This window comes from Pseudomonas grandcourensis, from assembly GCF_039909015.1.
Taxonomy (GTDB): Bacteria; Pseudomonadota; Gammaproteobacteria; order Pseudomonadales; family Pseudomonadaceae; genus Aquipseudomonas; species Aquipseudomonas grandcourensis.
On record NZ_CP150919.1, the window covers coordinates 2,280,302 to 2,337,972 of the forward strand.

Sequence of the window (57,671 nt, forward strand, 5' to 3'; positions counted from 1 at the left end):
AGTTGGTCATCGTGCGGGAGATCCTGACCGGCACTGACAGCTTCGACACGGCGGTGTTCTCCGGTATTGCGTCGGAGTACACAGTTACTGTCGATGGTAACGCGGTCATCGTGACCGACCTGGTTGCAGGGCGTGATGGCGTCGATCGCCTGACGGGCATCGAGCGCCTGCAGTTCTCTGACCAGGCCCAGGCCTCCGGTGTTGGCACCGCCACGAACAGCGCTCCTGTGGGGCGTCTGGCGATCCTCGATGCTACCACCGGTGCGCGTGTCGATGCGCCTGTCGCCGGCCAACTGTTGCGCGTCAGCAGCCAGTCGATACGCGACGCCAACAACCAGAGTGCGGCCAATGTGACCGGCGCGGTTACAGGCCCCGTGGCTTACTACTGGCAGGTTGAAAACGTCCCTGGCTCGGGCGTCTATGAAGACATCACCTTTGTCGCCGCCGGCGAAGTCTCGCGGGCGATCGGCGCCTCCTTCCTGGTGACGGACGATGTCGCCGGTCTGAACATCCGCGTTCGGGCGGTGTATCAGGATGCCAGTGGTACGCTGGAGATCGTCGACTCGTCGGCGAACAACGCACCGATCGCAGGGCCGGGCATTCTCGGGTTTGCGTTTCTGAACGAAGTGTTGACCGCCAACCTGTCGACCCTCGTCGACGTCGATGGCCTCAGCAATCCGCAGTTCACCTTCCAGTGGCAGGAGACCAACGGGGTCAGCTTCGTCAACATCCCCGGGGCTACCGGTAGCACGTTCACGCTTGGCCAGGCTCAGATCGGCGATCAGGTGCGCGTGGTGGTCAGTTTCGTGGATGACTTCGGTACAGCCGAAAGCGTTGCGTCCGACGCCACGGCCCCGGTGCTCATCGGTACTGTGTTTGCCGGTACTGCCGGTGTCGACACATGGATCGGCACGGCAGGCAATGATGTGGCCAGCGGAGGTGATGGCAACGACATCATGAACGGCCAGGGTGGCAACGACATCATCAATGGTGACGCGGGCAATGACATTCTCATCGGTGGTAACGGTGACGATACGATGGCCGGTGGTGCCGGCAACGACGTCTACGAAGTCACCTCCGTTGGGGACGTGGTGACCGAGCTCGCCGGTGGCGGTACCGATACTGTCTGGACCTCGCTCGCGACCTACACCCTGGGTGCCAACGTCGAGAATCTGTATTTCGGCGGTAGTGGCAATTTCAGGGCCACCGGTAACGCGCTCGCCAACACGCTTGTGGGTGGTGCGGGTAACGACATTCTTATCGGCGGTAACGGTAACGATACGATGGCCGGCGGTGCCGGCAACGACGTCTACGAAGTCACCAACCTAGGGGACGTGGTGACCGAGCTCGTCGGTGGCGGCATCGATACGGTCTGGACCTCGCTCTCGAGCTACACCCTGGGTGCCAACGTCGAGAATCTGTATTTCGGCGGTAGCGGCAACTTCGCGGGCACCGGTAATGCGCTGGCCAACACGGTCGTGGGCGGTGCGGGTAACGACGTCATCCGAGGTGGCGGAGCTGCCGACACGATGGCCGGTGGTGCTGGCAACGATGTCTACGAGGTCACCGACCTTGGGGACGTGGTGACCGAACTCGCCGGTGGCGGTACCGATACGGTCTGGACCTCGCTCGCGACCTACTCCCTGAGTGCAAACGTCGACAATCTGTATTTCGGCGGTAGCGGCAACTTCCGGGGCACTGGTAACGGGCTGGCCAACACGCTTGTGGGCGGTGCGGGTAACGATGTCATCATCGGTAGCTCAGGTGCCGACACGATGGTCGGCGGTGCTGGCAACGATGTCTACGAAGTCACCGACCTCGGGGACGTAGTGACCGAGCTCGCCGGTGCCGGTAACGATACGGTCTGGACCTCGCTCTCGAGCTACACCCTGGGGGCCAACGTCGACAGTCTGTTCTTCGGCGGCAGCGGCAACTTCACGGGCACGGGTAACGCGCTCAACAACACGATCGTGGGTGGTGCGGGTAACGACGTGCTCACCGGTGGTGCTGGTAACGACCTGTTGAGTAGCGGTATCGCCGGCAACGATACCTTCGTGTTTGCTGCCGCGGGTTTCGGCACCGATGCGATCTTTAACTTCGGAGCCAATCTGGTCGTAGGGCACGACTTGCTCAATATCGCGGGGCTGGGGATCACCAGTGCGACATTCGCGGCCAACGTGCACATAACGACTGACGGGGCGGACACGATGGTGGGGATCGGGGCGGACTCCATCCGCCTTGTGGGTGTCGCCAGCGCGGCCGTTGATCAGACGGACTTCATTCTGGCCACTTGAGGTCCTGGTCAGTACTGTCGCAGGAAGCGTGGACAGAGCAGGGGAGGGCAATGGATGCCCTCCCTTTCTCCTTCCATTCAATTGCCCATCAGCTATCGGGGTGCCAGCAGCGTACTGGAACTCATCAATGCAGGTTGGAACCGAACTGCGAAATCAAAGAAACAATGTAAAAAGGAAACCCGGCCTTGAACATTTCAGCCATCTGCCTCTTGAGCAGCCTATTGGTTTCGGTCACGGCTACTGCCAGCGGGGTCACTCCGCTCTTCGACCTGGACTTCACCCGATCAGCCACGCAAACGCTGAAAGAAATGGGCATCAACGACGCCTGTATTATCGCCGTCTCAAGTCCTGCTGCGTTTACCTACTGCCGGGAAGGATCATCAACGCTCTGGAAGTATCAGGCGCTGGATCTGGAGCAACAGGCGGTAATCCAGATTGGTCAAAAGCGGGCTTCGGCGGACTATCAGCGAATAACCGTTGTGGAAGTCGATAGCGTTGCTTGCGAACAGAATCACCTTGCGCCATTGGATAAACCGGCTTTCAGGCATGGACTTGTCCTTGGCCTGATTACCCTGTTTCTGCTGGCCGGTCTGCGATATACCTACCGGGCAATCATGCATTACTGTTATGACCAGGCCGGCTTTTCGAAGTTCGGCTTGCAGCGATTGGACGAATCCCGGCCAACGCAACATTCAACGGTAATGGCGTTGGCCGCATGGGGAATCGTGGCAGCTACGGCATTTATCTACTTCGGGTTTTGAACATGATCACAATTAAAGGGTGTGTCGTTTCAATGTGCTCGCCTTTCGATGTGGTTTGACCGCGCTCAGTTTCATTCGCTGGCGATTAACTGACTTGATTATCATCCTGTTTGTTTCAATTAGTTCTGCGTTGCTGTCTGCCTGAACGGTTGGCTGGATCACCGTGAAATCCGCAGTTGGTGTTTACTCTGGATGAGAGTCGCTCGCTATTGCGCGAGTTGTGAGATGTATAACAACTAGCGGATCCAATTTGCAGTTGTCGAAGTGCATCTAGTCAAGCAGGCCAGTTGTCGTGGGCAATAGCGCGAAAGTTGACTCATTGCTGTCGCGTCAGGCGAACTTGCACCACACACCGTTTGTCGGTGGTTTGTGCGAAAAATGAACATTGTAGCGTCTGTGGCCTCTGATCCTTGAGCAAGTCAGCCATGACCTGCCTCCGCGATTGTAAAAAAAGAAGTGGAAATGGAATCTCAAATGCAGTGAGTGCAAATGGGGGTTTTTATCTGAAACTCAGGGAGACAGTAAACCAACCGGTCATTGATTCGCCAAGTGAGTTAATGAGGTTGACAGTGCCGAGTCCATGATTTGGCTTATCTTTTAGAAGTAAGGTCGTACAGGGTTTTTAATAATTAAAGATTCTGTCAGGTGGTCGATCCGTACTCTCGAATAAGGTGGAGAAAATACCGTGGCTATAAATACCATTATGAGTCTGCTGGAAAATAAGGAGTTCATGGAGTTTTTGCGTCTGGGCGTTATTTACGTTCATTTGGTGGCGTGTTGTGTGGCCATCGGTTTAGTGCTGACCAGTGATGTTGCGATGGTCAGGGACCTTTTAAAACGGAAAGTATTTACTGAGCATGATAATGCTCACATGGAAAGTCTTCAGAAGTCGGTCATCGTTGCACTAATAGCGCTGTGGGTAACGGGGGTTGCTGTCGTCGGTATCGATTACCTGGGTAAAGGTGTCGAATACTTCATGAATCCAAAGCTTCAAGCCAAAGTCATTATTGTCGCGTTGTTGAGTTACAACGGCGTCCTGTTGCATCGCCTGGTACTGCCGGCACTGCAAAAGGCAGGTTCCTTGCTCAATCTCGGATTCAGTGCACGGATGCTGGCGTTGGCCTGCGGGTCGTTGTCGGCAGTGTCCTGGATGTATGCCGCCATGCTGGGTGTCGGACGTCCTTTGGCCTGGAAGTATTCCCTTTCCGAACTGTTGATGGCTTATCCGGTACTGATTGCGCTCGGGTTCCTGACGATGCTGGTGTTGACCCAGCGAGCGAAACAACAGGACGACTACGTTGCGCCTGCGCGGGCAGTAGCAAGCGCATGCTAAGCCGGTTCTGCGCGTAAATCTTGCGGGCTTGTCCAGAGCCCGCAGGGTCGTTTTTGTTTTGAGTCATCCCCGGTTTCCCAAAGTTGCTGCTCATTTCGATCAATAATTTGTCAGTTACGGTCATTGAGGGATGGCGGCGCGACTCTTAGTCTGTCGAACATGAATGATGGGGGCCGTAGAGCTCCTGCACTTTCCGTGATCGCTCGATGTGGAGTTACCGATGACCGCCGCTCAATACCCGCACCTGTTGGCTCCGCTGGACCTGGGTTTCACCACGCTGCGCAATCGCACCCTGATGGGGTCGATGCACACTGGCCTTGAAGAAAAACCGGGTGGCTTCGAGCGCATGGCGGCGTACTTTGCCGAGCGTGCCCGTGGCGGTGTCGGCCTGATGGTCACCGGCGGTATCGGCCCGAACGACGAGGGTGGTGTGTATTCCGGCGCGGCCAAGTTGACAACCGAAGATGAGGCGCTCAAGCACCGTATCGTCACCCGTGCCGTGCATGACGCGGGCGGCAAGATCTGCATGCAGATCCTCCATGCCGGTCGTTATGCCTACAGCCCGAAACAGGTCGCGCCCAGCGCGATCCAGGCACCGATCAACCCGTTCAAGCCAAAAGAGCTGGACGAAGAAGGCATCGAGAAGCAGATCAGCGATTTCGTCACCTGCTCGGCACTGGCGCAAACCGCCGAGTACGACGGCGTGGAAATCATGGGCTCCGAAGGTTATTTCATTAACCAGTTCCTCGCCGCCCACACCAACCATCGTACCGACCGCTGGGGTGGCAGCTATGAAAACCGCATGCGCCTGCCGGTGGAGATCGTCCGTCGCGTGCGTGAAGCGGTAGGCCCGAACTTCATCATCATTTTCCGCCTGTCGATGCTCGACCTGGTCGAAGGCGGCAGCACCTGGGAAGAGATCGTTCAGTTGGCCAAGGCCATCGAGCAGGCCGGTGCGACCATCATCAACACCGGTATCGGCTGGCACGAAGCGCGGATTCCGACCATCGCCACCAAAGTGCCGCGCGCGGCCTTCAGCAAGGTCACGGCCAAGCTGCGTGGTTCGGTCAATATTCCGCTGATCACCACCAACCGTATCAACACCCCGGAAGTGGCCGAGCAGATCCTGGCCGAGGGCGATGCCGACATGGTGTCCATGGCGCGGCCGTTCCTCGCCGACCCGGACTTCGTCAACAAGGCCGCTGAAGGTCGCGCCGATGAAATCAACACCTGCATCGGTTGCAACCAGGCCTGCCTCGATCACACCTTCGGCGGCAAGCTGACCAGTTGCCTGGTCAACCCGCGTGCATGCCACGAAACCGAGCTCAACTATCTGCCGGTGCAGCAGTTGAAGAAAATCGCCGTGGTCGGTGCCGGCCCTGCCGGTTTGTCTGCCGCGACCGTGGCCGCCGAGCGTGGCCATCAGGTGACGCTGTTCGATTCGGCCAGCGAAATCGGCGGTCAGTTCAACATCGCCAAGCGCGTTCCGGGCAAGGAAGAGTTCTACGAAACCATTCGCTACTTCAACCGCAAGTTGCAGACCACCAACGTCGAGGTGTGCCTGAACACCCGCGTCGACGTGGCCGGGCTGGTCGAGGGCGGCTACGACGAGATCATTCTGGCCACCGGCATTGCGCCGCGCCTGCCGGCCATTCCAGGGGTGGAAAACGCCAAGGTGCTGAGCTACCTGGACGTGATCCTGGAGCGCAAGCCGGTTGGCAAGCGTGTCGCGGTGATTGGTGCCGGTGGTATCGGTTTCGACGTTTCCGAGTTCCTTGTGCATGAAGGCGTCGCCACCAGTCAGGATCGCGCCGCGTTCTGGAAGGAGTGGGGCATCGATACGCACCTTGAAGCACGTGGTGGTGTCGCGGGTATCAAGGCCGCGCCCCATGCGCCGGCCCGTGAGGTGTTCCTGCTGCAACGCAAGAAATCCAAGGTCGGCGACGGCCTTGGCAAGACCACCGGCTGGATTCATCGTACCGGTCTGAAGAACAAACAGGTGCAGATGCTCAACAGCGTTGAATACCTGAAGATTGACGACGAAGGCTTGCACATCCGCATCGGCGAAACCGGCGAACCTCAGGTGCTGCCAGTGGACAACATCGTGATTTGCGCCGGGCAGGACCCGCTACGTGAATTGCATGACGGTCTGGTGTCGGCGGGGCAGAGCGTGCACCTGATCGGCGGCGCGGATGTCGCGGCAGAGCTGGATGCCAAACGGGCGATCAATCAGGGTTCGCGGTTGGCGGCGCAGTTGTAACTCACATCGATTGGGTTCACAGGGCAAGTCGGCTGTTAAGATGCCGGATCTTTCCATAGATCCGGCATCATGCTTTCTCCTCCTGACAACTGGCTTCCTCACGCCCCCCTAGACCCCCTTCACCTCGACTGGCTCACTCAAGCCAGCATCGAAGTGGCGATCCTGCGCCTGGACCAGATCGACCCGCTGATCAGCGGCAACAAATGGTGCAAGCTCATCGAGCACCTGAAAACCGCCGACCGCTTGGGCGCCGAAGGCATCATCAGCCTCGGTGGCGCGCACTCCAATCACCTCCACGCGTTGGCGGCGGCGGGCCAGCGCTTCGGTTTTTCCACTGTCGGCCTGTTGCGCGGGCATCCTCAGCAAACTCCGACGGTCAAGGACTTGCTGGCGTTCGGCATGGAGTTGCACTGGCTGGGCTTCGCAGGCTATCGAGCGAGGCATGAAGCGAACTTCTGGCAACCCTGGCAAACCCGCTATCCGACGTTGCATCCGGTGCCTGAAGGGGGAGGTGGTTTGCCAGGCGCCCTGGGTTGCATGCAACTGCGGGCCAGCGTATGCAACCAATTGGTGGACTTGGGCTGGAGTGACTACGACGGCTGGTGGCTGGCCTGCGGAACAGGCACGACCCTGGCCGGCCTGGTGCTGGCCGAAGCGGGGGATCATCCGGTGTACGGTGCCCTGGCGGTGCCTGATGACCACGGGGTAGCGCAGCAGGTCCAGAGGATCGTGCAGGAAGCGGGTCTGATCGATGCAGTGTATGAGCTGTTCGAGGCCAGTCGCGGCGGGTTTGCCAAGGTTGACCCACCGCTGATCGACTTTATCGAAAGGACAGAGCAGACCGGGACTATTCCATTGGAACCGCTGTACACCGGCAAGGCACTCATGGCCCTCAAGCAACAAGTCGAGGCGGGCAAGTTCGCCCGTGGCACGCGACTGATCTTTGTCCACACCGGCGGCTTGCAGGGGCGAAGGGGCTTCAGTCTACAAATCTGAAGCACACATGCAATCTCATGTGGCAGCGAGCAGGCTCGCTCCCACAGGTTTTGCCAGTGATCTCAGGAGTCGCGGTTCACCCGCTTGGGCATCATCCGCAGCAAGGTGTTATCGCCCACCACATAATGGTGATAAAGCCCGGCCACGGCATGCAGGCCGATCAGCCAGTAGCCGATAGTGCCGCCGAGCTCGTGCCAGCCCTGGAGCTGTTTGGCCAGGTCCTTGTTTTCCGCTATCAACATCGGCAGGTCGATACCGTAGAACATCACCTGATTGCCTTTGGCGCTGGTGACCAGCCAACCGAGAATCGGCGTGACGATCATGAAAATGTACAGCGCCCAGTGCATCAGCCTGGCCAGCGTCGTTTGCCAGTGCGCCGAGGCCGGGAATATCTGCGGCGCCGGGCCGAGGCTGCGCGCGAACAATCGCAGCCAGACCAGAACGAATACGGTCAGGCCGAGCATGAAGTGTGATTCGACGATCAGCGTGCGCCCGCCACTGCCCTTTGGAAATAGCCCGCGAAACTCGATACAGGCGTAAACCAGCGCCAGCAGGACCAGCATCAACCAATGCAGCGCGATCGATACGGTGCTGTAGCGCGATTCGGAGTTTTTCCACGGCATACGGTGTTCCTCAGAGGTCCGGTTTAAAGCCACCGTTCTTGTCCGACGGTGTGCTCTAACTGTAATCCTGTTTCACCGGGTTTGCCTGAGGCGATTGGTCGCTGGATGCTCTGGTTTGGGTAATACGCAGAAAACCCTGTAGGAGCGAGCAAGCTCGCTCCTACAGGGGGGAGTTGCGTTTTTAGCTCGATTGCGGCATTTCGCCCTTGGCCAGGCGCTTGTTGATGTCGGCGATCACTTCCGGCAGATCGGTGATGGTGTCGATCATGTAGTGTGGGCGTGAACCTTCGAACATTGCGTGGATGCGCTTGCGCTCGCTGTCCAGTTGGTCGCTGCCCAAGGCGCGATAGCCTTCGTAGTCCAGGCCCAAAGCGTTGCCCGAGCAGATCAGCGCCACGGTCCACATGCCGGCGCGGCGACCTTCGAGAATGCCCGGCACGGTGTCGTCGATCTTCACACAGGCGGCAACATCGTCGATGCCCAGGGCGATGACGTTGGCCAGCGCCTGGGCGGGCCATGGGCGACCATTCGGGACTTCGTCGGTGGCAACCACGTGATCGGCCACGTAGCCGTTGGTGGCGGCCAGTTCAACCACCTTGTCCATGACCTGTTTCGGGTAACCGGAGCAGGAGCCGATCTTGATCCCTTGCTGGCGCAGGTTGGCAATGGTCTCCAGCGCCCCGGGAATCAGCGCCGAGTGTTCGGCGATTTTTTCGATCTGCAGCGGCATGAAGCGTTGGTAAATCGCGGTGACGTCATCGTCGGTCGGCGTGCGGCCGAACGCTTTGCGATAACGCTCGGCAACTTGCGGTTGATCGCACAGGGTGCGGATATGGTCCCACTTGCCCATGCCCATCGGGCCACGGGCTTCTTCGATGGATACCTGGACGTCGAATTCGGCGAAGGCCTCGACGAAAATCTGCGTCGGGGCGAAGGAGCCGAAGTCGACCACGGTGCCGGCCCAGTCGAGGATGGCGGCTTGCAGTTTGGTTGGGTTGGCGTAGTTCATGGAGATTTGAGTCCTGTAATAAATGGCTATCTAGGAAAACGGTTCTTTGTAGGAGCGAGCCTGCTCGCGATTGCGGGCTGTCATTCAACATCGGTGTCAACTGGTCTGGCCTCATCGCGAGCAGGCTCGCTCCTACAGGGGAATTGCGGTGTGGATCAGATTTCCAGCACTTCCATCTCGCGCAACACTTCAGCAATCGCCGCCACCGCTTCGCGCATTTCGGCCGGCTGGACATGACCGATGCAGCCGACACGGAAGGTTTCGACCTGGGTCAGTTTGCCGGGGTAGAGGATGTAGCCCTTGGCCTTGACCCGCTCGTAGAATTCCTTGAATGCGTAGCGCGGATCTTTCGGGGCGTGGAAGGTGGCGATGATCGGCGCCTGGATAGCCGCCGGCAGGAAGCTGCGCAGCCCCAGTTTGCCCATCTCTTCCATCAATGCCTGGCAGTTGACGGCGTAGCGCTCGTGCCGCGCCGGCAAGCCGCCTTCTTCGTTGTATTGCAGCAGGGCTTCGTGCAGTGCCGCGACCACATGGGTCGGCGGGGTGAAACGCCATTGGCCGGTCTTGGCCATGTAGGCGTGCTGGTCCTGCAAGTCCATCGCCAGCGAATGCGAGTTACCGGCGGCGCCGGCCAGGGATTCTTTGCGAGCGAAGACAAAACCCATGCCCGGCACGCCTTCCAGGCACTTGCCCGAGGCGGCGATCAGTGCGTCGAACGGCACTTGCTGGGCATCCACTGGCAGGGCGCCGAAGGAGCTCATGGCGTCGATGATCAGGCGTTTGCCGTGTTGCGCAACGACCTGGGCAATCTCTGGCAGCGGATTGAGGATGCCGGTGCTGGTTTCGCAGTGAATCAGGGCAACGTGGGTGATGTCTTGATCAGCACGCAGCAGGCGGTCGACGTCGGCGGCGGTGGTCGGCTCGTCTTCGGCGGTTTCGAAGGTGCTGAAGGAGCGACCGAGCACTTCGCAGATTTTCGCCAGGCGCTTGCCGTAGGCGCCGTTGATCAGTACCAGAATCTTGCCGTCCCGAGGCACCAGCGTGCCGATTGCCGCCTCGACCGCGAAGGTGCCGCTGCCTTGCAGGGGCACGCAGTGGTGGGTGGCGGCGCCGTTGAGGATGGCCAGCAGTTGCTCGCAGAGGCTGGCGGTCAGTTGATTGAAGCGGTCATCCCATGAACCCCAATCAACCATCATTGCCTGACGGGTGCGGGCCGACGTGGTCAACGGGCCGGGGGTGAGCAGGATGGGTTCGGCAGTACTCATTCTCGTGTCCTCGCAATCGATGGGATGAAGCTACGGGACTTAAATTGCAATTTGCCGTGTTATCAATCAAATTGTTTGTTGTTATGCCAGCCATCAGTGAGAGTTATTCATGAACCTGTTTCAGCTCCGCGCCTTCGATGCCGTGGCCCGGGAAGGCAGCTTTACCCGGGCGGCGGCGCGGCTGTTCATCAGCCAGCCGGCGGTCACCGGACACATCAAGGCCCTGGAGGAGCACTACCAGATCACCCTGCTGCGCCGCACCGCCCGACGGGTGGAACTGACGGAGGAGGGCACCAAACTGGCGGCAATCACCCGGGCGATGTTCGGCCTGGCCGAAGAGGCGCAGGTGATGCTCGAAGCCAACCGGCAATTGCTGACCGGGCGCCTGGAGGTGGCGGCGGACGGTCCGCACATGGTCATGCCGATGCTCGCCAGCCTGCGGGCGCGCTATCCGGGGATCACCGTGAACCTGCGCCTGGGCAACGCCCAGGAAACCCTGGCGGCGCTGCTGTCCGAACATGCCGACGTGGCGGTGCTGACCGAAGTCGAACCGCGCAAGGGCTTGCATCTGCAAGCGCTGAACGAATCACGGATTTGCGCGCTGGTGCCCGACGGGCATCCTTGGGCGCAGAAGACCAAAGGCGTGCAGCTCAAGGAACTGGATCAGGTGATCATGGTGCTGCGCGAACCGAGTTCGATTACCCGGCGCACCTTCGATGAGGCGTGCGCCCAGGCCAAGGTCAATCCGCGGGTGCTGCTGGAACTGGACAGCCGCGAAGCGGTGACCGAGGCGGTGGCCGCCGAACTGGGGGTGGGAGTGGTGTCGTCGGTGGAGGTCAGTCACGATCCACGGGTGGCAGCGGTGCCGATCATTGGCGAGGGGCTGGTGAATCGGCACATGATGGGGTGCATGGAGCGGCGGCGGGATTTGCGCTTGATACAGGCGTTTTTTGGGTTGGCACCGGTGTAGGAGCAGCCTTCGGCAGCTCCTACAGGGGATGGGGTCAGTTCAGGCTCTCGCGCACCATCTGCAGAAAAGTCGCCACCACCCGCCGCGAACTCTGCTCGCGCAGGCACACCAGGGTTTCAGTCAACCGTCGCTTGCAATCGATAATCGGCAACGCACACACCCGCGAATCCGCGCCAAACTCGGCAGCCGACACCACGCCCACCCCGATCCCCACCACCACAGCCTCACGCGCGGCCTCCCGACCTTCAACCTGAATCGCCGGGCGAATGCGAAACCCGGCCCCCGCCATTTCCTCCTCCAGGGTCTGCCGGGTTACAGAACCAATCTCCCGCAACACCAGTGGCGTGTCGTCGAGGTCGGCGAGGGTGATGGATTCGCGCTCGGCCCACGGATGATTGCGCGACACGAATGCCACCATCGGATCATTGCGCAAGGGCAGGGAGATCAGGCGTTCGTCGCTGACGTCGCGGCCCAGCAACGCCAGGTCGGCCTGATAGTTGAACAGTCGGAACAGCGATTCATCGGTGTTGCCGGTCTCGATCTTCACGCTGATCCCCGGGTAGCGCTCGCAGAATCGGGCAATCTGCGGCAGCACATGCACCGGCGCATCCACCGCCAGAATCAGGCTGCCGGTCTGCAAGGCCTGGGAATCCTGGAGCAGTTCCTGGGCCTCGGCTTCAATGACGAACAATTTCTGGGTCACGCCGAGCAAGCGCTCGCCCAGATCGGTCAGGCGCACCGAGCGCTTGTTGCGGTGAAACAGCAAAACCCCGTAGCGCTCTTCGAGTTTGCGCACCTGGTCGGAAATCGCCGGTTGCGTCAGAAACAGGCGCTCGGCGGCCTTGGTAAAGCTTCCATGGACCGCCACGGCATGGAAAGCTTTGAGCTGGGCGTGGGACACCGACATGGGAATCTCCAGTAACAAGCTGAAATTATATTTGAAATACGATAAATCGATTTCACTTATTAATCAGTAATTGTTTTTATCCACCTCAGCCCCGGTGACTGGTCAGTCGAACAGCAGCGGGTGCCATGAGCCTGTGCGTGCAACAGCAGGACTCATCTGACCGGTATCCGCCGTAGGGACAGGGCGATATCGAAGTGCTCAACAATAAAAAAACAGGCGTTTTCTTCCAATTCTGCCGGCACACTCACACCCTGAGGTCAGAACCACAATGAACAAGCACATCGGCACCATCAAGCGTTGGCGCGTGCAGATCTTCGCGATCACCTGGCTCGCCTACGCCGCATTCTACTTCACCCGCAAAGCCTTCTCGGTCGCCAAACTTGGTATTGGCGAAGACCCGACCTTCATGCTCGACAAAATGGCCATGGCCAACCTCGACGCCATCTACCTGACGGCCTACGCCGTCGGTCAATTCACCTGGGGCATCCTGGCCGACCGCTTCGGGCCGCGGGTGGTGGTGCTCGGCGGGTTGCTGATTTCCGCCGCCGCGGCGCTGGTGATGGGCAACTTCGCAACGTTACCGATTTTCGCTACCTGCATGCTGATACAAGGCCTGGCGCAGTCCACCGGTTGGTCGGGGCTGTGCAAGAACCTCGGCAGCTTCTTTCCCTCCGAGCAACGCGGACGGGTATTGGGCCTGTGGAGTTCCTGCTACGCCTTTGGCGGTCTGGTAGCCTCGCCGTTTGCCGGCTGGTGGGCGTACACGCTCATCGGCAGCTGGCATGCGGCGTTCATTTCCAGTGCGGCGGTGGTTGGGCTGGTCGCCGTGCTGTTTTTTATTTTCCAACGCAACAAACCGGAAGACGTCGGCTTGCCGGCGGTGGAGCCGGAACCCGAGCTGACCGCCGAAGAGGCTGAAGCGCAAAGCAAAATCAGCATGTGGGAGCCGTTGAAGGAAATCCTGCGCAACCGCACGGTGCTGGTGCTGGGGTTGGCGTACTTCATGCTCAAGCCGGCGCGCTACGCGATTCTGTTGTGGGGACCGGTGATCGTTTTCGAACAGATGCCTTCGGTGGGCAAGGTCGGTGCGGCGATCATTCCGACATCGTTTGAACTGGCCGGGTTGCTCGGACCGATCCTGATCGGCCTGGCCTCGGACAAATTGTTCGGCGCCCGGCGCATGCCTGCCTGCGTGATCAGCCTGTTGGCGTTGACCGTGTCCCTGGCGTTTTTCATGGGCGCCCTGCATACCGGCAGCGTGCTGCTGGTGGTGGCGCTGCTGTTCGTCATGGGCCTGACCCTCTATGGGCCGGACTCGATGATCAGCGGCTCGGCCGCCATCGACTTCGGCACCGCCAAGGCGGGCGCCACGGCGGCCGGTTTCGTCAATGGTTGTGGTTCGGTCGGTGCGATTCTCGGTGGGCTGCTGCCGGGCTACTTCGACACCGTTACCGTGTTCATCGTCTTCGCCGGCTGCGCCATGTTCTCGGCGCTGGTGTTGATCCCGCACTGGAACAGCCGCCCCGGTGGCCTGGGTACTCACTTCGCCTACGTGCCCAATCAAGCGATGACCATCAAACCCCTGCGTACCTGAATCCTGTCCCTCGTCGCCTGCTGCACCTGCGGCAGGCCGGCGTGTGGGCCACTGACCGGAGATTGACCCCATGAGACCCTTTTGGCTGGACCAGGCCTTGAAGGCTGATGCATCCGAAACCTGTCCGCCACTGGAAGGCGACACCCGCGCCGACGTGTGTATCGTCGGCGGTGGCTACACCGGGTTGTGGACCGCGATCATGCTCAAGGAGCAGAACCCCGAGCTGGATGTGTTGCTGATCGAAGCGGACATCTGCGGTGCCGGGGCCAGTGGACGCAATGGCGGTTGTGCGTTGTCGTGGTCGGCCAAGTATTTCACCCTTGAGCGTTTGTTCGGCGTCGAAGAGGCTGTGCGGCTGGTCAAGGAGTCCGAACACAGCATCCATGCCATTGGCGCTTTCTGCGAACAGTATGGGGTGGACGCCGATTACCGTCTCGATGGCACCCTCTACACCGCGACCAATCGCGCTCAGGTCGGTTCGACTGACGCTGTGATCGCGGCGCTGGAGCGCAACGGCATCAACTCGTTCACCCAGCGGCCGGTGGCCGATGTGCAGCGCATGGCCGGTTCCAGCAAGCACCTGGAAGGCTGGTTTTCCCCGGCCGCGGCCAGTGTGCAGCCGGGCAAACTGGTGCGTGGCTTGCGCCGGGTAGCCCTGCAACTGGGGGTGAAGATTCATGAAAACACCGCGATGACCGGGCTGGAGGAAGGCAAGCCAGCGGGGATACAAACGCCGAATGGCAGCATTCGCGCCGACCGCGTGGTGCTGGCGATGAACGCCTGGATGGCCCGGGCGTTCCCGCAGTTCGAACGCAGCGTGGCGATCGTTTCCAGTGACATGCTGATCACCGAGCCTCGGCCGGATTTGCTCGACGAAATCGGCTTGACCAGCGGCGTTACGGTGCTCGATTCGCGGATTTTCGTGCACTACTACCACAACACCCCGGACGGCCGGATCATGCTTGGCAAGGGCGGCAACACCTTCGCCTATGGTGGGCGCATGTTGCCGGTGTTCGACAAGCCTTCGCCTTACGCCGGTTTGCTGCAGAACAGCCTGGCGGATTTCTTCCCGGCGTTTGCCGACGTCAAGGTCGAGGCGACCTGGAATGGTCCGTCGGATCGCTCGGTGACCGGGCTGCCGTTTTTCGGGCAGATGAGCGCCAGTGGCAATGTGTTCTACGGTTTCGGCTATTCCGGCAGCGGTGTCGGGCCGTGCCATATGGGTGGGCAGATTCTGGCGTCGATGGTCCAGGGCCTGGACAACCCCTGGACCCGCTCACCGCTGGTCAACGGACCGCTGGGGTTTTTCCCGCCGGAGCCGATTCGCTACATCGGCTCGCTGATGGTGCGCAACGCCATCCGCCGCAAGGAGCGCGCGGAGGATCACGGGCGTCGGCCACGGCATCTGGACGTGCGCCTGGCGAAGTTCGCCGCCGCCGCCGGCAAGGCTGACAAGGGCTGAGCGTCAGTGCGCAAGGTCCGAGCGGTTGAGCAGCCAGTCGAACAGCAGGCGGGTATCGCCACGGGGCTCGCGCGGGCGAGGGCGATGAGTTTGTGGCCGAGGGCCCATGGCCGTACAAAGCACCGGGCGATCCGGGTCACTGTCGAGAAAAATCACCAGTACCTCGCTGCCAGCCACGGGCAAGCGGGTCGGATCGATCCATTCCTCGGCGGTGGTCAGCGCCAGCGGTAGCCACAGGCCGTCGGACATCTCTGCGGCGGGTTGTGTGGCGGGCCAGAGGTGCACCTGAACCCGGCCATCTTCGTCCACTGTCGCCGGTTGCCCGATCGGGCCGCACACCTGGCCGGGCTGATACCCGGGGATACTCGGCCTGGGTTGTTTGAGGGCAGGCCTGAACACCGTCGACCAGGGGATGGCGCTGAATTGATTGCGGTAACCCGGGGCCATGTCGGGTGTGTCGTCGAGCAGAATGGATGAATGACGGCCCTGATGGCGGATTTCGGTAACCAGCCATTGATCATTGAAGTTCGCCAGCGGGTGCTCGGCCACCTGCAGGATCCCGCCACTGCGTACTGCCCTCTGGTTACTTTGACCGTGGATCTGCAGGTGTCGGCAGCGCAGTCGTTCCAGTTGTCGACGGCTGAGTTGGTCGCGATGTTGTTGCTCACCAGCGGGAAAGTGCCTCACGGTGGCGAGCGAGTGATTGGCTGCGCCTTCGCTGATGTCCGCTGCACCCGGATTCCTGGCGCCAGGGCGCACAGGGGAGAGCGGAGCATCATGGCGCTGGAACAGTTCGCTGATCACCGGTTCCTGGTGTTCGTCGAGGGCATCGCTGCTCATCGACATGAGCAGGGGCTCCTGTGGAAAACACAGGCTGTCATCGGCCAGCACCAGCACATGGCCGTCCCGTTGATGCTCGAAGTGATAGTGGATGCCTTCTTCCTCGCACAGCCGTTGCAGCAACGCCAGGTCGGTTTCTTCGTACTGAATGCAAAAAGGTCGCAGGGGATAGTGCCCGGTTGCCAGCTCAAAGCGATAGCTGTCGGCGGGCAACCCATGTTCCTCCAGCAACCGGCACAGAATCATGGGTACGCTGGCGCGCTGGAAAATACGTCGGCATCGTTGCTGATCCAGCGCCTGGACGCGGGGCACCAGCACCAGTCTGTAAGCGACCCGGTGTCCGCTTCGATGTTCACAACTGGCGCTGTGCAGTACGCCATGAATGCCTTGATCGTGGCCGAACTCGAGGAACGCCGGTTGGAGCAGCAATCGCTCAAGGTTCAGGGCCGGTGCCAGCCCGATCACCTCGATCTCGAATCGATAGGGCTGGTTGAGAGCTTCATGACCACTGAACCGGACTACCCGGAAGCTCAGGTCGTCGTCGAGAAGCGTCAGGGTGGTGGGACTTTCCTTGTCGTTGTGCATCGAACGCGCTACCGCCGTGGAGTAGGGTGCAAAGCGTACGGAACCCCGGCGCATTGCGGGCACGGTAAAGCGACATTTCCGAATCGCCCTACAACCGCTGGTGAAGATGTCGATGCCAGTCGGGATTTTTTGGTCGATTGCCAACTTTAGGCCGTATAAACTTGCGCAAAGCGTCGGCCAATAGATGTCTCGGCGCCACAGTTGCCACAGATAAGAGAGTGAGAAATGGGCGCACAGTGGAAGGTTAAACACAAAGAAGCGGCAGCCAATGCCAAGGGCAAGATCTTCGGCAAACTGGTGAAGGAAATCACCATTGCTGCGCGCAACGGCGCTGATATTACTACCAACGCGCACTTGCGCCTGGTGGTTGAACAGGCCAAGAAAGCTTCGATGCCCAAGGAAACACTGGATCGCGCCATCAAGAAGGGCGCGGGCCTGCTGGGCGAAACCGTACAATACCATCGCGTGACCTATGAAGGGTTCGCCCCGCATCAGGTGCCGTTGATCGTCGAATGCGTGACCGACAACATCAACCGCACCGTCGCCGAGATCCGCGTGGCGTTCCGCAAGGGCCAACTGGGCGCTTCCGGTTCCGTGGCCTGGGACTTCAACCACGTCGGTATGATCGAAGCGTCGCCGGACACCCCGGACGCCGATCCGGAAATGGCCGCCATCGAAGCCGGTGCACAGGATTTCGAGCCGGGTGAAGAGGGTGCAACCCTGTTCCTGACCGAACCGACCGACCTCGACGCGGTACAGAAGGCCCTTCCGGAACAAGGCTTCACCGTGCTGTCGGCCAAACTGGGCTACCAGCCGAAAAACCCGGTCAGCGGCCTGAGCGATGAGCAGATGGCGGAAGTCGAAGCGTTCCTCGAAGGCCTCGATAACCATGACGACGTGCAGGATATGTTTGTCGGCTTGGCGGGTTGATCGAACTGGCCTGGATCTGACTTGTGGCGAGGGAGCTTGCTCCCTCGCCACATTGAGTTGTATTTACAATTTGAACTCAGCTAATTCCTGAACAATCGCCTCAAACCCAGGCCGCGCCAGCACCTGCGGCTGACAGCAACGCCGCTCCAGATCCTCCAGCACCCCACGCAGTTCATCGCTCAACCCCGAGTCGATTCGTGCCAGCAATTCCCCCAGCAACACCCCGAATGCCCGCACCTCGATCCGTTGCAAGGCACGGCTTTCAAGGCTGTCGGAAATCTCGTGGAACGACGCCGCACCAAAATCCCCCAGCAAGCAATCACCCTGTTCATTCCACAGAATATTGTGCCCGTAGAGGTCGCCGTGGGTAATGCCGTGGTTGTGCAGGTGTTCGGCCACCGAGGCAATGCCCTTGGCAATGCGCAGCGCCACCGCCGCACTGAAACGCAAGCCATCGGCATAAATGTCGCGGCTGCACGACGCCAGGCTCGGCAGGCTGGCGAGGTTGAGAAAACTCGGCGGGATCAACTGCATCACCAGCCCGGCGGTTTGTTGCGGGTGATCGACAATCCGCCCTTCGACGCGAATCAGGTTCGGGTGCAGCCCGGCGGTGATGCAGGCGTTCATCTCGTGCAGCGGCGAGCCATCGCTGGTCATTTCGCCCTTGTAGAGCTTCACCGCAACGGGCGTGGCCGGTTGGTCGGCCGGTTGCCAGACCGCCTGATGAATCACCCCGGACGCCCCTTCGCCGAGCTTTTTCTCCAGGTACAATGCCGACCAATCAATGCGCGGTGTGGCGTCGAGGGCGGCGGCATCCGCTTCGGTTTCCAGAGGGTTACCGGCATAGGCCAGCCAGGTCAGGCTCGGCAGCGTCAGCAGCCATTGCGGCAAGTCGGTGAACTGGTTGGCGGCGATGCGGATCAGTTCCAGCCGATGGCAATTGCGCATCGACTCCGGCAACGCCTGCAGGCGGTTACCGGCAAGCATGAGCTTTTGCAGGTAGGGCCGTTCTCCCAACTCTCTCGGCAGTGTCTCGATGCAATTGTCGGTCAGGATCAGCCAGCGCAGCAGCGGTGGGAGTGCCACAGCGGGCACGTGGGCGATGCGGTTGGCCTTGAAGCCGATCATCGTCAGTGCGGCGCATTGGCCAACACAGGCCGGCAACTCGGTGAAACGGTTTTCGGAGCAGAACAGCACGCGCAAACGGGTAAGGCGGTGCAAGTCCTCCGGCAGTGCGCTTAGGGCATTGCCGCTGAGGTTGAGCACTTCCAGCGAATCCGCCAGATCGAAGATCTCCCGGGGAAACTCGGTCAGGTCTTCGGCCAGATCCAGCCGCGTGATGCCCGACAACTCGCCGGCGCGCAATTGAGCAAGGGTATGCATGAACAGATTCGCCATTAACCAAGGGAGGGCGCGGGGCCCTGGAAATGGGCGACATGATAGCGGGAAAGATGTGGCGACTGTCAGACCGCCTTCGCGAGCAGTCAATACAACAAAAAGCTATCGATCAGACCGGTTCGCTGACTTCGACCAGTTGCCCCAATCGGCTGCGGGTGCGCGCCAGATCAATGGCATCGCCATCCAGGCTTTCGCGCAATGAGTGCTGCCCGAGCAACGTCAGGTGCTTGTCCTGGTCGTACAGCACGTCGATGAGATTGATAAAGCGCTGCTGGGCGGCAATCGTGCAATCGCCCAGCAGTGGCAGTTCATCGATGATCCAGCGGTCGAACTGGCGGCACAGCTCCAGATAATCCATCACCGCCGTGGGCTGATCGCACAACTCGGTGAAGGTAAAACCGATGCCGCGCCCTTCGCACAAACGCGCTCGCAAATGCCGGGTGCCCACCGGCAACGAAACAGGCGGGGCATTGCGCTTGGGCAGGTTCAGCGATTGTCGTTGCGCCACGCTCGCCGGCCAGACGTAGTGACCTTGAGTGAACAACTGATGCGCATGGGGCCGGGCCTGGCTGCGATAGTCGTGCGGCCCGCCGACTTCCATCACCTGCATGCGCGCATGGATCAAGTCGATCACCGGTTTGAAGCGTGCGTGGTACAGCGGATTGGGCAGCAGGCCTTCGGGCGGGTAATTGGAGGTGACCAGCAACAGGATGCCGCGCTGGAACAGTGCCTTGAACAATCGGGTGATGAGCATCGCATCGCCGATGTCGTGCACATGGAACTCGTCGAAACACAGCACCCGGCAATTGCTGAGCAGTTCATCGAGGGTGATCGCCAAGGCGTCGGCCTGTTCGCGGTGTTCGAACATGCCCTGGTGCAGTTGGGCGAAAAACTGATGGAAGTGCAGGCGTTGTTTTTGCGCGAGGGGAATGGCCCGGAAAAACCCGTCGAGCAGCCAGCTTTTGCCGCGTCCCACGGCACCATGCAGGTAAAGGCCGGGAAGGGGGTTCGCCGCAGCACCCATCAGCATGCAGGCATGCCGGGCCATGCAGTCGATCACCCGCTGTTGGCTGTGACTGAGGGTGTAGCCCTGGGCATGGGCCTGATGTCGAAAGTAGTCGTGGATGACTTGGCCTGCCACGGCGCTGCCGGCAGCCGGTACCTTGCCGAGAAGGCGACGCAACGTTTGCCAGCGCGATTTGATTGGCGAACGGTTGGGCGGTCGAACGGCCACTGGGATATCACCTCTGGTGTGCGGGCAGGCTCTTTGTGTTGCGGCGCGATAGTGTAACCAGAGCAGGGAATCTGCTTCCATCAGTGTCGGCATATATGGGCCACCGTCACTGGGTTCTAAAGGAACACCGCAGGGGGGATCAGAACTGAGAGGTCTGTTTGAGCATCCGCGCCGCCGCTGTATCCGCCGGGCTGACCATCGCATAGTTGTAGCCACTTCCCGACCAGTACTCGGCCTGCAACTCGCCATCACTGCGACTGCCCCTGGGCAGCAGGAAGTTTTTCGGCCCTGGCGGGCGCACATAGAAACTGATTTTCTGCCCGCCCTGATCCTCGTAGACCACCATCGCCGCAGGGCCTTGCTCGGTACTCAGCAAACGCCCGCTGGCCGGCTTGAACCCGGCACCCGAGAGATCGGGCAGGCGATTGGCCTGGGTGAAGTAGCGGTCGAGCCAACCCTGCATGTCGCCGTCGTCGCTGGCCTGGTAATCCGCCGGCAGGAGGCCTTGCTGGGCAATCAGGCGATAGGCTTGCAGGGCATCGGTCATTGGCAGCTGGGGGCTCGCCAGCGTCATCTCCCGCGCTTGCCAACCGCTGAAACCGCCGACGCTGACGGCGATGAGCAACACCGCGGCACTGGCCAGGTGTCGACGGGATTGGCGTTTGAGGCGCTGGCGAATCACCGCCGGATCCAGGTCCGGGTTCGACGGTTGTTGCAAGGCACCGCTCAGGGCTGCGCGCAGTGTCTGGGCATCCTGCTGCCAGGCGCGCACTTGCGCGGCCACCTGCGGGTCAGTGGCCAGATAAGTCTCCACCAGGCGTCGGTCGGCGTCGCTCAGTTGGTGGTCGACGTAGGCGTGCAGGTCTCGCTCGCCGGGGGGCATGCTGATCATTTGAGTCTCCGCAGGGAAGGGCGGTTGATTTCGCCATCGCTGAGTTGGCGCAGGGCCTGGCGAGCCCGGGACAGGCGGGACATCACGGTGCCGGTGGGTACGTCGAGAATCTCGGCGACCTCTTTGTAGCTCAAGCCTTCCACAGACACCCAGAGCAGCAACGCGCGTTGCTCGGTGGGCAGTCGGTCGAAGGCGTTGAGGGTCGATTGGGCAATCACGGTGCGTTCCACCGAGGGCTGGGCATCGTCACGCCCGGTGAAGAACTCGAGCATGCGCGCATAACGCCGGGAGCGGCGGTGCGCGTCGAGAAACTGCCGATAGAGAATCGAGAACAGCCAGGCGCGCAAGTCACCCTCGGCGCGTTTGCCGGCCCAACTCGAGAGTGCCCGCTCCAGGCTCGCCTGCACCAGGTCGTCCGCGCTGCTGGTGTTGCGTGTCAACGACACGGCAAACCGTCGCATTCCGGGAATGATTTCTCTGAGTTGTTCGTCGATATCGTTCATGAAGTTCTGGCTAGTCACTACGCTGGACTGTGGACCAGGAAGACGCCCGGCATTCGAGGTTATTCCACGTCAGAAAAAATAAAAACCGCATGTGGGAATAAACCTGCGTGCGGTTCGTCTGCTTGATTCTTCTCACTTGTGGCCGATGGCCCTGGAGTCTTTCATGGTAGATCGATCATCACCGCCAACCCGGCCACCCTTGAGTGCGACGAGCCTGACGTTGCGCCTGGCTGGCATTGCCGTGGTCGTTGCCGCCGTGGCGGGGGCGTTTGCCTACGTCAACGGCACCTTCGACCCACAGCGCCTGACCCCGAAGAAACTGATCAACGTGCTGGAAACCAACAACGGCGTGCATCCGGGTTTCCGCCGCAACCATTCCAAAGGCGTGTGCGTGATCGGGCATTTCGAGAGCAGCGGTGAGGCGCGCAGCTATTCCACCGCCCAGGTGTTCAACGAGGCGCAGACACCGGTGGTTGGGCGTTTCGCCTTGCCGGCCGGTAACCCCTATGCGCCGGACAGTGCCGTGCCGATCCGCAGCATGGCCTTGCGCTTCATCCAGGCCAACGGCCAGCAGTGGCGCACGGGGATGAACAGCATGCCGGTGTTCCCGGTCGGCACGCCCGAGGCGTTCTATCAATTGCAGCAGGCGCAGTCGCCAGACCCGGCCACCGGCAAGCCGAATCCGACCGCGGTTCCGACGTTTTTTGGTGCGCATCCGGAAGCCGCTCCGTTCCTGGCCTGGATCAAGACCGCCAAGCCGTCGGCCAGTTACGTCACGGAGACCTATAACAGCGTCAACGCGTTTTATCTGGTGAGCGCCACCGGACAACGCCAGGCCGTGCGCTGGAGCATGGTGCCGGTGGCTCAGGATGCGCCGGGTGCTACGGCGCCGGAGGGGAACGACTTTCTGGAGAAAGACCTGGTTCAGCGTATAACCGCAGGGCCGTTGCGTTGGCAGTTGAACATCACCCTGGCCAATCCTGGCGATCCGGTGAGCGACGCCAGCAAAGCCTGGCCCGAAGGGCGCAAGGTGTTGAACGCGGGCACCCTGGTGCTGGAAAAAACCCAGCCGCAACTCAATGGCGAATGCCGTGACATCAACTACGACCCACTGGTATTGCCCGCCGGCATCGAAGGTTCCGACGACCCGTTGCTCGCCGCTCGCTCAGCCGGTTACGCCAATTCCTACCTGCGTCGCACCAGCGAAGTCAGCCAGTTGCCCGCCGCCAAACAGGAGGCCCAGCAATGAGCACCCAACCGAACCACTTCGCTCCATTGGCGCGGCTGCTGCACTGGCTGATGGCGCTGATGATCATCGCCATGCTGTTTATCGGTGCCGGTATGGTTGCCTCGGTCTCCGAGCGGCATGAATGGCTGATTCATCTGCACAAACCTTTGGGCGTCGCGATTTTGCTGCTGGTGATCGTGCGGCTGGTGGTGCGTTTCTCCACCACGCAACCACCGCTGCCGGCGGATCTGCCAGGTTGGCAAGCGCTGGCGGCCAAGGCGTCCCATGTGTTGCTGTACGCCTTGATGCTGGTCTTGCCGCTGCTGGGCTGGGCGATGATTTCGGCGTCGGGTGAGCCGGTGATGCTCAGCAGTTCGTTGCAATTGCCATCGATCGTGCCGGCGAACGCGCAGCTGTTTGCGTTTTTACGCAAGGCCCATGGGTATCTGGCGTACCTGCTGTTTCTGACGGTGTTGCTGCATTTGGCAGCCGCGTTGTTTCACGGCTGGGTGCGTCGTGATGATGTGCTGGACAGCATGTTGCGGGGCAAGGATCGCGGCTAGTTGCAATGGAGAAAAAGATCGCAGCCTGCGGCAGGCTGCGATCTTTTGATCTTAAAGGGCAATCAACGCAGGCTATCGACCATCTCGGCCACGGTGGTCAACACATCCTTGCCCAACTGCTTCGAGCGCTTGCCCGACCAGCCTGTCAGCGGGTTCGGATGATCGTCGTGATCCTTGAACGGCATTTCCAGGGTCAACGACAGGCAGTCGTACTTCTGGCCCACGCTGTTGCAGGCCAACGTCATGTTGGCCTGGCCCGGCTCGTCGCGGGTGTAGCCGTACTTGGTCTGGAAGTCCTTGGTGGTGTGCTTCAGGTGGCTGCGGAAGTGTTCTTCGAGCTTTTCGATCCGTGGCGTGTAGCCTGGATTACCTTCGCAACCGGCGGTGAACACGTGAGGAATTTCCTCGTCACCATGCACGTCGAGGAACAGGTCGACGCCGTGCTTTTCCATCTGCTGCTGTACGAAAAAGACTTCCGGGCTGATTTCCTGGCTCGCGTTCTGCCAGGCGCGGTTCAGGTCCTGTCCCATGGCGTTGGTGCGAAGGTGACCGTGGAAGGCGCCGTCCGGGTTCATGTTTGGCACAAGGTACAGGTCGGCGCTGGCCAGCAGTTTGTTCAGCACCGGGTCGTCGTGCTTTTCCAGGCGTTCGATCACGCCTTCCATGAACCACTCGGCCATGTGCTCGCCCGGATGTTGCTGGGCGATGATCCACACTTTGCGCTGGCTTTCGGCGCCGGTGCCTTTACGCAATAACTGGATGTCGCGACCTTCGACACTCTTGCCGGTGGCCAGCAGTTCGGTGCCGGCCTTGGTCAGTGCCTGCTCGATCAGCCAGTCGTGGCGGCCGCGGCTGTAGGGTTCGAAGTAGGCGAACCAGGCATGGGTCTGCTCGGCTTCGAGGCTGAAACGCAGGCAGTCGCCTTCGAAAATGGTGGGTACGCGGAACCAGTTGACGTGATCGTAAGACGCCACCGCCTGATAGCCGGTCCAGGCCTTGTTATAGGAGGATTGACTGGCATTGTTCAGGCGAAACCAGTGCTCCTGGCCGACATGCAGGCCGCTGGCCTTGAAGTGGAACCATTGGAAATGGTCGCTTTTGGTATCGGGGCGGATCGCCAGCAGGGGCTTGAGCGGGTCGCTGACGTCGATCACCTGGATGTTGCCGCTGTCGAAGTTGGCACTGATGTCGAAAGAAGATTTAGCCACGGCCATAATCGGGTCCTGAATATGATTTTTATGGTGGCTACTTTACACGCAAGAGTGGGGTGAAACCGAGGGGAATTGCGGGGTGCACAGGTGGGGGGGGCGTCCTCCTTGACGCCGCCGCAGCTTAGAGACTGTGCGACTGATTCTCAAGTGCTATCTGTCGCCGGTTTGAACCAATGATGCCGTGCAATTACTGGGTAATTGCACGGACTAGCCCCCTATTTGCATTCGACCTGACCAGTCATTTGCATCGGATGTGACCCGCACGCTTCGTGGACATGACCGGCAGAGAACGCTCCAAAGTCGACTTCCTCAGAGCACGAAGCGGGCCTGCCCTATGCCTGCGTCGAGCCGGCCTGGCCGACTGCTCGTCGGCCCATCGAAAACCCACTCAAGATCGCCTCCTTCAAGCCGATGGAGTAGAGGTGCCAACTTGCTTCAAGCAGTTCATTAACTAGGGGCAAAGTGCTAGCATCGCCGCCGCGCAATGCACCCCGGGCATCAACATAACCGTCGTCTTTCCCAATGCTTTTTTCATCTTTCGGACTTTATGCGATTTTTCCTAGATCCCCAGCGAGATATCGATGCAGCGTTGCTACGTTATCGCCGGCTGTTTGGCGTGTTGGCACTGTTCAGTGGGGTGATCAACCTGCTGATGCTGGTCCCGTCCATCTACATGATGCAGGTTTTCGACCGCGTCCTGACCAGTCGCAATGAAACCACGCTGTTGATGCTGAGCCTGATCTTGCTCGGGTTCTTTGCCCTTGGCTGTGTGCTGGAGTGGGTGCGCGGCCAGGTGATGATCAAGATGAGCGCCGGCCTGGACACTCAGTTGGGCGAGCGGGTATTCGATGCGGCGTTCGAGCGTAGCCTGAAGGAGCACAGCTCCAACCCGGCGCAGGTGCTGAGCGATTTGAACAGCATCCGGCAGTTCGTCACCGGTCCGGCACTGATTGCCATCTTCGATGCGCCGTGGCTGCCGATCTATGTCATCGCGACGTTCCTGTTCCATCCCTGGCTTGGGAGTTTCACTGTCATCGGTTCGCTGATCCTTGCCGGGCTGGGAGTCTGGAACGAGCTGACCACCCGCAAAAGCATGAGCGAAGCCAACCGTTTGTCCGTGGCGTCTTCCAGCTACGTGAACAGTACCTTGCAGAACGCCGAGGTGATTCAGGCGATGGGCATGCTCGCGCCCTTGCGCCAGCGCTGGTACAACGTGCAGCAGCGGGTCATTACCGAGCAGGGCGAGGCCAGTGACCGCAGTTCGCGGATCGCTGCGCTGTCACGTTTTGTGCGCATGACCTGGCAATCGCTGGCCCTTGGCCTGGGCGCCATCCTGGTGATCGAGAACCAGATTTCCGCCGGGGTGATGATCGCCGTGTCGGTATTGCTGGGACGGGCCATGGCGCCGGCCGAAGCGCTGATCGGTTCGTGGAAGCAGATGGGTAACGCCAAGAGCAGCTACGAACGCTTGAACCGCCTGCTCGGCGAATTTCCCAAAACCGCGCCAGGCATGCCCCTGCCAGCGCCGACCGGGGCCCTGAGCATCGACCGCCTGGTGATCATCCCGCCGGGCATGCACAAGCCTGCGGTCAATGGCGTGACCATCAGCCTGGCCAAGGGCGAAGTACTGGCGATCATCGGTCCGAGCGCGTCGGGCAAGTCTTCCCTGGCGCGCGCCATGGTCGGCATCTGGACCGCCAGGCAGGGCTCGGTACGCCTGGACAGCGCCGAGGTCGGCCAGTGGTCGCGTGCAGACCTCGGCCCGCACTTGGGGTACCTGCCCCAGGACATCGAGCTGTTCGATGGCAGCATCGCCGAAAACATCGCGCGCTTCGGCGAGGTGGACGCAGGCAAGGTCATCGCAGCGGCGCAACTGGCTGGTATCAACGAGATGATCCTGCACTTTCCCAAAGGCTATGACACCTTGCTCGGGACTGGCGGGCTGGGGTTGTCCGGCGGCCAGAAGCAACGTATCGGCCTGGCCCGTGCGTTGTATGGCCAGCCGGCGCTGGTGGTGCTCGACGAGCCCAACTCCAACCTCGACGATGCCGGTGAAGCGGCGCTGGTACAGGCCGTGCGCAAGCTCAAGGCAGAAGGCTGCACCGTGGTGCTGGTCACCCACAGGCCGAGCATTCTCGGCGCGGTCGACAAGCTGTTGTTCCTCAAGGACGGCGTACAAACCCTGTTCGGCCCGCGTGACCAGGTGCTCAAGACCCTGGTGCCAGCGACGCCGGCAAAAGCCGTCGAACTCCGTAATCAAGAAGCCTGAGGCGTCAATGCAAGCCAGTTCGACCGACATTTCGACCCCCGAGAACAAGCCCGATGCGGATGCCGCGGGCATTGCCAGGATCGGTATGTGGTTTTTGCTCCTGGGCCTCGGCGGGTTCCTGCTCTGGGCCTGCCTGGCGCCGCTTGACCGCGGCGTGGTCGGTAGCGGCACAGTGGTGGTTTCCGGCGAGCGCAAGACCGTGCAGTCGCGCACCGGCGGCACGATCGACAACATCCTGGTACGTGAAGGCGACCGGGTGCAGCAGGGGCAGGTGGTGATGCAACTCAACACCGTCCAGGCCAAGTCGCAACTTGATGTCGCCCTGGGCCAGTGGCTCGGCGCCCGCGCCGTCGAGGATCGGCTGATGGCCGAACGCCTGAACCGCGACACTGTGCAGTGGTCCGCAGCATTGCTGGCCCGCGCCGGCGACCCGCGCGCCGTCGCGGCGATGGAGCTGCAAGGCTATCTGTTCGCCACCCGCCGTGCCGAACTGGCCAGCCGCATGCAAATCAGCCAGCACGAAATAGCCTCGCTCAAAGAACAGCTCCAGGGCTTCGAAGAGATCAAGCGCAACCACGCCGTACAGCTGCAATTCCAGCAGCAGGCGCTCACGGGGCTGCGGGAACTGGCCCGTGAAGGTTATCTGCCACGCAACCGGCTGTTCGAAGCGGAAAGCAGTGCGGCGCAGTTGGGCGCCCAATTGGCTTCGAGCATTTCCGATATCGGCCGCACGCGCCAGGCGATCAATGAAAGCGAGCTCAAGGCGCTGCAACAGGGGCAGGTCTTTCGCAGCGACGCAGAGTCGCAATTGACCCAGGTCGTGGCGCAGACATCGAGCCTGATCGACCAGATCAAGTCATTGGAATTCGAAGTCAACAGCGCCGCAATCGTCGCGCCCGTCGCCGGCCAGGTGATGGGAATGACGGTGCACACCGTCGGCGGCGTCGCACCAGCGGGCCAGCGCCTGATGGACATTGTCCCGCAAGGCTCCAGCTGGGTGGTCAAGGCGCAATTCCCGCCGATGATGGCCGACCGGCTCAAGCCTGAGCTGCCGGTCGATCTGCGTTTCGGTTCGTTGCAACGGGTCCACACCCCGGTGATCGTCGGCAAGGTGCTCACGGTGTCGGCCGACCAGTTGATCGACGAACACAGCGGTTCGCCCTACTTCTCGGTGGAGGTCTCGGTCAGCCCCGAGGCGATCATCCATCTGCGCGAGCTGGGCCTGGATGTCAAGCCAGGCATGCAGGCCGAAGTATTGGTCAAGACCGGCGAACGCACCCTTGCCAACTACTTGATGCAGCCGGTGACCGAACGTATGGCTGGCGCTTTCAAGGAAGAATGACCGTGTCCGTACGTATCGCCTTGCTACTCTCCGTGTTCTGCTCGTGCCGACTGCTGGCGGCTGAAGCGCCGTTGTCACTGGTCGCCCTCTACGACGCCTCGCGACTCAACGATGCGACCTACCAGGTTGCCAACCATGACTATGAGGCATCGCGCCAGGAAGAGGCTATCGGCCGCAGCGGCTTGCTGCCTCAGGTCGCCATCAACTCACGCTACGGCCATGGCGGCCAGTTCGAACACCAGTCCTCGGCCAATAGCCAGAGCGATCAGTACGCTTCCGACAGCATAGCCCTGTCGGTTATCCAGCCGCTGTTCGACAAAGGCCGCTGGGCCTCCTACGAACAGGCCAAGGCGCGTGGGCAGTTGGGCGGAGTCCAGCACGAAGGCGCCGACCAGGAGCTGTTCGATCGCGTGGTTCAGGCCTATTTCGATCTCGCCCAGGTGGAAAACGAACTCAAGCTGACGATCCAGCAGAAAGCCTCGGTCGAAGAATTGGCCAAGCAATCCCGACGCCTGTTCGAAGCCGGTGAAGGCAGCATCACCGACCTTGAAGAGGCGCAAGCCCGGCTCGATTCGATCCGCGCCCTGGAAATTCAGTTGCAGGCCCAGCAGCGAGCGGCCCTGCGCAAGCTGGCGGGCCGTGCCGGGATTGCCGTCAGCGAGATCCCGCAGATGCAGGAGCAGGCACCGGCCGCCGCCTTGCTTGCCCCCGAGCAGGACCTCGACTACTGGCTGATCAAGGCCGACCAGACCGCGTCTGCACTGGGCATCAGCCGTGCTTCGATCAAAGTGGCCGAAGCCAACCTCAAGCTGCAGAAGGCCGGGCACTACCCGACCGTGGCGCTGAGCGGCCGGCTGGCACGGGTCGACCAGAGCGACCTCAACGAAACGTCCCAGCGCCAGTCGACATACTACTTGGGCGTCGTCATCGATATCCCGCTGTACCAGGGCGGAGGGGTCAGCGCTTCTTCCGAAAAGGCCCGGGCTGCCCTGGAGAGCGCCCGGTCCGGCTATGAGGTCCAGCTCCAGCAAATGAACGAGGACCTCGAGCTCAACTACCTGGGGGTGGTGGCGGGCTTCGAGAAGATCAAGGCCCTGGTGACCGCCGTGCGCTCCAGCCAGACCGCCCTGAAATCCGCGGAAAAAGGCTATGAGGCCGGCGTGCGCTCGACGGTCGATATCCTCGACGCCCAACAGCGCCTGTTTTCCTCCAAGCGTGACCTGCTCGATACCAAGCTGGCGATGCTGCAAAGCTATGTCAACCTGCACACCCACACCGGCCTGATGACCCGCAACGAGCTGGAAAAGGTCCAGGGGTTGTTCTGACAAGCTGTTTCTCTGTAGGCGCGAGCACGCTCGCGCCTACAGAGAAACAGCATTACGGTTAGACCCGGCCAGGCGCCACACTGCTGATCGCGTCCTCGAAATCCCTGACGAAGCGTGGCGTGTCGAACAGCGCCGAGTGCTCGCGGCCCTGGTGCAGACGCTCACGCAAGCCGGGCAACAGATCCGCCTGGGTCGCCAGTTCGACGGCACGCTCTTCGTACTCGGCCAGCGTGGTGGTGATCAACTCCGGCAGGTCCAGCGCAGTCAGCAGGCTGCCGGCCATGCGCGAGGCAAAAGTGCGTCCCGAGCGGGTCAGCACCGGCAGGCCCATCCACAGGGCATCGTTGGCCGTGGTCCCGGCGTTGAACGGATACGCGTCGAGGAACAGATCCGCGGCACTGTAGCGGGCCAGGTATTGCGCCGGTGCGACCCGCGGGGCGAACAGCAGGCGTGCCGGGTTCACGCCATGTGCCTGGGCCCTGGCGCAGAGTTTTTCCTGGGCCCAGGGGTTGTCGGCCAGCAGCCACAACACACTGTCGGGGGCGCGCTGCAGGATACGCATCCAGCAGTCGAACACTTCCTCGTTGAACTTGTAGTTGTTGTTGAACGAGCAAAACACGAAACGGTCTTGCGGCAAGCCGCACTCGGCGCGGGTCGGCAACGCGGCAACGGGGCGCTGGCGGTCGCTGCATTGGTAGATCTGCGCCAGGTACAGCGGTGTTTCGCTGTAGTACGCCTTCTCGCTGTCGGGGATCAGGTAGCGATCGGCGATCACATAATCGATGCCCGGCAGCCCGGTCGACCCGGGAAAGCCCAGGTAGGTCATCTGCACTGCAGCCGGGCGGTAAGCCGGAATGTCCGGACGGGCTCCGGACGTCAGCCCATGCAGGTCGATGAGGATGTCGATCTCATGGTCGCGGATGCATTGCGCGGCAGCGGCATCATCCATGGCGTCGATGCGCACGAAGTGATCCATTGCCTGCCTGACCCGCTCGCGCAGGGGCGAGCCGTCTTCGCGGCTCCAGCAAAAACCGTACACCTCAAAGCGCTGCCGATCGATCAGTTCGAACAGCTCCACCGTCAGCAACGACACCGCATGCAGGCAGAAGTCCGAAGACAGGAAGCCGATGCGCAACTTCTGGTGGCCATAGCCCTGGGCCGGAGCCAGGGCGGGGACCCGGACATTGACCCGCTCCTTGACGAAGTGCACCGCGGCGGCCAGTTGCAGGCCGGGGTCATCGCTGCCGGCGAGCAGTGCCAAGGGTGAGGATGCCTTGAGCAGGTCGCCACGGGTCAAGCCTGCCGGCGGCTCATAGACCGGCCAGACGCATTGTTTCTGACGCAAGTGCACCCAGTGCTGAATCACCTTGGGTTGATGCGGGTCGGCTTCCAGGCTGGTGCGCAGGATGGCTTCGGATTTCTGCAACTGCCGGGTTTCCTCGAACAGGCGGCCCAGATTGTTGCAGGTCATCAGGTACAGCTCGCGGCTTTGCGTGGCGTCGACCAGGCGGTCATCGAGCATCGACTGCCAGATGGCCAGGGCCTCCTGCGGTTTGTGCTGACGTTCCAGCAGCGTCCCCAGATTGAACCACGCCTGGGCGAATTCCGGGTTCTGGGCAATGGCGGCGCGATAGGCTGCCTCTGCGGCCTCGATCTGCCCCAGTTGCGACAGCGTGGTCCCCAGGTTGAACTGGATAATGTAATTGACCGACGAATGGCAGTGCTGCAGCCAGCGCTGGTAGAGCGCAGCGACATCGGTGATGCGCTGTGCGCCATTGAGCCGGTCTGCGGTTTCGAGCAACTTCATCGGTTCCAGAGCGACGCCCTCGGCCAGCTGCAGGGCTGCGGCCAGCACGATATCGAGGTTCGGGCTCTCAAGATTCTGTCTAGGCATTTGCGCGACGATCTCTTCCAATAAAAAAATACCGAGCTCTTTCGAGCCCGGTATCGGATCAGTCAAGGTTTACCACTGAAACTCAGTGAATCCAAGTCTGCACGTCGGTTGCGACCAACAGCTGGACGTCGCCGTCGTTGAACACGTTGTAGCTGGCGCCATCGACCGTGGTGGTCCCGGCCGCTTGCCACTCGCCACTGTTGCCAGTGATGTTGACCGTGTCGTTGTGGTCACCGTCGATGATCATCTGCACCGGTGTCGCGGCACCGCTGGCCACATCCACCTGTCCAGCCTGGCCGAGCTTGGCGACTGTCTCGGCATCGACGGTCAGTACGCTGGCCTTGCCGCCATCGGTCGACAGATCGATGGCACCCAGGGAGTGGGCATCGAGTGTCGACGAATCCAGCTTGGTCAGGTCCAGGGACTGATTGCCATTGGCGTCGGTGCGGAACCAGACGTCCGCGATCGTATGGCTCTGGCCATCGCTGGTTTCGTAGCTGCTGTTCAGACCGATCAGGTTGCCATGGTTGAGCTCGGCGGTCTTGGCCACATCCAGATTGAACTGGGTGATGCCCAGCTCCTTGAGGGTGTGCATCTCGCCCTTTTCACTGACGCCATCGTTGTTGGCATCGACCCAGACTTGCAGCGCCGCGAACAGCTGGTCCGCCGAGTTGAGTGCGCCGTCATGGTTGCTGTCCAGGCTGACGAGTGCCTCGAAGCCGTCCTTGGCCAACGAACCGTCCGGCAGACGGAACGAGGAACCGAACAGCTCGGAGCCATCGTTGACCTGGCCATCGCCGTTGAGGTCGAGCGCCAGCAGGCCGTCACCGCCAGCGGTCCAGCCAGTGGCTTCCTTGTGGCCGTCGGCATTGAGGTCGAACTTGACGCCGTTGCTCAGGTGGGTGGTCTGCACGCCATCGCCGTTGAGGTCCAGGACCAGCGGTGTGGACAGGGCCAGCGCGTCGATCTGGGTGGCGGTCATCGCCTGCAGTTGCGCAGTGGTGAACGAATCAACCTGGGTCATCGACAGGTGCGACAGTTGCGCCGTGGTCAGCACTGCGGCTTGCGCCGTGGTGAGGGCCGCGACTTGTGCCGTGGTCAATGCCGCCATGTCGGTGGTTTCGATCGCCACGATCTGCGCGGTGGTCAGGGCCGCTACATCGGCGGTTTCCAGGGCGCTGATCTGGGTCGGCTTGAAGGCCGCGATCTGCGCCGTGGTCAGGGCCGCCACCTGGGCAGTGGTCAACGCTACCAGTTGGGCAGAAGTCAGCGCGCCGATATCGGCGGTTTCCATGGCCGCCACTTGCGTGGTGGTCAGGGCTGCGATCTGGGTCACCTTCAGCGCCGCCACTTGGGCGGTGGTCAGGGCAACTACCTGGGCGGTGGTCAGGGCAGCAGTCTGCGCAGTGGTCAGGCTTGCAGTGTCGGTCACTGTCAGCGCGGCGATGTCTGCCGTTTCAAAGGCCGCCACTTGCGTGGTGGTCAATGCCGCCGTTTGGGCGGTGGTCAAGGCCGCCACCTGAGCGGTGGTCAGGGCCACGACCTGGGCGGTGGTCAGCGCCGCGACATCGGCGGTTTCCATGGCGCTGATCTGGGTCGGTTTCAGTGCAGCCACTTGTGCCGTGGTCAGTGCCGCGACCTGGGCGGTGGTCAAGGCTACCAGTTGAGTGGCAGTCAGGACGCCGACATCGGCAGTTTCCATGGCCGCCACTTGCGTGGTGGTCAGGGCGGCCACCTGGGCGGCGGTCAGTGCCGTCACTTGGGCGGTGCTCAGCGCCACGACCTGGGCGGTGGTCAGGGCGGCCACATCGGCGGTTTCCATGGCACTGATCTGGGTCGGCTTCAGGGCCGCCACCTGGGCGGTGGTCAACGCTGCCACTTGGGCGGTGGTCAGGGCCACGACGCCGGCGGTTGTCAGCGCGGCAACATCGGCAGTTTCCATGGCCGCCACTTGCGTGGTGGTCAGTGCAGCCACTTGGGCCGGTTTCAGCGCGGCCACCTGGGCAGTGGTCAATGCCACCACCTGGGCGGTGGTCAGTGCAGCGGTCTGCGCGGTGGTCAGGGCCGCAACGCTGGTCGCTGGCAAGGCGGCGATGTCAGCGGTTTCGATGGCCGCCACTTGCGTGGTGGTCAAGGCAGCCACTTGCGCGGTGGTCAGTGCAGCCACCTGGGCGGTGGTCAGGGCCACCACCTGAGCCGTGGTCAAGGCGGCCACGTCGGCGGTTTCCAGGGCGCTGATCTGGGTCGCTTTCAGTGCCACCACTTGTGCCGTGGTCAGTGCCGCGACCTGGGCAGTGGTCAACGCTACCAGTTGGGCAGAAGTCAGCGCGCCGACATCGGCAGTTTCCATGGCCGCCACTTGCGTGGTGGTCAGGGCAGCCACCTGGGCCGGTTTCAGCGCGGCCACCTGGGCAGTGGTCAATGCCACGACCTGGGCGGTGGTGAGGGCAGCGGTCTGCGCGGTGGTCAGGGCCGCAACGCTGGCCGCAGGCAAGGCGGCGATGTCAGCGGTTTCCATGGCCGCCACTTGGGTGGTGGTCAAAGCAGCCACTTGCGCGGTAGTCAAAGCAGCCACCTGGGCGGTGGTCAGGGCCACGACCTGGGCGGTGGTCATCGCCGCAACATCGACAGTCTGCAGGGCGCTGATCTGGGTCGGTTTCAGCGCAGCCACCTGGGCGGTGGTCAGTGCCGCGACCTGGGCAGTGGTCAAGGCGACCACACCAGCGGTGGTCAACGCACCGATATCAGCGGTTTCGATGGCCGCCACTTGCGTAGTGGTCAAAGCAGCCACTTGCGCGGTGGTCAGGGCTGCCACCTGAGCGGTGGTCAACGCCACCACCTGAGCGGTAGTCAATGCCGCCACGTCAGCGGTTTCCATAGCCGCGATCTGAACCGGGGTCAGCGCCGCGACCTGGGCGGTGGTCAGCGCCGCCACCTGGGCGGTGGTCAAGGCCACGACGCTGGCGGTGGTCAGCGCGGCGACATCGGCGGCCTGCATGGCAGCCACTTGCGTGGTGGTCAGTGCAGCCACTTGGGCCGGTTTCAGCGCGGCCACCTGGGCAGTGGTCAATGCCACGACCTGGGCGGTGGTCAGGGCAGCGGCCTGCGCGGTGGTCAGGGCGGCGACGCTGGTCACTGGCAAGGCAGCGATGTCAGCAGTTTCGATGGCCGCCACTTGGGTGGTGGTCAAAGCAGCCACTTGCACGGTGGTCAGTGCAGCCACCTGGGCGGTGGTCAGGGCCACTACCTGAGCGGTGGTCAAGGCAGCCACGTCGGCGGTTTCCAGGGCGCTGATCTGGGTCGGCTTCAGTGCCGCCACTTGTGCCGTGGTCAGTGCTGCGACCTGGGCAGTAGTCAACGCTACCAGTTGGGCAGAAGTCAGCGCGCCGACATCGGCAGTTTCCATGGCCGCCACTTGCGTGGTGGTCAGGGCTGCGATCTGGGTCACCTTCAGCGCCGCCACCTGGGCAGTGGTCAATGCCACCACTTGGGCGGTGGTCAGTGCAGCGGTCTGCGCGGTGGTCAGGGCCGCAACGCTGGTCGCTGGCAAGGCGGCGATGTCAGCGGTTTCGATGGCCGCCACTTGCGTGGTGGTCAAAGCAGCCACTTGTACGGTGGTCAGTGCAGCCACTTGGGCGGTGGTCAGGGCCACCACTTGAGCGGTGGTCAAGGCAGCCACGTCAGCGGTTTCCAGGGCGCTGATCTGGGTCGGCTTCAGTGCCGCCACTTGTGCCGTGGTCAGTGCTGCGACCTGGGCAGTGGTCAACGCTACCAGTTGGGCAGAAGTCAGCGCGCCGACATCGGCAGTTTCCATGGCAGCCACTTGCGTGGTGGTCAGTGCAGCCACCTGGGCCGGTTTCAGCGCGGCCACTTGGGCAGTGGTCAATGCCACCACCTGGGCGGTGGTCAGTGCAGCGGTCTGCGCGGTGGTCAGCGCGGCGACGCTGGTCGCTGGCAAGGCGGCGATGTCAGCGGTTTCGATGGCCGCCACTTGCGTGGTGGTCAAAGCAGCCACTTGCGCGGTGGTCAGAGCCGCCACCTGGGCGGTGGTGAGGGCCACGACCTGGGCGGTGGTCAACGCAGCGACATCGACAGTCTGCAGGGCGCTGATCTGGGTCGGTTTCAGCGCCGCCACCTGGGCGGTGGTCAGAGCCGCGACCTGGGCAGTGGTCAGGGCCACGACACCTGCGGTGGTCAACGCACCGATATCGGCAGTTTCGATGGCCGCCACTTGCGTGGTGGTCAGGGCGGCCACCTGCGCGGTGGTCAGTGCAGCCACCTGAGCGGTGGTCAACGCCACCACCTGAGCGGTAGTCAATGCCGCCACGTCAGCGGTTTCCATCGCAGCGATCTGAGCCGGGGTCAGCGCTGCGACCTGGGCGGTGGTCAGAGCCGCGACCTGAGCGGTGGTCAGGGCCACGACGCTGGCGGTGGTCAGCGCGGCGACATCGGCGACCTGCATGGCCGCCACTTGCGTGGTGGTCAGTGCAGCCACTTGGGCCGGTTTCAACGCAGCCACCTGGGCGGTGGTGAGGGCCACGACCTGGGCGGTGGTCAGGGCAGCGGCCTGCGCGGTGGTCAGGGCGGCGACGCTGGTCACTGGCAAGGCCGCGATGTCAGCGGTTTCGATGGCCGCCACTTGCGTGGTGGTCAAGGCAGCCACTTGCGCGGTGGTCAGTGCCGCGACTTGAGCGGTGGTCAGGGCCACCACCTGGCCGGTGGTCAAGGCGGCCACGTCGGCGGTTTCCAGGGCGCTGATCTGGGTCGGTTTCAGTGCCGCCACTTGTGCCGTGGTCAGTGCCGCGACCTGGGCGGTGGTCAAGGCTACCAGTTGAGCGGCAGTCAGGGCGCCGACATCGGCAGTTTCCATGGCCGCCACTTGGGTGGTGGTCAAAGCAGCCACTTGCGCGGTGGTCAGTGCCACCACCTGGGCGGTGGTCAAGGCCACGACCTGGGCGGTGGTCAGCGCCGCGACATCGACAGTCTGCATGGCGCTGATCTGGGTCGGTTTCAGAGCCGCCACCTGGGCGGTGGTCAGAGCCGCGACCTGGGCAGTGGTCAAGGCGACGACACCAGCGGTGGTCAATGCACCGATATCGGCCGTTTCGATGGCCGCCACTTGCGTGGTGGTCATGGCCGCCACTTGCGCGGTGGTCAGTGCAGCCACCTGGGCGGTGGTCAACGCCACCACCTGAGCGGTAGTCAATGCCGCCACGTCAGCGGTTTCCATAGCAGCGATCTGAATCGGGGTCAGCGCTGCGACCTGGGCGGTGGTCAGTGCCGCGACCTGAGCGGTGGTCAGGGCCACGATGCTGGCGGTGGTCAGTGCGGCGACATCGACGGCCTGCATGGCCGCCACTTGCGTGGTGGTCAGTGCAGCCACTTGGGCCGGTTTCAGCGCGGCCACCTGGGCGGTGGTCAGGGCCACCACCTGGGCGGTGGTCAGGGCAGCGGCCTGGGCGGTGGTCAGGGCGGCAACGCTGGCCACCGGCAAGGCGGCGATGTCAGCGGTTTCGATGGCCGCCACTTGCGTGGTGGTCATAGCAGCCACTTGCGCGGTGGTCAGTGCAGCCACTTGGGCGGTGGTCAGGGCCACCACCTGAGCCGTGGTCAAGGCGGCCACGTCGGCGGTTTCCAGGGCACTGATCTGGGTCGGTTTCAGTGCCGCGATCTGCGCGGTGGTCAATGCCGCGACCTGGGCGGTGGTCAGGGCGACGACGTCAGCGGTGGTCAGTGCGGCGACATCGGCGGCCTCCATGGCCGCCACTTGCGTGGTGGTCAGTGCAGCCACCTGGGCCGGTTTCAGCGCGGCCACCTGGGCGGTGGTGAGGGCCACGACCTGGGCGGTGGTCAGGGCAGCGGTCTGCGCGGTGGTCAGTGCGGCGATGCTGGCCACTGGCAAGGCGGCGATGTCAGCGGTTTCGATGGCCGCCACCTGGGTGGTGGTCAAGGCAGCGATCTGTGTGGTTTTCAGCGCGGCGACCTGGGCGGTGGTCAGGGCCACTACTTGAGCCGTGGTCAAGGCGGCCACGTCGGCGGTTTCCAGAGCACCGACCTGGGTCGGGGTCAGCGCCGCGACCTGGGCAGTGGTCAGTGCCGCCACCTGAGCGGTGGTCAGGGCCACGACGCTGGCGGTGGTCAGCGCGGCGACATCGACGGTCTGCAGGGCCGCCACTTGCGTGGTGGTCAGTGCTGCGACTTGCGTGGTTTTCAGCGCCGCAACTTGGGCAGTGGTCAGGGCAACAACCTGTGCGGTGGTCAGTGCGGCAGTCTGGGCCGTGGTCAGGCTGGCGAGCGAGGCAACGGGCAGCGCAGCGATATCCGTCGTTTCGAAGGCAGCGACTTGCGTAGTCGTCAGCGCAGCGATCTGCGTGGTTTTCAGTGCGGTGACCTGAGCGGTGGTCAGGGCAACAACCTGTGCGGTGGTCAGTGCCGGTACCTGCACGGTCGAAAACACGGCAATGTTCGGCGTGGTGATGACCGCGATCTGCGCAGTGGTCATCACGGCGATCTGAGCGGTGCTCAAGGCGGCAATATCCTGGGTCGCAAGCCCAGCAATGGTGGTTGTACTCAGGGCAGCGACTTGCGCTGGGGTCAACGAAGAAATAAAGCTCATGGACGCATCCTGTATAGGGGTCATTTACGGCGCTGCCAGCGTTGTCGCCGTAGCCTTGGGCGGAAATCTGGTAGCCCTCGTGTCATTAGCGACACATGCGGTAAAAACATTAAGAATCTTTTTGATGGCTTTTTGCCTTTTTTAAACTTTTAGTTATAAAAAGTCTTTGTTTTATAGGCTCGGATAGTAATGAGTGGGTGTCATATGGCCACTATCGTAGGTTTCCGCCATTCTTTGCGAGCTGACCCAACGGCACGCCGCTGTGCTGCCATGAACTTGACCCTTGCCCAGCACTTCCCCTAGTGTGCGCGGGCGTCCGTTGGCAGGCATTGGCCAGCGGAACATGCCCCCATTTCCCCTTTTGCCATCCGGCAAGGGCCTTGATCGAGTAACTGATTGTGAAAACCTTCCTCCATGTAGGATGCGGTCCAAAGAGCAAGAACAGCACGACCAAGGGCTTCGCCTCGGAGCAGTGGCAGGAACTGCGCTTCGATATCGATGAGAGTGTCAACCCGGACATCGTCGGCACCATGACCGACATGTCCCAGGTCAAGGACGCTTCGGTGGATGCGCTGTTCTCCAGCCACAACATCGAGCATCTCTATCCCCATGAGGTGCCGGTCGCCCTGGCGGAGTTCAAGCGCGTCCTCAAGCCTGGCGGCTTCGTGATCATCACTTGCCCGGACCTGCAATCGGTGTGCGCCCTGGTGGCAGAAGACAAGCTGACCGACGAGGCCTACCTTTCACCGGCCGGCCCGATCGCGCCCATCGACATCCTCTACGGTCATCGCCCGGCCATGGCCAACGGCAACGTGTTCATGGCGCACCGTTGCGGTTTCACCAAGAAGGTCCTGACCGGCTCCCTGCAAGCGGCCGGCTTCGACATGGTGCTGCCGATCCAGCGTGCCCATCCGGCCTATGACCTGTGGGCGGTGGCGGCACTTGCGCCGATCTCCGAGCAGGAAGTGGTGGCGATCGCCAACCAGCATTTCCCTGCCTGAGCCATGCTGAACCGCGGGCCCGGCATGCAGGGCCCGTCTCCGCCCAAGCGGATTTTGCGGTGAACGTTTGCGCAAAGGTACTAAGCGGAAAGCGCCGTGCAATTGATGCCTTACGCAAAAATACGGAATGCAGCGGACAAAAAAGACCCGGCAAAAAGCCGGGTCAAAAACCGTGATTAGCCTGATGAGGAGATAGTCCAGGAGACCGACCTAAGGTCACCTGGTCCATCGACTGATCTCGCGACCAGTTGATGCAATAATAATCATTCTCGTTTAAGGGTCAAGCATTTTTACCTGTGCGACAGGAGAATTCTTTCCTGTCCTCTCGATTTGCTTTCTCACTTCAACCGTTTGCAAACTTCTCCAGCGATCGATCGACCATCGCCTTGGCCATGTCGATCATGTGCACCGTCGAAAACGCCAGGTCACGGCTTGCGCCTTGCAGGTGACTGGCTGACTCGTACGCGGTGGCGGCAGCACAGCGCAACAGGTCCAGAGCATGGACCAGCGCCTCTTCGCCGCTGATATTGCGGTTCACATCAAAAAAGCGCGGCTCGGCCACTTCCTCTGAAATAGCTGGTTTCAAGTAATAGTCCAGCGCGCGTTGTGCCGCCGCAGAGTCCAGGGGCGAGGTGAAAGTGTTGTCGATTTGCATGTCCGGGCGGTCATTGGTGGGTTGGTTCATGGCGATGGCAAGCTCCGTGTTAGATTCAGATCCGTGAATCGATCCTAATACGAACTGTATTTGTGACGAAAATTTAAATACTACATTTTGTGTTTTGATGGCCGGAGTCGCCCACGTATCGTGCCGCACATGGATAAATGGATTGAATTGGTCAAGGCCAAGATGAGTGAACTCAAAATCACTCAAGAGATACTCGCCGAGCGCCTCGGGATGTCCCAGGGCGGCATTGGCCACTGGCTCAACAAACGTCGTGAACCCGGCATCGAAGACATGAACCGTGTGCTGCGGGCGCTGGGTCTTGAGTTTCTCGAAGTGGCGCTGGTGATCCGGGAACCGCAGGCGTCAACGGACGACGAAATTCCCCTGACACAGAAGTACAACCCGTACTTTCGCTATCCGGTCAGTGACTGGCGCGAACCTGCCGAAGTGCGCGACGGCGAGGTCCCGGCGTACGGGAAAGGGCACTTTGAACTGTCCGATTACCACGCCCGGGGGCCGGCATTCTGGTTGAGAGTGGCAGGCGATGCGATGACCGCACCCAATGGCATCAGCATCCCGGAAGGCATGCTGATCCTGGTGGACCCTGCGGTGGACGCCGAACCTGGCAAACTGGTCATTGCCCAGTGGCCGGAGAGCACCGAAGCCACGTTCCGCAAGCTCATCGAAGAGGGCGGGCAGCGTTATCTGGTCCCGCTCAATCCGACGTATCCGAAAGCCTTGTACACCGAAGAGTGTCGAATCATCGGCGTAGTGGTTCAGGCAACAGCCAGGTTCTGATCAGATCGGTCCTCGCGGTGCGTAGGACCGATCTTCATTTCACGCTTCTTCCAGTTCGACCAGCGCACTGCCTTCGCTGACCATCTCACCTTCCTGGCAATACAGCGCCTTGATCACCCCGGCGTGGGGGGCGCGGATGCTGTGCTCCATCTTCATCGCTTCCAGTACCACCAGTTGCGCCCCGGCTTCGACCGATTGCCCGGCCTCCACCAGCACCCGGACGATGCTGCCGTTCATGGGCGCGGTCAGCCCGCCCTGATGGCTGTGGCTGGCCTCGACGGCGCTGATCGGGTCGTAGGCCTCGATGCGACGCAACTCGCCATCCCACTGCAAATACACATGTTCGCCACGGCGTATTGCGCGGTGTTGACGACGTACGCCAGCCTGCTCGGTCAGCAGCTGCTCGCCCTTGAGCAGAGCGCTGTGGGCATTGATGTCGCCCAGGGTCAGTGCCCTGTCCTGGCCTTCACAACTCAGGTGAAGGGTGATTTCTCTCGGCAATCCGGCACGCAGCCCGTTACCCGTCGCCCACGGCGAACTCGGGTCATCGGCGCGGGTGGCAGGCGGCTGGCTCTGGGCAAACGCCTGGGCGGCGGCTTGCCAGAAATCATCGCTGAGTTCCGCAGGGGCGGGCAGCAACTGCTCCTGATAGCGCGGAATGAAGCCGGTATCCAGTTCGGCAGCGGCAAACGCCGGGTGACCGATGATGCGCCGCAGGAAATTGATGTTGGTCTTCAGCCCGCCGATGGCGAATTCGTCGAGCATGCTCAACAGGCGCAAGCGTGCCTGTTCACGGTCTTCGCCCCAGGCAATCAACTTGCCGAGCATCGGGTCGTAGAACGGCGAGATCTCGTCGCCTTCTTCGACGCCACTGTCCACTCGACGCCCCGGCCCCTGGGTGGATTCGCGATACAGCTCCAGGCGACCGGTCGCCGGCAGGAAATCATTGCCCGGGTCTTCGGCATACAGCCGCACTTCGATCGCGTGGCCCACCAGCGGTACCTGGTCCTGAGTCATCGGCAACGCTTCGCCACGAGCCACGCGAATCTGCCAGGCCACCAGGTCGAGGCCGGTAATGGCTTCGGTGACCGGGTGTTCCACTTGCAGGCGGGTATTCATCTCCATGAAGAAGAACTCGCCGCGCGCATCCAGCAAAAATTCCACGGTGCCGGCACCGACATAACCGATGGCCTGGGCCGAACGCACGGCGGCTTCACCCATGGCGCGCCGCAACTCCGGGCTCAGGCCAGGCGCGGGGGCTTCTTCGACGACTTTCTGGTGCCGACGTTGAATCGAGCAGTCACGCTCATTGAGGTACAGGCAGTTGCCGTGCTGGTCGGCGAATACCTGGATTTCCACGTGACGCGGCTTGAGCAGGTATTTCTCCACCAGCATCCGCGAATCGCCGAACGACGATTGCGCCTCACGCTGGGCCGAGGCCAGGGCTTCGGCCAGTTGGCTGACGTCCTCGACCACTTTCATGCCTTTGCCGCCGCCCCCGGCCGTGGCCTTGAGCAGCACCGGGTAACCGATGCGTTCGCAGGCGGCGCGGAAGGTTTCCAGGTCCTGGGCTTCACCGTGATAGCCCGGCACCAATGGCACGCCAGCGGTTTCCATCAAGGCCTTGGCGGCGGATTTGCTGCCCATGGCGTCGATGGCCGAGGCGGGTGGGCCGAGGAAAATCAGGCCGGCGTTTTCGATGGCGCGGGCGAACCCGGCGTTCTCCGACAAAAAGCCATAGCCGGGGTGAATCGCCTGGGCACCGCTGGCCTTGGCCGCCGCGATCAGTTTGTCGATTTGCAGGTAGCTGTCGGCGGCTTTGCTGCCACCGAGGTCGACTCGAATGTCAGCTTCGCGGCTGTGCCGGGCGTCACGGTCGGTGGCGCTGTGCACGGCCACGGTAGTCAAGCCCAGGGCCTTGGCGGTACGCATTACCCGGCAAGCGATTTCGCCACGGTTGGCCACCAGTAGCGTGGTGATAACAGGTGCGCTCATCAACGGGGCTCCTTGGTGGTTTCGGCTTGCCAGTTCGGCGGACGTTTTTGCAGGAAGGCGCGCAGGCCTTCCTGGCCTTCGGGGCTGACGCGGATGCGGGCGATGGCGTTTTCGGTGTAGCGGCGCAATGCCGGGGTCAGTGAGCCGTCGCCGACTTCGCGCAACAGGTCCTTGCTGGCGCGCATCGCGGCCGGACTGTTGAGCAGCAGATTGTCGACCCATTGCTCGACTTTCTGCTCCAGCTCGGCACTTACATAACTCTCCGACAACAAGCCGATTTCCCGTGCCCGTTGCCCGCCGAAGCGCTCGGCAGTCAAGGCATAGCGACGGGTCGCGCGCTCGCCGATGGCTTGCACCACGAACGGGCTGATCACCGCTGGCGCCAGGCCGATGCGTACTTCCGACAGGCAGAACTGCGCGTCATCGGCGCCGATGGCCATGTCACAGCAACTGATCAGGCCCAGCGCGCCACCAAAGGCAGCGCCTTGCACCACCGCCAGGGTCGGAACTTTAAGTTTGGCCAGGTTGTACATCAATTCCGCCAGTTCCCGGGCGTCATCGAGGTTGGTGGCGTAATCGAGCTCGGCCGATTGCTGCATCCAGGCCAGGTCAGCGCCAGCGCTGAAATGCTTGCCGCGACCGCGCACGATCAGAAACCGCAGGCTGGCATCGCTCGCGACTTTGTCGAGGGCGAGGATCAGTTCGCGGATCATTTCGGCGTTGAAGGCGTTGTTCTTTTCTTCACGGCTGAGCCACAGCGTGGCAAAACCACGGGGGTCGGTCAGCAGTTCGAGGGTGTTGAAGTCGCTCATGTTCTTCTCCCGATCACATCCGGAACACGCCGAAGCGGCTCGGTTCGATTGGCGCGTTCAACGACGCGGACAAGGCCAGGGCCAGTACGTCGCGGGTCTGGGCCGGGTCGATGACACCGTCGTCCCAGAGGCGCGCGCTGGAATAGTAGGGGTGACCCTGTTCTTCGTACTGGTCGAGGATCGGTTGCTTGATCTCGGCTTCCTGCTCGGCGCTGAAACCCTGGCCGCTGCGTTCGGCCTGCTCGCGCTTGACCTGCACCAGCACACCAGCCGCCTGTTCGGCGCCCATCACGCCGATGCGCGCATTTGGCCACATCCACAAGAAGCGCGGATCGTAGGCGCGCCCGCACATGCCGTAGTTACCGGCACCGAAACTGCCGCCGATGATCACGGTGAACTTCGGCACCTTGGCGCAGGCCACGGCGGTCACCAGTTTTGCGCCGTGCTTGGCGATACCGCCGGCTTCGTACTTCTGGCCGACCATGAAGCCGGTGATGTTCTGCAGGAACAGCAGCGGGATGCCGCGCTGGCACGCCAGTTCGATGAAGTGCGCGCCTTTCTGCGCCGCTTCAGCGAACAGGATGCCGTTGTTGGCGAGAATCGCTATCGGGTAACCATGCAGGTAAGCAAAACCGCAGACCAGCGTTGTCCCGAACAGCGCCTTGAACTCGTCAAACACCGAACCATCCACCAGCCGCGCAATCACTTCGCGCACGTCAAACGGTTGCTTGGCGTCGGCCGGGACCACGCCGTACAACTCGTCGCTGCTGTAGAGCGGGGCGATGGGTGTGCGCTGCTGAACCTCGCCTTGCTTGCGCCAGTTGAGGTTGGCGACGCTGCGGCGGGCCAGTGCCAGGGCGTGTTCATCGCTCTCGGCATAATGGTCGGCCACACCGGAAATCTTGCAGTGCACATCGGCCCCGCCAAGGTCTTCGGCACTGACCACTTCACCGGTCGCGGCTTTCACCAGCGGCGGGCCGGCGAGGAAGATCGTCGCTTGTTCGCGGACCATGATCGCTTCGTCGGCCATCGCCGGTACATAGGCGCCGCCAGCGGTGCAGGATCCCATGACCACGGCAATCTGCGGAATGCCCATGGCGCTCATGTTGGCCTGGTTGAAGAAAATCCGCCCGAAGTGCTCGCGGTCCGGAAACACTTCATCCTGGCGCGGCAGGTTGGCGCCGCCCGAATCCACCAGATAGATGCATGGCAGGCGGTTCTGCTGGGCGATGGTCTGGGCGCGCAGGTGTTTTTTCACGGTCAGCGGGTAATACGAGCCACCTTTCACCGTGGCATCGTTGGCGACGATCATGCACTCGACGCCTTCCACCCGACCGATCCCGGCAATCACGCCAGCGGCGGGGACGTCCTCGCCATACACCTCGTACGCCGCCAGTTGGCTGATTTCCAGAAACGGCGAACCCGGATCGAGCAAGCGGTTGATGCGCTCGCGAGGCAGCAGTTTGCCCCGCGAGGTGTGGCGTTCCTGAGCCTTCGGGCCGCCACCTTGCGCCACTTGGGCGAGCAGGGTGTGCAACGCGTCGACCTGTTTGAGCATCGCCGCGCTATTGGTGGCGAACTCCGCTGAACGGGGATTGAGCTGGGTGTGCAGGGTAGCCATGGACAGCTCCGTTTAGCGGGTTTCGTTGAACAGTTCGCGACCGATCAGCATGCGACGGATCTCACTGGTGCCGGCACCGATTTCGTACAGCTTGGCGTCACGCAGCAGACGGCCAGCCGGGAATTCGTTGATGTAGCCGTTGCCACCGAGAATCTGGATCGCGTCGAGGGCCATTTGCGTGGCGCGCTCGGCGCTGTAGAGGATCACGCCGGCGGCGTCCTTGCGCGTGGTTTCGCCGCGCTCGCAGGCCTGGGCCACGGCGTACAGGTAAGCGCGGCTGGCGTTGAGTTGGGTGTACATGTCGGCGACCTTGCCCTGGATCAGCTGGAATTCGCCGATGCTTTGGCCGAACTGCTTGCGGTCGTGGATGTACGGCACGATCAGGTCCATACACGCCTGCATGATCCCGGTCGGGCCACCGGACAGAACGACGCGCTCGTAGTCGAGGCCGCTCATCAGCACTTTCACGCCGCCATTGAGCACGCCGAGGATGTTTTCTTCCGGCACTTCGACGTCATCGAAGAACAGCTCGCAAGTGTTCGAGCCACGCATGCCGAGCTTGTCGAATTTGTTGCTGCGGCTGAAGCCTTTCCAGTCGCGCTCGACGATGAAGGCGGTGATGCCGTGGGGGCCCTTTTCCAGGTCGGTCTTGGCGTAGATCACGTAGGTGTCGGCGTCCGGACCATTGGTGATCCAGGTCTTGCTGCCATTGAGCACGTACTTGTCGCCACGCTTGTCGGCGCGCAGTTTCATCGACACCACGTCGGAACCGGCATTCGGTTCGCTCATGGCCAGGGCGCCGATGTGCTCGCCGCTGATCAGCTTGGGCAGGTACTTGGATTTCTGTTCGTGGTTGCCGTTGCGGTTGATCTGGTTGACGCACAGATTGGAGTGGGCGCCGTAGGACAGCGCCACCGAAGCCGAGCCACGGCTGATTTCTTCCATGGACACCACGTGGGCCAGGTAACCCAGGCCTGCACCGCCGTACTCTTCCGGCACGGTAATGCCCAGCAGGCCCATGTCGCCGAACTTGCGCCACAGGTCGGCGGGGAACAGGTTGTCGATGTCGATCTGAGCGGCGCGCGGGGCGATCTCCTTGGCGACGAAGGACTGAACTTGATCGCGCAGCATGTCGATGGTTTCACCGAGGGCAAAATTCAGGGATGGATAGCTCATGGGTCACCTTTTGGCTTTTTTGTCGGTTGGTGAGACTGTCAATGGGTTCTCACCTTTACGTTAACGTAAGCCTGTGACGAATGGCTGTCAATCGCCCTTTACGTTAACGTCAACTTGAGCGAGAGTAGAGCCAGTTCAAGATAGAACGCGGACCACGTCTGTGGGATCGCCGGTAGCCCATAAATAAAGACAATAGGGGTCGTCATGGATCAACCCAGTGCAAGCCCGCAACGCAGTTACACCCGTGGTTCCCAGGACAAAGCCTTGCTGGCGATGACCATCGGCCAGGCGTTCGACAACACGGTCGCGCAGTACCCGGACGGGGAGGCGCTGGTGGTGCGCCATCAACAGTTGCGTTACACCTGGCGGCAATTGGCGGAGGCTGCGGACCTGCACGCCAGAGCACTGCTGGCGCTGGGGCTGCAAGCCGGGGACCGCCTTGGCATCTGGGCGCCGAACTGTGCGCAGTGGTGCATCAGCCAGATTGCCACCGCGAAAATCGGCGTGATCCTGGTCAACATCAACCCCGCCTATCGCAGTTCCGAACTCGAATACGTGCTGAAGCAGTCTGGCTGCCAATGGCTGGTGTGTGCCGGGGCCTTCAAGTCCTCGAACTATCACGCGATGCTGCAAGGCCTGGTGCCGGAGCTGGCCGGGCAATCCATCGGCAAGTTGCAGAGTGAGCGGTTGCCGGAGTTGCGTGGCGTCATCAGCCTGGATGCGCAGCCACCGTCAGGGTTCCTGCCTTGGTCGCAACTGGCCGATCTGGCGGGCGGCGTGACGGTCGAGCAACTGCATGAACGCCAGGACAGCCTGCATTTCGATCAGCCGGTGAATATCCAGTACACCTCGGGCACCACCGGCTTCCCCAAGGGCGCGACCCTCAGTCACTACAACATTCTCAACAACGGCTACATGGTCGGCGAAAGCCTCGGCTTGACCGCAGCTGATCGCCTGGTGATCCCGGTGCCGTTGTATCACTGCTTCGGTATGGTCATGGGCAACCTCGGCTGCATCACCCATGGCAGTACGATGATTTATCCGAACGACGCGTTCGATCCATTGCTGACTCTGGGCGCCGTGGCTGAAGAAAAAGCCACGGCGCTGTACGGCGTACCGACCATGTTCATCGCCATGCTCGATCAACCCCAGCGCGCCGGGTTTGATCTGTCGAGCCTGCGCACCGGGATCATGGCAGGCGCAACCTGTCCTATCGAGGTGATGCGCCGGGTCATCAGCGAGATGCACATGAGCGAAGTGCAGATTGCCTACGGCATGACGGAAACCAGTCCGGTGTCGTTGCAGACCGGTCCTTCAGACGACCTGGAGCTGCGCGTGACCACAGTCGGTCGCACCCAGCCGCAATTGGAAAGCAAGATCATCGACGAAGCGGGCAACCTGGTACCGCGCGGCACCATCGGCGAACTGTGCACCCGCGGTTACAGCGTGATGCTCGGCTATTGGAACAACCCCGAAGGCACGGCGGATGCCATCGATCAGGCGGGGTGGATGCACACCGGTGACCTGGCGAGCATGAACGACGAGGGTTACGTGTGCATTGCCGGGCGCAACAAGGACATGATCATCCGTGGTGGTGAGAATATTTACCCACGGGAGCTGGAAGAGTTTTTCTTCACTCATCCGGCTGTCGCAGACGTGCAGGTGATCGGCATTCCTTGCTCGCGCTACGGTGAAGAGATCGTCGCCTGGATCAAGTTCCACCCCGGCCACAGCGCCACCGAGCAAGAGCTGCAAACCTGGTGCAAGGAGCGCATCGCGCACTTCAAGACGCCGCGTTACTTCAAGTTCGTCGAGGAGTTTCCGATGACGGTGACCGGCAAGATCCAGAAATTCAGGATGCGCGAGATCAGTATCGAGGAGCTCAAAGCGATACGGTAGGAGCTGCCGAAGGCTGCGATCTTTTAGGGTTGGCGAAGGTCACGATCAAAAGATCGCAGGCTGTGCCAGCTCCTACAAGGTTGTGCTTGGATATCTCAAACGCCAGACAGCACAAAGGGGAGCCGAAGCTCCCCTTTAATTTTCGTTTCGCGTGCTCTTTTTTTATTATTGAGGGTCGGTCTGTTTTTGTTTTTGGCAACCGTTGCCCTTTACCGCTGTTTTTGGCGATCCCCATTCGGGATCAAGAGCAAACGTATTTTTTTGAGCGCTGATCTACTTTCTCGCTGAGCGATCCAACCAGTTCGGGAGCTACCTGAAGGTAGTTTTATTATTCTCTGCCCGGTTGCGGGTAACTTCGAAAAGCACCCTGAAAAGCACATCTTCTCCAAAAAAATCTGTTAGCTGCGTCTCTGCCGTGTTGTTTTTGTTATGTCAGAGTCGTTACGTCTTGTTTTTATTAGGTTTGCCGCAATTTTTTTATTCTTGTTGTGCGATAGATATAGCAGGAGGCGTGCCAACTTTTTAAAAGCCTTTAAAATCAATGGTTTGAAAATTTGTAAGGTTTTGCGCCTCAGGCAAACCCCTACATTTTGTTTCCGTGTTACTCGCTTGTGCCCCACGTTTCAGACACAGCGGTAACACCCGGACACACTCAGCACACTCACTGTGCGCTGCGGGCCTTGGCCACGCGGGAACCGGTAGGGCGACCCAATACAGCGCAAATCTGCTGACCGGCATGCATCAAGGCGTCGAGGTCGATTCCGGTGTCGATGCCCAGGCCGTTGAGCAGGTAAACCACGTCTTCGGTGGCGACGTTACCGCTGGCGCCCTTGGCATAGGGGCAGCCGCCCAGACCTGCGATGGAGCTGTCGAACACCGAGATGCCTTCCAGCAGGCTGGCGTAGATGTTGGCCACAGCCTGGCCGTAGGTGTCGTGGAAGTGACCTGCGAGTTTCTCCCGGGGCACATCCTTCGATACCACTTCAAACATCCTGCGGGTTGCGCCTGCGGTGCCGGTGCCGATGGTGTCCCCCAGCGAAACCTCATAGCAGCCCATGGCATACAGCTCGCGGGCGACCACGGCGACCTGTTCCGGGGCGACGTTACCTTCATAGGGGCAGCCCAGCACGCAGGACACGTAACCGCGCACCGTCACGCCATGTTGTCTGGCGGCGTCCATGATCGGCCCGAAACGTTCCAGGCTTTCGCTGATCGAGCAATTGATGTTGCGCTGTGAAAACGCTTCGGACGCCGCCGCGAACACGGCCACTTCCTTGACCCCGGCGGCGAGGGCGTCTTCGAAACCGCGCAGATTGGGGGCGAGTGCGCCGTAGACCACGCCGGGTTTGCGCTGGATCTGCGCAAAGACCTCGGCGGAGCCGGCCATCTGCGGCACCCACTTGGGCGAAACGAAACTGCCGACTTCTATATAGCCGAGCCCGGCTGCGGTCAGCGCGTCGACCAGTTGTACCTTGTCGGTAACACTGATGGGTTGGGCTTCATTTTGCAGGCCGTCGCGTGGGCCGACTTCGACAATGCGTACGTGGGTGGGGAGGGGCATGGGGATCGACCTGTGCTGATTGTTCGGAGAACCCTGTAGGAGCGAGCCTGCTCGCGATGGGCTCCCAAGCACCGCGTTTATCCAGCAAACACGCGTTATCGTTAACGACCATCGCGAGCAAGCTCGCTCCTACAAGGGGGGCGGGTTTTATTGAATGACTTCCTGGCTTTTGAGCGTCTGCTCCAGCGCCTGCACGCAGCGCTCTTCGGCGGTATCGAGCTCCAGTTTCATCTGTTCGATGTCGAGCATTTGCTGTTCAAGCTGTTCCCGGCGCTCGCTGATTTTCGCCAGCATGCTGTGCAGTTGCTTGGTGTTACCGCTGGACGGGTCGTAGAGCTCGATCAGTTCGCGGCATTCAGCCAGGGAGAAACCGATGCGCTTGCCCCGCAGGATCAGCTTCAGGCTGACCTTGTCGCGAGGCGAGTAAATGCGTTCCTGGCCGCGACGCTCAGGACTGAGCAGGCCTTGCTCTTCATAAAAGCGAATGGCACGGGTGGTGATGTCGAGCTCGCGAGCGAGATCGGAAATGCTGTAGGTCTGGCTGCTCATGGACGCGCTCGCAAAAGGTCATGGCGCTAAGCTAATGGCAGGTTGACGTTTACGTCAAGGGGCAGCGATTTTTGCTGTTCTTGCTGGCCCCATCGCGAGCTTGCTCGCGATGGGGGCGCCTCGGTATCAAGCCCTACACCTTCTCGAGCTTTTTCTCCTGTGCCGTCACCTGCTGGCACAACTCGATCATCTGCTCGCGCATCCAGCGGTTCGCCGGGTCCTGGTCGGTGCTTTCGTGCCAGTAGAGGTGGGTTTCCACCGGTGGCACGTCGTTGACCGGCAGATAAAAGGCGTGCAGATCGTTACGACGGGCGAAGCGTTCCGGCACGGTCATGACCATGTCGGTCTGCTGCAACACTTGCGAGGCCATCAGGTAATGCTGGGAGCGCAGGGCGATCTTGCGCTGGATGCCCATCTTGCCCAGCGCCAGGTCGACATAGCCGAGGCCGCTGCGTCGGCTGGAAATATGGATGTGGGTCAGGCCCATGTAATCATCCAGCGTGAGTTTCTCCTTGCCCGCCAGCGGATGCCCCTTGCGCATGGCGCACACGTAGCGGTCCTCCATCAACTTGACGTGACGCACCTGCGGGTCGGTGTTGAGCGGCGCATCCACCGCGAAGTCGAGGCGGCCGGCCGCCAGCTCCTTGGTGGTTTCCCGGCGTTTGGACAGGAAGCTTTCGATGATCACCGTCGGCGCCAGGCGACGCAGGCGCTGGAATAGCAGCGGCAGGATCACCGCTTCGGTGAGGTCGGTCATGCTGATGCGATAGGTCTTGACCGCTTGCTGCGGGTTGAAAATGCGGCTTTCCTGCACCGACACGCGCAGCAGCGAGAGCGCATTGCGCACCGGGCCGATGATGTTCTGCGCCATGGGCGTGGGCACCATGCCCTGGGCGGTGCGCACGAACAACGGGTCGTTGAAGGTCTCGCGCAACCGGGCCAGCGCGTTCGACACCGCTGGCTGGGTAATGCCCACAATCTGCCCGGCACGGGTCAGGTTGGCTTCGGTGTAGATCGCGTCGAAGACGATGAAAAGGTTGAGATCGACCTTGCTCAGATTCATTACGCGGCTCTCTTATTGTGTGGGCGGACTGACCGTGACGATCAGTCGATCATATATCGGTGATGAATGTTTATACACGCCGAGAATAGGCTAGGTAAATTATCAACGCTGTTCTAGCATCGATACATGACCTAAACAACCTCCCCCAAGAAGGTATCTCGCTCATGGATTTCGCTTATTCGCCCAAGGTTCAGGAACTGCGTGAGCGCGTAACAGCGTTCATGGACACCTACGTTTATCCGGCCGAAGCCGTGTTCGAGCGCCAGGTTGCCGAAGGCGATCGCTGGCAGCCGACCGCGATCATGGAAGAACTCAAACTCAAGGCCAAGGCCGAGGGTCTGTGGAATTTGTTTCTGCCTGAGTCTGAGCTTGGCGCCGGCCTGACCAACCTCGAATACGCTCCGCTGGCGGAAATCATGGGCCGTTCGCTATTGGGGCCAGAGCCGTTCAACTGCTCGGCACCGGACACCGGCAACATGGAAGTGCTGGTGCGTTATGCCAACGAAGAGCAGAAGCAACGCTGGCTCGAACCCTTGCTGCGCGGCGAGATCCGCTCGGCATTCGCCATGACCGAACCGGACGTTGCGTCCTCCGACGCTACCAACATGGCCGCCCGTGCGGTGCGCGATGGCGACGAGTGGGTGATCAACGGCAAGAAGTGGTGGACGTCGGGTGCGTGCGACCCGCGCTGCAAGATCCTGATCTTCATGGGCCTGAGCAATCCGGATGCGCCACGTCATGCCCAGCACTCGATGATTCTGGTGCCGGTGGATGCGCCCGGCGTGAAGATCGTGCGTCCGCTGCCGGTGTTCGGTTACGACGATGCTCCTCATGGCCACGCAGAAGTGCACTTTGAAAACGTGCGTGTGCCGTACGAAAACGTCCTGTTGGGTGAAGGACGCGGCTTTGAAATCGCACAAGGTCGCCTTGGCCCTGGCCGGATTCACCACTGCATGCGTTCGATCGGCATGGCCGAGCGCGCACTGGAACTGATGTGCAAACGCTCGGTGAACCGCACGGCGTTCGGCAAGCCTCTGGCACGCCTGGGCGGCAACATCGACAAGATCGCCGACTCGCGGATGGAAATCGACATGGCACGCCTGCTGACGTTGAAAGCGGCGTACATGATGGACACCGTCGGCAACAAAGTGGCGAAAAGCGAGATCGCGCAGATCAAGGTCGTGGCGCCGAACGTGGCGCTGCGGGTGATCGACCGGGCGATCCAGATTCATGGCGGGGCAGGGGTTTCCAACGATTTCCCGCTGGCCTACATGTACGCGATGCAGCGCACCCTGCGCTTGGCCGACGGCCCGGACGAAGTGCACCGAGCAGCGGTCGGCAAGTTCGAAATCGGCAAATATGTGCCGAAAGAGATGATGCGCAGCGGGCACTGACAGACACCGCGTTATCGTTCTTCGCGGGCAAGCCCGCTCCCACAGGTTCCGTGTGATCCCTGTGGGAGCGGGCTTGCCCGCGATTGCGTCAGTCGATCCAGCACATCAACAGCAGATTCAGTAAACCCAAACCTCAACCCGCCGATTCTTGATCCTTCCTTCATCGGCGCTATTGGCCGCCACCGGCATTTCCGCGCCAAAACCGCGAATCTCGCGAAACACCACGCCGTTCTTCACCAACTCGCGCCGTACCGCCATGGCCCGCAGCTTCGACAACAGATCGGCGCGCGCCGGGTCGCTCTTGGCATCGCCAAACCCCACCAGCGTCACTTGCCCGGACATTTTGTCTTGCTGCTTTATATAGTCGAGCACTCGCGTCAGGTCTTGCCGCGCCTTGTTGTCCAGGCTGGCACTGCCTTCTTCGAAGCGAAAATTCACCGACAACCGCTGGGCGTGACGACTGAGGGACTGGTATCCCTCGGGCATCAGCGCATTCGGCGTGACGGCCATGGCCTGGACGGTCTGGGCAATAAACCCGTTGGCGGCGACAATCGCTTGCCCTTTGCTGCTTTGGGCATAGGCCACCAGCGCTTGGGCCCAGGGATTTTTCCCCGTCGGCGGCAGATAGAAGAACAACCGACGGGACAGCGGATAATCTTCCGTGGCTATCAGGCTGTTGAGCGGCAGCATGGCTTGTGATTGACCGTCGACAATGGCCACCGCTTTGGCCCGGCGCACGTAGGGTAAACCGATAAAGCCGATGCCTTGCGGGTCCGCGCTGACCGCATCGGACAGTTGCTCGCTGGACTCGAAGCGTTTCGCCGCGCTACCGAGGGTTTTCCCGCGGCCGCTGAGGACCAGTTCCTTGAAGGTGTCGTAGGTCCCGGACTGATCATCCCGCGCATACAGATGAATCGGCCCGCCGCGACCGCCGATGTCTTCCCAGGTCTTCACCTCGCCACTGAAGATGCGCGCCAGTTGCACGGTGTCGAGTTGGTTCAGCGGATTGTCCGGATGAAGGATGATCGCCAGGCCGTCGATGGCGATGACCTGTTCGGCGCTCGGGCTTTTCAGGTCACCGAGTGATTGCAGGCTGGCCAGTTCGCTGTCCTTGATCGGGCGCGACGAGGCGGCAAGATCGGCGCTGGCGGTTTTTAGCGCGGTGAACCCGGTGCTGGAACCATGGGCCGCCACCTCCACCAGGACCCGACGGCCCTGAACGGTTTCTCCGACGATGCGCAGTTCGTTGGCGGTGTCCGGGGTTTCCCGGTGGATCTTGCGCAGGCCCTGTTCACTCAACAGGCCCTCGACCAGCGCCGGTCCCAATGCGGCACCGATGGTGTTGGAACCCTGAATCCTCAGCACCGGGCCGTTTTCGGGTGTCGGCAAGTCGCCGGCCGAGGCCGCTTGCGGCAAGCCCGTGCACAGCATCAACAGGAACAACACGCGCAGCATCATGCCGGCACCTTAAATAGCCAAAGGAGGTGTCGGGAGATTAAGTCAGTAAGGTTTCGGAAAAATGACACTCGTAGGAGCGAGCAAGCTCGCTCCTACAGGGGATTGATGTGGCCGGGAGAAATCAGCTCAACTCAAGCCAGATCGGCGCATGGTCCGAAGGCTTTTCCATGCCGCGCAGTTCGTAGTCCACCCCCGCAGCCTTCACCCGTGGCAGCAAGCCGTGGGAGGCTAGGATCAGGTCGATACGCAGGCCACGCTTGGGTTCGTCTTCGAAGCCGCGGCTGCGGTAGTCGAACCAGCTGAAGGTGTCGGTCACGTCCGGGTTCAGGTGACGGAAACTGTCGACCAGGCCCCAGTTTTTCAGGCGGGCCATCCACTCGCGCTCTTCCGGCAGGAAGCTGCATTTGCCGGTTTTCAGCCAGCGCTTCATGTTGTCCGGTCCGATGCCGATGTCGCAGTCTTCCGGGGAAATGTTCACATCGCCCATCACCACCAGCGGCTGGTCGTTCTTGAACTGGCTTTCCAGCAATTGCTGCAAGTCGCCGTAGAAACGCTCCTTGGCCGGGAACTTGGTCGGGTGGTCGCGGCTTTCGCCCTGTGGGAAATAACCGTTCATGATGGTCACCGGCACACCGTTGGCGTCGGCGAAGGTGCCCCAGATGAAGCGCCGCTGGGCGTCTTCTTCGTCGGTGGTGAAGCCTTTGTGCAAGGCCAGAGGCTCCTGGCGCGAGAGCAGGGCGACGCCGTAATGGCCTTTTTGCCCGTGGTAGTACACGTGATACCCCAGGGCCTGAACCTCGGCCAGCGGGAACTGATCGTCGTGAACCTTGGTTTCCTGCAAGCCGATCACATCGGGCTGGTGCTTTTCGATCAGCGCCGCCAGCTGATGGGGACGGGCGCGCAGCCCGTTGATGTTGAAGGAGACGATCTTCATGGTCGGCAGTCCTGGCAAAAGGGCGATGCTAGCTGACATGTGGGAATCGGGCCAGTGTGGGGTGAGGGGATTCGGTTTTGTCAGTCAGTCTTGTGTGGGCAGTGATGGCCTCATCGCGAGCAGGCTCGCTCCCACAGGGAATGGATGGGGTCTGTACCTTTGTGGGAGCGAGCCTGCTCGCGAAGGCGATTTCATTGCCTACACTGAGTTCGGATCTGTAAGGAACTGTGTCAGCGCCGACAGGCTCGTAACAACAAGAGCGCAGCCACCCGAGCTGTGCCGGGGAGATCAACCGTCATGCCCGAAACTTCGACAGCCATCGCCGATATTCACATGCTCGACAGCGGCTACGCCCGCGAAGCACGTTCGCTGCTGTACCAGGCTTATCGACACGAGCCGACCTTTGGCTATCTGTTCGAAGCCGAGCGCCCCGGCTACGAACAGCGGGTTCGCGCCACCGTGCGCGAACTGGTGACCCAGCACTTTTTTCAGGACCTGCCGGCCATCGGCCTGCTGGTCAACGACCGCTTGATCGGCATCGCCCTGATCGCACCGCCGCAACGTCGCCTCGGCGTTACCGAAAGTTGGGCCTGGCGCCTGCGCATGGTGCTCAGCACGGGATTTCGTTGCACCCGTCGCTACCTCGAGTACCACGCCGCCGTGGAGGCCTGCGTGCCGAACGAATCGGTGCACGTCCTGCCGTTGCTGGGGGTTCATCCGCAGTTCCAGGGCAAACATTTCGGCGAACAACTGTTGCAAGCCGTGCACAACTGGTGCGCCGTGGATGAAAACTCACAGGGCGTGATCCTCGATACCGGGAATCCTCGCTATCTGGAGTTCTATAAACGTCAGGGCTACGAGGAAATCGGTGAAGTTGCCGTAGGGCCGGTTCGTGAACACGTGTTTTTTCACCCCAATCCCCAGGTGTTACATACTGCAACGGCTTAACAGGCGAACTTTCCGGGCATGTCAGGCTCTATCACGCTCTCAAGCTCGTGATAGCATCCGCGCCTATGAAGTTTCCAGGAAGAATTACCAGCGGTGTGCTGATGCTGATGACCAGCTGCGCAGCGCTGGCACAAAGTGAATTGGATGTACGGATCAAACCGTCCAATGACGAGCTGAAGGCCAATATCGAAGGCTATATCGGCAGCCTCGGCGATCGCGATGAGGAGGCGCTGCTGCGCTTCAGCCGTGGCGCCGAAGAACAGGCGCGCAAGGCCGCCCAGGCCCTGGGTTATTACCAGCCGCACATCGACAGCGAGGTGAAGGGCGGCGAAAAGCCGCGCCTGGTGTTGAAGGTCGACCCCGGCGAGCCTGTGCATCTGCGTAACGTCACGGTGCGTGTCGACGGTCCGGCAGCTTCCCTCAAGGCCTTTCGAATCCCCAAAAGCGACGCGCTCAAGCCCGGTGCCGTGCTCAATCATGGGCATTACGAAGACGCCAAGCGACTGATCCAGAATCAGGCTTCGCGTTATGGCTTTTTCAGCGGCCGGTTCACCCGCTCAAAACTGTCGGTCGACCCCCGTGCCGGTGTCGCCGATATCGAACTGATCTATGAAAGCGGTCCGCGCTATACCTTGGGCAAGGTCAGTTTCGAGGGCGATACGCCGTTCGATGAGGAGCTGCTGCAACGCATGGTGCCGTTCAAGAGCGGCGCCCCGTATGACTCGGAACTGATCGCCGAACTCAATCAGAACCTGCAATCGAGCGGCTACTTCGAAGGCGTTCGCGTGGACACGGCACCCACGGCGTCCAGGGACGAGGCGATCCCGGTGGACGTCAAGCTCGAAACCCGAAAGCCACGGACCATGGGCCTGGGCTTGGGTTTCTCCACCGACGTCGGTCCACGGGCCAAGGCCAACTGGACCCGGCACTGGGTCAACGCGCAAGGGCACAGTTATGGCTGGGAAACCGAAGTCTCGGCACCTCGGCAAAACGTCGGGCTGTTCTACGACATTCCGCTGGACCCGCCACTGACCGACAAACTGCGTTTTGCCGGCGGCTACCAGAATGAAGACATCGCCGGCACCGACACCCACAGCAAGCTGCTGACCCTCGGCCCCGAGTGGCACAGCAAATTGCCCAGCGGCTGGCAACGGGTGGTGTCGCTCAAATGGCAGCGCGAGGATTACCAGCTCGGCGACGACTCGGGACTGAGCACCTTGCTGATGCCCGGTGTGAGCTATTCGTACCTTAAAAGCGACAACCGCATCGACCCGCACAACGGCTATCGGCTGCAATTCGAATCCAAAGTGGCCAAGGAAGGTCTGGGTTCCGACAGCAACTTGCTCTACGGCACGGCGCTGGTCAAAGGCCTGACCACGGTGTTCGATAATCACCGCTTCCTCGGGCGGGTGCAGGTCGGCGGCAGTGCCACCAACGGTTTCAATTCGGTGCCGCCATCGCTGCGTTTCTTCGCCGGTGGCGATCAGAGCGTGC

42 protein-coding genes (2 of these 42 running past the window's edge) are annotated in these 57,671 nt (G+C 61.5%); 20 read left to right on the top strand and 22 right to left on the bottom strand.

The genetic code is table 11. The features are described from left to right. From AABM52_RS10255 to AABM52_RS10275, 5 genes are all read left to right on the top strand, one after another. On the top strand, window positions 1–2,294 hold the 3' end of the coding sequence (locus AABM52_RS10255) for a peroxidase family protein (RefSeq protein WP_347911637.1). The gene continues 8,347 nt to the left of window position 1, outside the view; 2,294 of the gene's 10,641 nt are visible here — the last part of the coding sequence; its start codon lies off the left edge, out of view; its stop codon occupies window positions 2,292–2,294. A gap of 185 nt (window positions 2,295–2,479) precedes the next feature. Continuing rightward, the gene (locus AABM52_RS10260) at window positions 2,480–3,055 is read left to right on the top strand and encodes a hypothetical protein (protein ID WP_347911638.1); all 576 of its coding nucleotides are present in this window, start codon (window positions 2,480–2,482) and stop codon (window positions 3,053–3,055) included. Between the two features lie 685 nt (window positions 3,056–3,740). Further along, window positions 3,741–4,388: a hypothetical protein gene (locus AABM52_RS10265; RefSeq protein ID WP_347911639.1), complete on the top strand. Its 648-nt coding sequence runs from the start codon at window positions 3,741–3,743 to the stop codon at window positions 4,386–4,388. A gap of 220 nt (window positions 4,389–4,608) precedes the next feature. Beyond that, on the top strand, window positions 4,609–6,648 hold the full coding sequence (locus AABM52_RS10270) for an NADPH-dependent 2,4-dienoyl-CoA reductase (RefSeq protein WP_347911640.1): 2,040 nt from the start codon (window positions 4,609–4,611) through the stop codon (window positions 6,646–6,648). A 69-nt stretch (window positions 6,649–6,717) separates the two neighbouring features. Next, on the top strand, window positions 6,718–7,644 hold the full coding sequence (locus AABM52_RS10275) for a 1-aminocyclopropane-1-carboxylate deaminase (RefSeq protein ID WP_347911641.1): 927 nt from the start codon (window positions 6,718–6,720) through the stop codon (window positions 7,642–7,644). Window positions 7,645–7,706: 62 nt separating this feature from the next. Here AABM52_RS10275 and AABM52_RS10280 read toward each other — a convergent pair whose 3' ends face one another. The 3 genes from AABM52_RS10280 to AABM52_RS10290 all read right to left on the bottom strand — a co-directional run bounded on the left by AABM52_RS10280 (window position 7,707) and on the right by AABM52_RS10290 (window position 10,541). Continuing rightward, a complete protein-coding gene (locus AABM52_RS10280) occupies window positions 7,707–8,267 on the bottom strand; it encodes a cytochrome b (RefSeq protein ID WP_347911642.1) in 561 nt (186 codons plus the stop codon). 181 nt (window positions 8,268–8,448) lie between these two features. Then, window positions 8,449–9,276, bottom strand: a complete 828-nt coding sequence (gene phnX / locus AABM52_RS10285; RefSeq protein WP_347911643.1) for a phosphonoacetaldehyde hydrolase — start codon at window positions 9,274–9,276, stop codon at window positions 8,449–8,451. Between the two features lie 155 nt (window positions 9,277–9,431). Continuing rightward, entirely contained in the window at window positions 9,432–10,541 is a 1,110-nt protein-coding gene (locus tag AABM52_RS10290) for a 2-aminoethylphosphonate--pyruvate transaminase (protein WP_347911644.1), read from the bottom strand. A 109-nt stretch (window positions 10,542–10,650) separates the two neighbouring features. Here AABM52_RS10290 and AABM52_RS10295 point away from each other — a divergent pair, with 109 nt between their 5' ends. Next, complete coding sequence (locus AABM52_RS10295) at window positions 10,651–11,511, top strand: LysR substrate-binding domain-containing protein (RefSeq protein ID WP_223541570.1); 861 nt, start codon at window positions 10,651–10,653, stop codon at window positions 11,509–11,511. Window positions 11,512–11,545: 34 nt separating this feature from the next. Here AABM52_RS10295 and AABM52_RS10300 read toward each other — a convergent pair whose 3' ends face one another. Next, on the bottom strand, window positions 11,546–12,418 hold the full coding sequence (locus AABM52_RS10300) for a LysR family transcriptional regulator (RefSeq protein ID WP_347911646.1): 873 nt from the start codon (window positions 12,416–12,418) through the stop codon (window positions 11,546–11,548). 268 nt (window positions 12,419–12,686) lie between these two features. Here AABM52_RS10300 and AABM52_RS10305 point away from each other — a divergent pair, with 268 nt between their 5' ends. Continuing rightward, window positions 12,687–14,012 carry an MFS transporter gene (locus AABM52_RS10305; RefSeq protein ID WP_347911647.1) on the top strand — a complete coding sequence of 442 codons (1,326 nt, stop codon included), beginning with the start codon at window positions 12,687–12,689 and terminating at the stop codon, window positions 14,010–14,012. A 70-nt stretch (window positions 14,013–14,082) separates the two neighbouring features. Then, a complete protein-coding gene (locus tag AABM52_RS10310; protein WP_347911649.1) occupies window positions 14,083–15,474 on the top strand; it encodes an FAD-dependent oxidoreductase in 1,392 nt (463 codons plus the stop codon). A gap of 3 nt (window positions 15,475–15,477) precedes the next feature. On the opposite strand, the gene AABM52_RS10315 is transcribed toward AABM52_RS10310, so the two are convergent. After that, on the bottom strand, window positions 15,478–16,899 hold the full coding sequence (locus AABM52_RS10315; RefSeq protein ID WP_347912606.1) for a type VI secretion system tip protein TssI/VgrG: 1,422 nt from the start codon (window positions 16,897–16,899) through the stop codon (window positions 15,478–15,480). Window positions 16,900–17,124: 225 nt separating this feature from the next. On the opposite strand from AABM52_RS10315, the gene AABM52_RS10320 reads away from it, so the two are divergent. Further along, complete coding sequence (locus tag AABM52_RS10320; RefSeq protein WP_046037782.1) at window positions 17,125–17,829, top strand: YebC/PmpR family DNA-binding transcriptional regulator; 705 nt, start codon at window positions 17,125–17,127, stop codon at window positions 17,827–17,829. A 63-nt stretch (window positions 17,830–17,892) separates the two neighbouring features. On the opposite strand, the gene AABM52_RS10325 is transcribed toward AABM52_RS10320, so the two are convergent. The 4 genes from AABM52_RS10325 to AABM52_RS10340 form a co-directional block, all read right to left on the bottom strand. Then, window positions 17,893–19,212, bottom strand: coding sequence for a leucine-rich repeat-containing protein kinase family protein (locus tag AABM52_RS10325; RefSeq protein WP_347911651.1), 1,320 nt, complete (start codon window positions 19,210–19,212; stop codon window positions 17,893–17,895). A gap of 124 nt (window positions 19,213–19,336) precedes the next feature. Then, a complete protein-coding gene (gene zapE, locus AABM52_RS10330) occupies window positions 19,337–20,461 on the bottom strand; it encodes a cell division protein ZapE (RefSeq protein WP_347911652.1) in 1,125 nt (374 codons plus the stop codon). Window positions 20,462–20,600: 139 nt separating this feature from the next. After that, window positions 20,601–21,353: an anti-sigma factor gene (locus tag AABM52_RS10335; protein WP_347911653.1), complete on the bottom strand. Its 753-nt coding sequence runs from the start codon at window positions 21,351–21,353 to the stop codon at window positions 20,601–20,603. Then, window positions 21,350–21,856: a sigma-70 family RNA polymerase sigma factor gene (locus AABM52_RS10340; RefSeq protein WP_347911654.1), complete on the bottom strand. Its 507-nt coding sequence runs from the start codon at window positions 21,854–21,856 to the stop codon at window positions 21,350–21,352. Before AABM52_RS10340 ends, AABM52_RS10335 begins: the two co-directional genes overlap by 4 nt. Before the next feature lie 163 nt (window positions 21,857–22,019). Here AABM52_RS10340 and AABM52_RS10345 point away from each other — a divergent pair, with 163 nt between their 5' ends. Together AABM52_RS10345 and AABM52_RS10350 are read left to right on the top strand one after the other, a co-directional pair. Beyond that, window positions 22,020–23,105, top strand: coding sequence for a catalase family peroxidase (locus AABM52_RS10345; protein WP_347911656.1), 1,086 nt, complete (start codon window positions 22,020–22,022; stop codon window positions 23,103–23,105). Continuing rightward, on the top strand, window positions 23,102–23,647 hold the full coding sequence (locus AABM52_RS10350) for a cytochrome b (protein WP_347911657.1): 546 nt from the start codon (window positions 23,102–23,104) through the stop codon (window positions 23,645–23,647). The genes AABM52_RS10345 and AABM52_RS10350 overlap by 4 nt, the downstream gene beginning before the upstream one ends. A gap of 62 nt (window positions 23,648–23,709) precedes the next feature. Here the strand turns inward: AABM52_RS10350 and AABM52_RS10355 are convergent, their stop codons facing one another. Further along, on the bottom strand, window positions 23,710–24,861 hold the full coding sequence (locus tag AABM52_RS10355; protein WP_347911659.1) for a M14-type cytosolic carboxypeptidase: 1,152 nt from the start codon (window positions 24,859–24,861) through the stop codon (window positions 23,710–23,712). Window positions 24,862–25,405: 544 nt separating this feature from the next. Between AABM52_RS10355 and AABM52_RS10360 the strand changes: the two genes are divergently transcribed. From AABM52_RS10360 to AABM52_RS10370, 3 genes are read left to right on the top strand one after another with little or no spacing between them, the layout of a single operon-like run. Then, on the top strand, window positions 25,406–27,127 hold the full coding sequence (locus AABM52_RS10360; RefSeq protein WP_347911660.1) for a type I secretion system permease/ATPase: 1,722 nt from the start codon (window positions 25,406–25,408) through the stop codon (window positions 27,125–27,127). 7 nt (window positions 27,128–27,134) lie between these two features. Then, complete coding sequence (locus AABM52_RS10365) at window positions 27,135–28,469, top strand: HlyD family type I secretion periplasmic adaptor subunit (protein WP_347911661.1); 1,335 nt, start codon at window positions 27,135–27,137, stop codon at window positions 28,467–28,469. Continuing rightward, on the top strand, window positions 28,466–29,794 hold the full coding sequence (locus tag AABM52_RS10370; protein ID WP_347911663.1) for a TolC family outer membrane protein: 1,329 nt from the start codon (window positions 28,466–28,468) through the stop codon (window positions 29,792–29,794). Before AABM52_RS10365 ends, AABM52_RS10370 begins: the two co-directional genes overlap by 4 nt. A 58-nt stretch (window positions 29,795–29,852) precedes the next feature. On the opposite strand, the gene AABM52_RS10375 is transcribed toward AABM52_RS10370, so the two are convergent. Together AABM52_RS10375 and AABM52_RS10380 are read right to left on the bottom strand one after the other, a co-directional pair. After that, window positions 29,853–31,688 (bottom strand): tetratricopeptide repeat protein, encoded by a 1,836-nt coding sequence (locus AABM52_RS10375; RefSeq protein WP_347911664.1) that lies wholly within the window; start codon window positions 31,686–31,688, stop codon window positions 29,853–29,855. A gap of 82 nt (window positions 31,689–31,770) precedes the next feature. After that, window positions 31,771–38,304, bottom strand: a complete 6,534-nt coding sequence (locus AABM52_RS10380; RefSeq protein ID WP_347911665.1) for a hypothetical protein — start codon at window positions 38,302–38,304, stop codon at window positions 31,771–31,773. 398 nt (window positions 38,305–38,702) lie between these two features. Here AABM52_RS10380 and AABM52_RS10385 point away from each other — a divergent pair, with 398 nt between their 5' ends. Beyond that, window positions 38,703–39,305 carry a methyltransferase domain-containing protein gene (locus tag AABM52_RS10385; protein WP_007978448.1) on the top strand — a complete coding sequence of 201 codons (603 nt, stop codon included), beginning with the start codon at window positions 38,703–38,705 and terminating at the stop codon, window positions 39,303–39,305. A gap of 343 nt (window positions 39,306–39,648) precedes the next feature. Here AABM52_RS10385 and AABM52_RS10390 read toward each other — a convergent pair whose 3' ends face one another. Further along, window positions 39,649–39,990: a DUF3077 domain-containing protein gene (locus AABM52_RS10390; protein WP_347911666.1), complete on the bottom strand. Its 342-nt coding sequence runs from the start codon at window positions 39,988–39,990 to the stop codon at window positions 39,649–39,651. Window positions 39,991–40,119: 129 nt separating this feature from the next. On the opposite strand from AABM52_RS10390, the gene AABM52_RS10395 reads away from it, so the two are divergent. Beyond that, window positions 40,120–40,767, top strand: a complete 648-nt coding sequence (locus tag AABM52_RS10395; RefSeq protein ID WP_347911667.1) for a S24 family peptidase — start codon at window positions 40,120–40,122, stop codon at window positions 40,765–40,767. A 39-nt stretch (window positions 40,768–40,806) separates the two neighbouring features. Here AABM52_RS10395 and AABM52_RS10400 read toward each other — a convergent pair whose 3' ends face one another. The 4 genes from AABM52_RS10400 to AABM52_RS10415 are packed head-to-tail and all read right to left on the bottom strand — an operon-like array spanning window position 40,807 to window position 46,371. Next, window positions 40,807–42,762, bottom strand: coding sequence for an acetyl/propionyl/methylcrotonyl-CoA carboxylase subunit alpha (locus AABM52_RS10400; RefSeq protein WP_347911668.1), 1,956 nt, complete (start codon window positions 42,760–42,762; stop codon window positions 40,807–40,809). After that, window positions 42,762–43,574 carry a gamma-carboxygeranoyl-CoA hydratase gene (locus AABM52_RS10405; protein WP_347911669.1) on the bottom strand — a complete coding sequence of 271 codons (813 nt, stop codon included), beginning with the start codon at window positions 43,572–43,574 and terminating at the stop codon, window positions 42,762–42,764. The genes AABM52_RS10400 and AABM52_RS10405 overlap by 1 nt, the downstream gene beginning before the upstream one ends. Before the next feature lie 13 nt (window positions 43,575–43,587). After that, entirely contained in the window at window positions 43,588–45,195 is a 1,608-nt protein-coding gene (locus tag AABM52_RS10410; RefSeq protein ID WP_056724065.1) for a carboxyl transferase domain-containing protein, read from the bottom strand. A gap of 12 nt (window positions 45,196–45,207) precedes the next feature. Continuing rightward, complete coding sequence (locus tag AABM52_RS10415; protein ID WP_347911670.1) at window positions 45,208–46,371, bottom strand: isovaleryl-CoA dehydrogenase; 1,164 nt, start codon at window positions 46,369–46,371, stop codon at window positions 45,208–45,210. A gap of 204 nt (window positions 46,372–46,575) precedes the next feature. On the opposite strand from AABM52_RS10415, the gene AABM52_RS10420 reads away from it, so the two are divergent. Continuing rightward, complete coding sequence (locus AABM52_RS10420) at window positions 46,576–48,270, top strand: AMP-binding protein (RefSeq protein ID WP_347911671.1); 1,695 nt, start codon at window positions 46,576–46,578, stop codon at window positions 48,268–48,270. Window positions 48,271–48,931: 661 nt separating this feature from the next. Here the strand turns inward: AABM52_RS10420 and AABM52_RS10425 are convergent. From AABM52_RS10425 to AABM52_RS10435, 3 genes are all read right to left on the bottom strand, one after another. Then, on the bottom strand, window positions 48,932–49,831 hold the full coding sequence (locus AABM52_RS10425; RefSeq protein WP_347911672.1) for a hydroxymethylglutaryl-CoA lyase: 900 nt from the start codon (window positions 49,829–49,831) through the stop codon (window positions 48,932–48,934). A gap of 147 nt (window positions 49,832–49,978) precedes the next feature. Further along, the gene (locus AABM52_RS10430) at window positions 49,979–50,380 is read right to left on the bottom strand and encodes a MerR family DNA-binding transcriptional regulator (protein WP_057714129.1); all 402 of its coding nucleotides are present in this window, start codon (window positions 50,378–50,380) and stop codon (window positions 49,979–49,981) included. A gap of 133 nt (window positions 50,381–50,513) precedes the next feature. Continuing rightward, window positions 50,514–51,443 (bottom strand): LysR family transcriptional regulator, encoded by a 930-nt coding sequence (locus AABM52_RS10435; protein ID WP_347911673.1) that lies wholly within the window; start codon window positions 51,441–51,443, stop codon window positions 50,514–50,516. A gap of 164 nt (window positions 51,444–51,607) precedes the next feature. Here AABM52_RS10435 and AABM52_RS10440 point away from each other — a divergent pair, with 164 nt between their 5' ends. Next, window positions 51,608–52,837, top strand: coding sequence for an acyl-CoA dehydrogenase (locus tag AABM52_RS10440; RefSeq protein ID WP_347911674.1), 1,230 nt, complete (start codon window positions 51,608–51,610; stop codon window positions 52,835–52,837). Between the two features lie 117 nt (window positions 52,838–52,954). On the opposite strand, the gene AABM52_RS10445 is transcribed toward AABM52_RS10440, so the two are convergent. Together AABM52_RS10445 and xthA are read right to left on the bottom strand one after the other, a co-directional pair. After that, window positions 52,955–54,295 (bottom strand): phosphate ABC transporter substrate-binding/OmpA family protein, encoded by a 1,341-nt coding sequence (locus tag AABM52_RS10445; RefSeq protein WP_347911675.1) that lies wholly within the window; start codon window positions 54,293–54,295, stop codon window positions 52,955–52,957. Between the two features lie 121 nt (window positions 54,296–54,416). Further along, window positions 54,417–55,229, bottom strand: a complete 813-nt coding sequence (gene xthA / locus AABM52_RS10450; protein ID WP_347911677.1) for an exodeoxyribonuclease III — start codon at window positions 55,227–55,229, stop codon at window positions 54,417–54,419. 297 nt (window positions 55,230–55,526) lie between these two features. On the opposite strand from xthA, the gene AABM52_RS10455 reads away from it, so the two are divergent. Both AABM52_RS10455 and AABM52_RS10460 read left to right on the top strand, forming a co-directional pair. Further along, window positions 55,527–56,177, top strand: a complete 651-nt coding sequence (locus tag AABM52_RS10455) for a GNAT family N-acetyltransferase (protein WP_347911678.1) — start codon at window positions 55,527–55,529, stop codon at window positions 56,175–56,177. A 65-nt stretch (window positions 56,178–56,242) separates the two neighbouring features. Next, window positions 56,243–57,671, top strand: the 5' portion of a protein-coding gene (locus AABM52_RS10460) for an autotransporter assembly complex family protein (RefSeq protein WP_347911679.1). The gene runs 299 nt beyond the window's last position; 1,429 of the gene's 1,728 nt are visible here — the first part of the coding sequence; the start codon lies at window positions 56,243–56,245; its stop codon lies off the right edge, out of view.

Excerpts from the sequence above, each read along its gene's own strand:
- AABM52_RS10270 (WP_347911640.1), top strand. The coding sequence starts at position 4,609 with ATGACCGCCGCTCAATACCCGCACCTGTTGGCTCCGCTGGACCTGGGT.
- AABM52_RS10275 (WP_347911641.1), top strand. The coding sequence starts at position 6,718 with ATGCTTTCTCCTCCTGACAACTGGCTTCCTCACGCCCCCCTAGACCCC.
- AABM52_RS10280 (WP_347911642.1), bottom strand. The coding sequence starts at position 8,267 with ATGCCGTGGAAAAACTCCGAATCGCGCTACAGCACCGTATCGATCGCG.
- phnX (WP_347911643.1), bottom strand. The coding sequence starts at position 9,276 with ATGAACTACGCCAACCCAACCAAACTGCAAGCCGCCATCCTCGACTGG.
- AABM52_RS10290 (WP_347911644.1), bottom strand. The coding sequence starts at position 10,541 with ATGAGTACTGCCGAACCCATCCTGCTCACCCCCGGCCCGTTGACCACG.
- AABM52_RS10295 (WP_223541570.1), top strand. The coding sequence starts at position 10,651 with ATGAACCTGTTTCAGCTCCGCGCCTTCGATGCCGTGGCCCGGGAAGGC.
- AABM52_RS10300 (WP_347911646.1), bottom strand. The coding sequence starts at position 12,418 with ATGTCGGTGTCCCACGCCCAGCTCAAAGCTTTCCATGCCGTGGCGGTC.
- AABM52_RS10305 (WP_347911647.1), top strand. The coding sequence starts at position 12,687 with ATGAACAAGCACATCGGCACCATCAAGCGTTGGCGCGTGCAGATCTTC.
- AABM52_RS10310 (WP_347911649.1), top strand. The coding sequence starts at position 14,083 with ATGAGACCCTTTTGGCTGGACCAGGCCTTGAAGGCTGATGCATCCGAA.
- AABM52_RS10315 (WP_347912606.1), bottom strand. The coding sequence starts at position 16,899 with ATGCACAACGACAAGGAAAGTCCCACCACCCTGACGCTTCTCGACGAC.
- AABM52_RS10320 (WP_046037782.1), top strand. The coding sequence starts at position 17,125 with ATGGGCGCACAGTGGAAGGTTAAACACAAAGAAGCGGCAGCCAATGCC.
- AABM52_RS10325 (WP_347911651.1), bottom strand. The coding sequence starts at position 19,212 with ATGCATACCCTTGCTCAATTGCGCGCCGGCGAGTTGTCGGGCATCACG.
- AABM52_RS10335 (WP_347911653.1), bottom strand. The coding sequence starts at position 21,353 with ATGATCAGCATGCCCCCCGGCGAGCGAGACCTGCACGCCTACGTCGAC.
- AABM52_RS10340 (WP_347911654.1), bottom strand. The coding sequence starts at position 21,856 with ATGAACGATATCGACGAACAACTCAGAGAAATCATTCCCGGAATGCGA.
- AABM52_RS10345 (WP_347911656.1), top strand. The coding sequence starts at position 22,020 with ATGGTAGATCGATCATCACCGCCAACCCGGCCACCCTTGAGTGCGACG.
- AABM52_RS10350 (WP_347911657.1), top strand. The coding sequence starts at position 23,102 with ATGAGCACCCAACCGAACCACTTCGCTCCATTGGCGCGGCTGCTGCAC.
- AABM52_RS10355 (WP_347911659.1), bottom strand. The coding sequence starts at position 24,861 with ATGGCCGTGGCTAAATCTTCTTTCGACATCAGTGCCAACTTCGACAGC.
- AABM52_RS10360 (WP_347911660.1), top strand. The coding sequence starts at position 25,406 with ATGCGATTTTTCCTAGATCCCCAGCGAGATATCGATGCAGCGTTGCTA.
- AABM52_RS10365 (WP_347911661.1), top strand. The coding sequence starts at position 27,135 with ATGCAAGCCAGTTCGACCGACATTTCGACCCCCGAGAACAAGCCCGAT.
- AABM52_RS10370 (WP_347911663.1), top strand. The coding sequence starts at position 28,466 with ATGACCGTGTCCGTACGTATCGCCTTGCTACTCTCCGTGTTCTGCTCG.
- AABM52_RS10375 (WP_347911664.1), bottom strand. The coding sequence starts at position 31,688 with ATGCCTAGACAGAATCTTGAGAGCCCGAACCTCGATATCGTGCTGGCC.
- AABM52_RS10380 (WP_347911665.1), bottom strand. The coding sequence starts at position 38,304 with ATGAGCTTTATTTCTTCGTTGACCCCAGCGCAAGTCGCTGCCCTGAGT.
- AABM52_RS10390 (WP_347911666.1), bottom strand. The coding sequence starts at position 39,990 with ATGAACCAACCCACCAATGACCGCCCGGACATGCAAATCGACAACACT.
- AABM52_RS10395 (WP_347911667.1), top strand. The coding sequence starts at position 40,120 with ATGGATAAATGGATTGAATTGGTCAAGGCCAAGATGAGTGAACTCAAA.
- AABM52_RS10400 (WP_347911668.1), bottom strand. The coding sequence starts at position 42,762 with ATGAGCGCACCTGTTATCACCACGCTACTGGTGGCCAACCGTGGCGAA.
- AABM52_RS10405 (WP_347911669.1), bottom strand. The coding sequence starts at position 43,574 with ATGAGCGACTTCAACACCCTCGAACTGCTGACCGACCCCCGTGGTTTT.
- AABM52_RS10410 (WP_056724065.1), bottom strand. The coding sequence starts at position 45,195 with ATGGCTACCCTGCACACCCAGCTCAATCCCCGTTCAGCGGAGTTCGCC.
- AABM52_RS10415 (WP_347911670.1), bottom strand. The coding sequence starts at position 46,371 with ATGAGCTATCCATCCCTGAATTTTGCCCTCGGTGAAACCATCGACATG.
- AABM52_RS10420 (WP_347911671.1), top strand. The coding sequence starts at position 46,576 with ATGGATCAACCCAGTGCAAGCCCGCAACGCAGTTACACCCGTGGTTCC.
- AABM52_RS10425 (WP_347911672.1), bottom strand. The coding sequence starts at position 49,831 with ATGCCCCTCCCCACCCACGTACGCATTGTCGAAGTCGGCCCACGCGAC.
- AABM52_RS10430 (WP_057714129.1), bottom strand. The coding sequence starts at position 50,380 with ATGAGCAGCCAGACCTACAGCATTTCCGATCTCGCTCGCGAGCTCGAC.
- AABM52_RS10435 (WP_347911673.1), bottom strand. The coding sequence starts at position 51,443 with ATGAATCTGAGCAAGGTCGATCTCAACCTTTTCATCGTCTTCGACGCG.
- AABM52_RS10440 (WP_347911674.1), top strand. The coding sequence starts at position 51,608 with ATGGATTTCGCTTATTCGCCCAAGGTTCAGGAACTGCGTGAGCGCGTA.
- AABM52_RS10445 (WP_347911675.1), bottom strand. The coding sequence starts at position 54,295 with ATGATGCTGCGCGTGTTGTTCCTGTTGATGCTGTGCACGGGCTTGCCG.
- xthA (WP_347911677.1), bottom strand. The coding sequence starts at position 55,229 with ATGAAGATCGTCTCCTTCAACATCAACGGGCTGCGCGCCCGTCCCCAT.
- AABM52_RS10455 (WP_347911678.1), top strand. The coding sequence starts at position 55,527 with ATGCCCGAAACTTCGACAGCCATCGCCGATATTCACATGCTCGACAGC.